Annotated in this window: 38 protein-coding genes; 23 read left to right on the forward strand and 15 right to left on the reverse strand. The window is 70.7% G+C overall.

Annotation, left to right across the window (positions count from 1 at the left end):
* Together KDK95_RS21395 and KDK95_RS21400 are read right to left on the reverse strand one after the other, a co-directional pair.
* Window positions 1-702: DUF8829 domain-containing protein (locus tag KDK95_RS21395; RefSeq protein WP_212520018.1), on the reverse strand; the 702-nt coding region annotated here is incomplete at its 3' end.
* 172 nt (window positions 703-874) lie between these two features.
* Window positions 875-1,483, reverse strand: a complete 609-nt coding sequence (locus KDK95_RS21400) for a hypothetical protein (protein ID WP_212520019.1) — start codon at window positions 1,481-1,483, stop codon at window positions 875-877.
* A 529-nt stretch (window positions 1,484-2,012) separates the two neighbouring features.
* Between KDK95_RS21400 and KDK95_RS21405 the strand changes: the two genes are divergently transcribed.
* The 3 genes from KDK95_RS21405 (at window position 2,013) to KDK95_RS21415 (ending at window position 5,358) form a co-directional block, all read left to right on the forward strand.
* A complete protein-coding gene (locus KDK95_RS21405; RefSeq protein ID WP_307844535.1) occupies window positions 2,013-3,605 on the forward strand; it encodes an MFS transporter in 1,593 nt (530 codons plus the stop codon).
* Window positions 3,606-3,699: 94 nt separating this feature from the next.
* Window positions 3,700-4,152, forward strand: a complete 453-nt coding sequence (locus KDK95_RS21410; protein WP_212520020.1) for an SRPBCC family protein — start codon at window positions 3,700-3,702, stop codon at window positions 4,150-4,152.
* 81 nt (window positions 4,153-4,233) lie between these two features.
* Complete coding sequence (locus KDK95_RS21415; RefSeq protein WP_212520021.1) at window positions 4,234-5,358, forward strand: coiled-coil domain-containing protein; 1,125 nt, start codon at window positions 4,234-4,236, stop codon at window positions 5,356-5,358.
* Between the two features lie 270 nt (window positions 5,359-5,628).
* Here KDK95_RS21415 and KDK95_RS21420 read toward each other — a convergent pair whose 3' ends face one another.
* From KDK95_RS21420 to KDK95_RS21435, 4 genes are all read right to left on the reverse strand, one after another.
* Complete coding sequence (locus KDK95_RS21420; RefSeq protein ID WP_212520022.1) at window positions 5,629-6,501, reverse strand: FAD:protein FMN transferase; 873 nt, start codon at window positions 6,499-6,501, stop codon at window positions 5,629-5,631.
* Window positions 6,502-6,510: 9 nt separating this feature from the next.
* Entirely contained in the window at window positions 6,511-7,035 is a 525-nt protein-coding gene (locus tag KDK95_RS21425) for an FMN-binding protein (protein ID WP_212520023.1), read from the reverse strand.
* Between the two features lie 12 nt (window positions 7,036-7,047).
* The gene (locus KDK95_RS21430) at window positions 7,048-8,448 is read right to left on the reverse strand and encodes a ferredoxin reductase family protein (RefSeq protein WP_212520024.1); all 1,401 of its coding nucleotides are present in this window, start codon (window positions 8,446-8,448) and stop codon (window positions 7,048-7,050) included.
* 79 nt (window positions 8,449-8,527) lie between these two features.
* Window positions 8,528-9,211: a MerR family transcriptional regulator gene (locus KDK95_RS21435; RefSeq protein WP_212520025.1), complete on the reverse strand. Its 684-nt coding sequence runs from the start codon at window positions 9,209-9,211 to the stop codon at window positions 8,528-8,530.
* A 74-nt stretch (window positions 9,212-9,285) separates the two neighbouring features.
* On the opposite strand from KDK95_RS21435, the gene KDK95_RS21440 reads away from it, so the two are divergent.
* The gene (locus tag KDK95_RS21440; protein WP_212520026.1) at window positions 9,286-9,777 is read left to right on the forward strand and encodes a DUF4188 domain-containing protein; all 492 of its coding nucleotides are present in this window, start codon (window positions 9,286-9,288) and stop codon (window positions 9,775-9,777) included.
* A gap of 159 nt (window positions 9,778-9,936) precedes the next feature.
* Here KDK95_RS21440 and KDK95_RS21445 read toward each other — a convergent pair whose 3' ends face one another.
* On the reverse strand, window positions 9,937-10,143 hold the full coding sequence (locus KDK95_RS21445; RefSeq protein ID WP_212520027.1) for an FmdB family zinc ribbon protein: 207 nt from the start codon (window positions 10,141-10,143) through the stop codon (window positions 9,937-9,939).
* A gap of 84 nt (window positions 10,144-10,227) precedes the next feature.
* Between KDK95_RS21445 and KDK95_RS21450 the strand changes: the two genes are divergently transcribed.
* Genes KDK95_RS21450 through KDK95_RS21485 form a run of 8 tightly spaced genes read left to right on the forward strand, consistent with a single transcriptional unit; the run spans window position 10,228 to window position 18,093 of the window.
* On the forward strand, window positions 10,228-13,071 hold the full coding sequence (locus KDK95_RS21450; RefSeq protein ID WP_212520028.1) for a Na+/H+ antiporter subunit A: 2,844 nt from the start codon (window positions 10,228-10,230) through the stop codon (window positions 13,069-13,071).
* A complete protein-coding gene (locus tag KDK95_RS21455; RefSeq protein WP_212520029.1) occupies window positions 13,068-13,646 on the forward strand; it encodes an NADH-quinone oxidoreductase subunit K in 579 nt (192 codons plus the stop codon). The genes KDK95_RS21450 and KDK95_RS21455 overlap by 4 nt, the downstream gene beginning before the upstream one ends.
* Window positions 13,643-15,262 carry a Na+/H+ antiporter subunit D gene (locus tag KDK95_RS21460; RefSeq protein WP_212520030.1) on the forward strand — a complete coding sequence of 540 codons (1,620 nt, stop codon included), beginning with the start codon at window positions 13,643-13,645 and terminating at the stop codon, window positions 15,260-15,262. Before KDK95_RS21455 ends, KDK95_RS21460 begins: the two co-directional genes overlap by 4 nt.
* Entirely contained in the window at window positions 15,259-15,804 is a 546-nt protein-coding gene (locus KDK95_RS21465) for a Na+/H+ antiporter subunit E (protein WP_212520031.1), read from the forward strand. The genes KDK95_RS21460 and KDK95_RS21465 overlap by 4 nt, the downstream gene beginning before the upstream one ends.
* Window positions 15,801-16,181, forward strand: a complete 381-nt coding sequence (locus KDK95_RS21470; RefSeq protein WP_212520032.1) for an MrpF/PhaF family protein — start codon at window positions 15,801-15,803, stop codon at window positions 16,179-16,181. Before KDK95_RS21465 ends, KDK95_RS21470 begins: the two co-directional genes overlap by 4 nt.
* Window positions 16,182-16,192: 11 nt before the next feature.
* Window positions 16,193-16,486, forward strand: a complete 294-nt coding sequence (mnhG, locus tag KDK95_RS21475) for a monovalent cation/H(+) antiporter subunit G (protein WP_372463362.1) — start codon at window positions 16,193-16,195, stop codon at window positions 16,484-16,486.
* Between the two features lie 59 nt (window positions 16,487-16,545).
* The gene (locus KDK95_RS21480; RefSeq protein ID WP_212520034.1) at window positions 16,546-17,397 is read left to right on the forward strand and encodes an EamA family transporter; all 852 of its coding nucleotides are present in this window, start codon (window positions 16,546-16,548) and stop codon (window positions 17,395-17,397) included.
* Between the two features lie 21 nt (window positions 17,398-17,418).
* Window positions 17,419-18,093 (forward strand): O-methyltransferase, encoded by a 675-nt coding sequence (locus KDK95_RS21485; RefSeq protein ID WP_212520035.1) that lies wholly within the window; start codon window positions 17,419-17,421, stop codon window positions 18,091-18,093.
* 3 nt (window positions 18,094-18,096) lie between these two features.
* Here the strand turns inward: KDK95_RS21485 and KDK95_RS21490 are convergent, their stop codons facing one another.
* The 3 genes from KDK95_RS21490 to KDK95_RS21500 all read right to left on the reverse strand — a co-directional run bounded on the left by KDK95_RS21490 (window position 18,097) and on the right by KDK95_RS21500 (window position 21,209).
* Window positions 18,097-19,092, reverse strand: coding sequence for a heavy metal-binding domain-containing protein (locus KDK95_RS21490; RefSeq protein WP_212520036.1), 996 nt, complete (start codon window positions 19,090-19,092; stop codon window positions 18,097-18,099).
* A gap of 185 nt (window positions 19,093-19,277) precedes the next feature.
* A complete protein-coding gene (locus KDK95_RS21495) occupies window positions 19,278-20,315 on the reverse strand; it encodes a LacI family DNA-binding transcriptional regulator (protein ID WP_212520037.1) in 1,038 nt (345 codons plus the stop codon).
* Window positions 20,316-20,384: 69 nt separating this feature from the next.
* The gene (locus KDK95_RS21500) at window positions 20,385-21,209 is read right to left on the reverse strand and encodes a thioesterase family protein (protein ID WP_212520038.1); all 825 of its coding nucleotides are present in this window, start codon (window positions 21,207-21,209) and stop codon (window positions 20,385-20,387) included.
* A 91-nt stretch (window positions 21,210-21,300) separates the two neighbouring features.
* On the opposite strand from KDK95_RS21500, the gene KDK95_RS21505 reads away from it, so the two are divergent.
* The 3 genes from KDK95_RS21505 (at window position 21,301) to KDK95_RS21515 (ending at window position 23,200) form a co-directional block, all read left to right on the forward strand.
* A complete protein-coding gene (locus KDK95_RS21505; RefSeq protein WP_249161656.1) occupies window positions 21,301-21,663 on the forward strand; it encodes a winged helix-turn-helix transcriptional regulator in 363 nt (120 codons plus the stop codon).
* Window positions 21,664-21,744: 81 nt separating this feature from the next.
* Entirely contained in the window at window positions 21,745-22,428 is a 684-nt protein-coding gene (ung, locus tag KDK95_RS21510; protein ID WP_212520054.1) for a uracil-DNA glycosylase, read from the forward strand.
* A gap of 97 nt (window positions 22,429-22,525) precedes the next feature.
* The gene (locus tag KDK95_RS21515; protein ID WP_212520039.1) at window positions 22,526-23,200 is read left to right on the forward strand and encodes a DUF4232 domain-containing protein; all 675 of its coding nucleotides are present in this window, start codon (window positions 22,526-22,528) and stop codon (window positions 23,198-23,200) included.
* A 54-nt stretch (window positions 23,201-23,254) separates the two neighbouring features.
* Here the strand turns inward: KDK95_RS21515 and KDK95_RS21520 are convergent, their stop codons facing one another.
* Window positions 23,255-23,995, reverse strand: a complete 741-nt coding sequence (locus tag KDK95_RS21520; RefSeq protein WP_212520040.1) for a VIT1/CCC1 transporter family protein — start codon at window positions 23,993-23,995, stop codon at window positions 23,255-23,257.
* Between the two features lie 145 nt (window positions 23,996-24,140).
* Here KDK95_RS21520 and galE point away from each other — a divergent pair, with 145 nt between their 5' ends.
* From galE to KDK95_RS21535, 3 genes are all read left to right on the forward strand, one after another.
* On the forward strand, window positions 24,141-25,163 hold the full coding sequence (gene galE, locus KDK95_RS21525; protein WP_212520041.1) for a UDP-glucose 4-epimerase GalE: 1,023 nt from the start codon (window positions 24,141-24,143) through the stop codon (window positions 25,161-25,163).
* Window positions 25,164-25,227: 64 nt separating this feature from the next.
* Window positions 25,228-28,740, forward strand: a complete 3,513-nt coding sequence (locus tag KDK95_RS21530) for a GH92 family glycosyl hydrolase (protein WP_212520042.1) — start codon at window positions 25,228-25,230, stop codon at window positions 28,738-28,740.
* A 68-nt stretch (window positions 28,741-28,808) separates the two neighbouring features.
* On the forward strand, window positions 28,809-29,741 hold the full coding sequence (locus KDK95_RS21535) for an NAD-dependent protein deacetylase (RefSeq protein WP_212520043.1): 933 nt from the start codon (window positions 28,809-28,811) through the stop codon (window positions 29,739-29,741).
* Here KDK95_RS21535 and KDK95_RS21540 read toward each other — a convergent pair.
* From KDK95_RS21540 to KDK95_RS21550, 3 genes are all read right to left on the reverse strand, one after another.
* On the reverse strand, window positions 29,728-30,342 hold the full coding sequence (locus KDK95_RS21540; RefSeq protein ID WP_212520044.1) for a nucleoside/nucleotide kinase family protein: 615 nt from the start codon (window positions 30,340-30,342) through the stop codon (window positions 29,728-29,730). The two genes, KDK95_RS21535 and KDK95_RS21540, sit on opposite strands and share 14 nt — an antisense overlap.
* A 72-nt stretch (window positions 30,343-30,414) precedes the next feature.
* Window positions 30,415-31,887, reverse strand: a complete 1,473-nt coding sequence (locus KDK95_RS21545; RefSeq protein ID WP_212520045.1) for an MFS transporter — start codon at window positions 31,885-31,887, stop codon at window positions 30,415-30,417.
* Window positions 31,888-31,980: 93 nt separating this feature from the next.
* Complete coding sequence (locus KDK95_RS21550) at window positions 31,981-32,613, reverse strand: TetR/AcrR family transcriptional regulator (protein ID WP_212520046.1); 633 nt, start codon at window positions 32,611-32,613, stop codon at window positions 31,981-31,983.
* Between the two features lie 181 nt (window positions 32,614-32,794).
* Between KDK95_RS21550 and KDK95_RS21555 the strand changes: the two genes are divergently transcribed.
* The 5 genes from KDK95_RS21555 to KDK95_RS21575 all read left to right on the forward strand — a co-directional run bounded on the left by KDK95_RS21555 (window position 32,795) and on the right by KDK95_RS21575 (window position 40,459).
* Window positions 32,795-36,067, forward strand: coding sequence for a GH92 family glycosyl hydrolase (locus KDK95_RS21555; protein ID WP_212520047.1), 3,273 nt, complete (start codon window positions 32,795-32,797; stop codon window positions 36,065-36,067).
* A gap of 228 nt (window positions 36,068-36,295) precedes the next feature.
* Window positions 36,296-37,687: an APC family permease gene (locus KDK95_RS21560; RefSeq protein ID WP_212520055.1), complete on the forward strand. Its 1,392-nt coding sequence runs from the start codon at window positions 36,296-36,298 to the stop codon at window positions 37,685-37,687.
* A gap of 18 nt (window positions 37,688-37,705) precedes the next feature.
* Window positions 37,706-38,392: a FadR/GntR family transcriptional regulator gene (locus KDK95_RS21565; protein ID WP_249161665.1), complete on the forward strand. Its 687-nt coding sequence runs from the start codon at window positions 37,706-37,708 to the stop codon at window positions 38,390-38,392.
* 122 nt (window positions 38,393-38,514) lie between these two features.
* On the forward strand, window positions 38,515-39,387 hold the full coding sequence (locus KDK95_RS21570) for an alpha/beta hydrolase (RefSeq protein WP_212520049.1): 873 nt from the start codon (window positions 38,515-38,517) through the stop codon (window positions 39,385-39,387).
* Between the two features lie 85 nt (window positions 39,388-39,472).
* On the forward strand, window positions 39,473-40,459 hold the full coding sequence (locus KDK95_RS21575; RefSeq protein WP_212520050.1) for a S16 family serine protease: 987 nt from the start codon (window positions 39,473-39,475) through the stop codon (window positions 40,457-40,459).
* Here KDK95_RS21575 and KDK95_RS21580 read toward each other — a convergent pair.
* Window positions 40,448-41,383: a LysR family transcriptional regulator gene (locus KDK95_RS21580; protein WP_212520051.1), complete on the reverse strand. Its 936-nt coding sequence runs from the start codon at window positions 41,381-41,383 to the stop codon at window positions 40,448-40,450. The two genes, KDK95_RS21575 and KDK95_RS21580, sit on opposite strands and share 12 nt — an antisense overlap.
* Window positions 41,384-41,593: the final 210 nt, after the last annotated feature.

The raw sequence follows: 41,593 nt of genomic DNA on the forward strand, positions 1-41,593 counted from the left end.
CGGGAAGAAGGTGGGCTGCGGTCTTGAGCGCAGCGTGACGTGGCCTGGGCGTTCGGCGAGGCTGGCGATGGCCAGGAGGATCACCGCCATGTGCTCGCCGCCGTCGTCGGGGAAGGCTAGGACCTTTCCGCAGCGCGAGTACGGCAGGGTGTATTCGAGGTCTCCGTCGGGATGGGTGACGTGGATGTGCAGTTCGTGTTGGCCGTCTCCGCCGCCTTCGGCGATCTCCATGAGGACATGGGCGGCTTGGGCCATGGCGCGCTGGGCGACCTCGTCCGGGTGCTCGTGCAGGTCGGCTGCGGCGGAGAGGGCCGGGATGGCGCGCGACTGCAGGGTCTCGGCGCGGACGTGGGCGCGGAGGCGGTCTAGGACCTGGGATATGGGCTCGCCGGCCCACGGCCTGGTCAGTGGCCCGAGTTCTGCCACGAATCGTTCGTACTCTTTGAGGGCTCGTGGGCTGTCGCGGGGAATTCCCGCCGCGTCGGCTCTCGTCTCGAACTGGTCCGGCATCAGTTGGCCGACGAATACCTGCCGGCCGGCCCGTGCCGCCGCGCGCATGCGGCGCTCGGTGTCCGCCAGGTACGCGCGGTAGTCGGGGAACTCGAAGAGTTGGTTCTGTTCGGCTAGGGCTCGCCATTCGCCTTCATCGGCGAGGATCGCGATGCCGGTGACGTGCTTGCTGGTTCTGGTGCTCTTTCCCATGACGCTTCGACCCGCCCGTCTGGTCTTCTCGGGGCCGCCGGTGCGGCGGCCCTGCTTCTGAAGACCAGCGTGCGGGCCGATTTCCGGCCGCGATGTGCTGGAGCGGGAAATTCAGCCGGAGAGCGTCAATGTAGGTAAATCGTACGGGAGCGTGCGTTGTCGCCCGCGTGGACTATTCGTCCGTTCCGAGCGACCAGTTGGTGCCCATCGGGAGCGTCGCCGTGGTCTCGAGCGGGCTCGGCGCGGGTTCGGCGGAGCTGGAGGACGCGGAGCCTCCGCCGGCGAAGATGCACGCGACGATGCCCGCGATCACGCCGACGATGAAGCCGAGGGAAAGGCCCTGCGGGACGGTCTCCTGGAACGCCTTCGCCGCCTGGCCGGTGATGCCCGCGTAGGCGAGCGGCGTGCACGCGGCGGCCGCGATGCCGCCCGCGAGCGTGACCATGCCCCACGTCGTGAACAGCGTCGCCAGGCGTCCGCTGCCGCGCGTCGCCCACGCCACGAGCAGCGCTGTGCCGAGTACGAATACGACGTTGAACACCAGCGGCGCCAGATAGTGGTCGAGCCTGTTCGCGCCGCTGGGCTCGTCGAAGCGCCATCCGGTCAGCAGCAAGGGCTGGAACAGCACACCGAGCCAGCCGTTGAGGCCGTCGCTGCTCGCCCGTGATACACGCCAACTCTCCAGGGCCTGGTTGCCCAGGCCGGCCGTGACCAGAAGCGTGACCAGCGTGGCACTGCTGGTCGCCCCCGCCCGGACGCGTGCCAGCGGTATGGTCGCCATCCTCTTCTGCCTCCTCCATCGGTGAATCCACGCCGCACGCAGGGAAATCGCCCCCGGCGACCCGACGACGTGGTGCCCCGCGCCAGTGATCGCGGAACCCCTGGCCAGATGACGATCGGGGAACGTTCCAGTCCACGCGCTCAGCGGCGCTGAGCCGGCAGGTAGCCGGATCGGTGTGGGTGCCGCGTGCGAAATTTCTCAGTGCGCTGCATAGTGAGGAATTCCTCATTCCTCAGGGTGACGAAAGTCGTCCGCTCGATGCGTAACGCACCCTGTGAATTCGGCGACGATTTGGGGGAGCCGATCGGGCGGAATCAAGCAGATCCGCTGGCCGGGATAGGGCAGGACGGGTGTCCTGGCTGGTTCGCCGCCGGACGAAAAAGCCTTGATCGAGTAGTCGGGGTGTGTTAGTCAGAAGGGGTCAGGGGTGGTGGCTACTCTGCCCGCAAGATCGGCAATTCCTGCTGCTACCTTCCAGAGAAGGGGCGCGCCAATCGGGGGCGCCGTCCGTACGGCGAAGGAGCCGTCCGTGTCCGAGACCTCAGAGACTTTCGACCCTGCCCTAACACCTTCTGCGGATGCGGCGCCGGGGACCGCGACCGCGCTCGGACCGGACGCCGCCGAACCCGATCCGCGCCGATGGTGGAGCCTCGTCATCATCGCGCTCGCGCAGCTGATGATCGTGCTCGACATCACGGTCGTGACCATCGCGCTGCCCTCCGCGCAGGCCGACCTGCACATCGCCCCCGCCGACAAGCAGTGGGTGATGACCGCCTACACGCTCGCCTTTGGCGGACTGCTGCTGCTCGGTGGGAAGATCGTCGACTTCGTCGGCCGCAAGAACACGCTGATCATCGGGTTGATCGGCTTCGCGGGGGCCTCGGCGCTGGGCGGCGCGTCGGTCACCGGCGGCATGCTCTTCGGCGCACGCGCGGTGCAGGGGACGTTCGGGGCGCTGCTCGCGCCGGCCGCGCTCTCGCTCCTCACCACGACGTTCACGGACCCGAACGAGCGCGCGAAGGCCTTCGGCGTGTTCGGCGCCATCGCGGGCGCGGGCAGCGCGATCGGCCTGATCCTCGGCGGCGTCATCACCAACTACCTGACCTGGCGCTGGACGATGTACGTCAACGTCATCATCGCCATCATCGCGGTCGTCGGCGCGGTCGCGCTGGTCGTCGACCGTGCGCCGCGGCACGCGGTCAGGGTCGACTACCTGGGGACGGTGCTCGGCTGCGGCGGCCTGCTCGCCCTGGTGTACGGCTTCACCAAGGCCGCGAGCGACGGGTGGACCAACAGCACGACGCTCACCCTCTTCGCCGTCGCGATCGTCGCACTCGCCCTGTTCGCCGTCGTGGAGAACCACGTCAGCGCGCCGCTGCTGCCGCCGCACATCGTCGCCGAGCGCAACCGCGGCGGAAGCTTCGCGCTGATGGCTTTGGCCGCGCTGTCGATGTTCGGCGTCTTCCTCTTCCTCACCTACTACCTGCAGGGGATCAAGGGCTACTCGGCGCTGCGCACCGGCTTCGCGTTCCTGCCGATGAGCGCGACGCTGATCTTCGTCTCCGTCGGGATCGCCGCGCGGCTGCTGACGAAGCTGCCGCCGCGGATGCTGCTCGTGCCCGGCATGCTGATCGCGGCCTGCGGCATGGCCTGGATGACGCGGATCTCGGTCGGCGGGTCGTACGCCGCCGAGGTGCTGCCCGCCGAGATCCTGCTCGGTATCGGCTTCGGCCTCACATTCATGCCAGTGTTCGCGACGGCGACCTCGGGTGTCGCGCCGCAGGACGCGGGCGTGACCTCGGCGACGCTGAACACCTCGCAGCAGGTCGGCGGCTCGATCGGCACGGCGCTGCTCAATACGATCGCGGTATCGGCGAGCGCCTCGTATATCGTCTCGCACCGGCTGCCGCCGGCCGCTGTCGCGCAGAACCCGGCGACCGAGAAGACGCTGAGCTACCAGGCTCTGCTCGGCGAGGCCCAGGCGCAGGTACACGGTTACGTCCTCGCCACGTGGGCCGCCGTAGGGTTCCTCGTCCTCGCCGCGATCGTCGGCGGCGTGCTGATCAACGCGGGGCCGATGTCCGAGGAGAACATCCAGGCGGGCATGGGCGGCGGCGGTTGAGCCGAGCCTGTCCGTCCCAGGGACTAAGCTGGCTCCGACCGCTGCGATAGGCGGCGGTCGGAGCCGACTTTGATCCGCTTTCGAGGAGCCTCGCATGTCCCAGGTCCGCGCCGTGGCAGCTGCGCACATCCATGCCCCGGCGAAGCAGGTGGCCGACGCGCTCGCCGACTACGCGGCTGTGCGGCCGCAGATCCAGCCCGCGCAGTTCACGGACTACGAGCTGCGCACCGGCGGCATCGGCGCCGGGACGGTCGTGAACTGGAAGCTGCACGCCACCGAGAAGCGGGTCCGCGACTGCGCGATCACGGTGACCTCGCCGGAGGAGGGCGTGCTCGTCGAGAGCGACGCCAACTCCTCCATGGTGACCACGTACACCGTCGTCGGCTCGGAGGACGGGCACGCGAGCGTCGTCATCGAGACGGTGTGGAACGGCGCGGGCGGCATCGGCGGCTTCTTCGAGCGCACCTTCGCGCCCAAGGCCCTGGTGAAGATCTACGACGAGCTGCTGTCGAACCTGGCCCAGCGGGTCCAGGGCGAGGCGGCCTGAGGGACCGGGTAGCCGCGTCACGCCTCGGGACGAGCACGTCAGACGGGTGACGCGGCGTCAGGGCCGGTATTCTGCTGGGCCATGAGCGCCGTCGAACCCGTCGTCACCGCCGATTCGTCCCTCCCCACCCGGCCCTGCCTGCACTGCGGGCGGCCGGTGCCGCAGCGTGCAAGCGCCGGGCGGCCCTTCCAGTACTGCAGGGACAACGACGACGCCTGCCTGAAGGCCGCGCGCAACGCCCGTCAACGGGAGCGGCACGCTCCGGGGCTGCCGGGGCAGCTGGCCCAGACCTGGGAGCTCGTCGACCGCCTCGAGCAGGCCACGGCACTGCTCGCCGGCTCGATCAACGGCGAGCTGTCGGCGGCCGGGGTCGAGTCGAAGATCGCCGCGGTTCGCGCGGAGGCGGCCGCCCAGTCCGCGAGCGCGGCGGCGGAGGCGCGGGACGCGCAGGCCGCGGCGGAGTCCGCGCGCGCCGAGACGCAGACGGCGATCGCGGCGGCCGAGCGGGAGAGTGCGCGCCGCGAGGAGGCCGAGCAGGAGGCGCGGAACGCGCAGGCCGCGGCGGCTCAGGCCCTTGACGAGGCGGCCCAGGCGGCGGCCCGCGAGGCCGAGGCGGTGCAGCGGGCGGCGCAGGCGCAGCAGGAGGCTCGCGAGAGCGCGGCCGAGGCGCGACGGGCCGAGCAGGAGGCACGTGACGCCGAGTCCGCGCGCGACGCCGCGCTGGGACGGGCCGTGGCCGCGCAGAACGAGGCGGAGCAGGCGCGCGATCAGGCGATGCGCGAAGCGGCGGCGCGGGAGCGGGCCGAGGCGGCGTCGCGTCAGGCTTCTGCGGAGCGGTCGGAGGCGCTGGTCGTGGCCGAGCGCGCGCGGGCGGCGGCGGACATGCAGCGCGAGCGGGCCGAAGCCGAGGCGGCACGCGCCTCGTCGGCGGATGAGCGTGCGGCGGGGATCGCGAAGGAACTCCAGGCGGCGCAGGCGGCGATGGCCGAGGCGACGCTGCAGGCCCAGCAGGCGAACGCGGCGCGGGATACGGCGGTGGCGCAGCTGACGTCGGCTCAGGACGAGGTCGGGCGGCTGCGGGCGCAGCTGGACGCGGAACGGGCTCGGGCGGACGAGCTGACGGCGCGGGTGCTGGATCTGAGTGCGAAGCTCACGCAGGTTCCGACTCAGCCGACGGCGGCGGCACAGGCGGAGCCGGAGAAGTAGGCCGACGGAGAAGCAGCAGCACAGAAGGCGGAGCCCGGCGCCGGGCAGTGCGCGGCGCGGGGCTTCGGAGGTTGTGGCGGGGCAGTTGCTGAGTGCCGAGGGCGGAAAAAGGTGGAACCCCGCGCCGGGCAGTGCGCGGGGTTCCGTGGTTGTGGTGCGGCCTTCGCTTGGGGGAGCGTTTGTCACCACGGTCCGGTGGCCGCGGTTGCGGCCGCCGATGGGTCCATCACATCGCGTCCCGCGGCCGGATCCAAGGACTTCGGGTCGCGATCACCCGCCGGAGGTACCGAAAGTCCCCTGGAAGTCCCCTCCGTGTCCTGCGCTGGGCCGCAGGAGGCCGCGCAGTGCCGGGGCGTACTGCTCGAAGCCCTCGGTCCACCACACGCCCTGCGCGTCGTCCACGATGCAGCCCTGGTACGGGCCGCCTTCGCCGAGGTCCGCGAGGAACCTGCGGGCGCGGCCGCCGAGGGCCAGGGCGGCGGTCGCGTAGCCGTCGGCGAGCGCTAGGTCGGGGCCGACGATCGTCACCTGGGCGATGCCCTCGGCCGGGCGGCGGCGGCGCGGATCCCAGATGTGCGTGCCGCGCTGGCGGGTGCCGGAGCTGGCCACCGCGCCCTCCGCGATCTCGAGCCTTGCCAGGATGTTCTCGGGCCGGTGCGGGTCCTCGACGCCCACGCTCCAGGTCGCGACGCCGTCCGTGCGCAGGCGCACGTCGCCGCCCGCGTTCAGCAGGTGGGCGGTGACGCCGCGCTCGACCAGCAGGGCGGAGGCGCGTTCGGCGGCCCAGCCCTTCACCGCGCCGCTGGGGTCGAAGTTCGGCGGATCGCCGACGGCCCAGGCGTCGAAGGCGCCGTCGGACTCGCGGCGCAGTTGGGCGCACAGGCCGAGGACCTCGCGGAAGTCTTCGGCCTCGGCCGCGCTCAGATCCGCCTGCTCGTCCAGGTCGCCGGGGCCGAACCGGCCGTCGCGGATCCGGGAGACCGGGCTGTCCGGAATGAAGGGGGAGTAGATCTGCTCGATGCGCCACAGCAGGTCGCACGCCTCCTGCCAGGCGCGCTCGAACCGTCCGCCGTCGACGCCGTCCGGCGCCGCGATCGAGAACACGGTGCCCATCAGCGGCTTCGCATCCCGAAGCAGAGCCATGATCTCCTCCTACAAACCCGCCTGGTCGAGCGCCGACTGCAGGGACTGGGCGTAGCCCTGCGAGGTGTACGTGGCACCCGAGATGATGTCGATGTGCGCACTCTGCGCCGACAGCGCCTCCGACTTGAGCTCCGGCAGCGCGATCTGCACGATCTGGTCCTCGTATCCGCCGTGGTCCGGGACCTGGAGGACGACCACGTTCGTCAGCTTGCCGCCGCTGATCACGGCCTGGACCTGCACGTAGCCGTACCGCGTGATCTCCGCGGTGCCGGTGTACGAGCCGTTCTTCGCGCCGGCCTTGCCCGCCGGGGCGGACGCGGACGGCGAAGCGGAGGCGCCGGCGGGCGCGCTCGTCGTCGGCGTGGGGCCGGGGGAGGAGCCCGTCGTCGCCCGGGCGCCCGCGTTGCTGCTGGTGCCTCCGCTGAGCGCGCTGCCGCCGAGGGCGCTGTTCGCGCTCGCCGCCCGCGACTTGAACGACAGCAGCAAGCCGAGGCCGACCGCGGTGAGCAGCAGCGCCAGTGCGACTTTTCGCATGACCTTCCCTGCCTAGAAATCGAAGGATTCGACGTGGATGCGGCGGCCCGGCACCTTCGCGCGGCGCAGCCCCTTGCGCGCCGCGTGCACGAGCCCGGGCGGGCCGCAGAGGTAGACGTCGCGCTCGGCGAGGTCCGGCACGAGCCGGCGCAGCTCGGCGGCGGAGAACGGATCCGGGTTCGCCTGCCGCGAGCCGACCAGCGGGAAGAGCCCGAAGCCGCGCCGCTGGGCGATCCTGGCGAGCTCCTGGTAGAGCGGCAACTCGGACGGGTCGGACGCGCGGTAGAGCAGGACCGCCGAGCCGCCGCCGCCCGGCAGCGACTCGAACAGCGCGCGCAGCGGGGTGATGCCGACGCCGCCGGCGATCATGAGGACCTTGCCGCCCCCGGTCGGGTCGAGCCGCCGCGCGGTGAACGCGCCGTACGGGCCCTCGAACCAGACCCGCGTGCCGGGCCGCAGCCTGCTGAGCGAGCCGCTGGCGTCGCCGAGGTCCTTGACCGTGATCCGCAGCCGGGTGTCCGACGGCGCGGCGGAGACGGAGTAGGGGTGCGACTGCCACCAGTGCGCGCGGTCCAGGAAGCGCCAGCGGAGGAACTGGCCAGGCTGGATCTTGAGCTTGGCCAGGTCGCGGCCGGTCAGGTGCAGCGAGACGACGCCCTTGGACTCGCGGACCATGTTGGTCACGCGCACATCGTGCCGGATCGAGCGGTAGACCGGCACCGCGATCCGGTAGACGACGAGCAGCGCCGCGACCAGGACGTGCGCGGTGACCCAGATCGCCCGATTGCGTGCCGAGGTCGAGAACTCGGCGCCGTTGGCGAACTCGTGCGAGAAGGCCAGCGCCATCGCCAGGTAGACGTAGAGGTGGATGTAGTACCAGGACTCGTACGCCATCCGGCGCCGCACCGCCCGCGCCGAGACGATGCCGATCCAGATGAGCAGGCCGAGCGCGGCCGTGGCCATCAGCACGTCGGGATAGTCGAGTTCGAGGGTGACGGTCTCGCTGACCGGGTTGGCGTGCGCCGTCAGCGCGTACCCGATGATGATCAGTAACGCGTGGCACGCGGCGAGGGTGACGGTGTACTCGCCGAGCGCCCGGTGAACGCGCGTCAGCACGTCGGAGCCGACGCGGTGTTCGAGCACTGGGATCCGGGCCATCAGGGCGACGAGTACCAGCAGCAGATACGCGGCGAGCATGCCGAGCACCCGGCCCGCGGCAGTGACCAGGCCCGCGGTGTTGCCGAGCGAGGCCGCCGTGGTGTCCTGCCACCAGATCGAGACCACGAGGATCGCGCCGAGCGCGATCGCGGCGACGAGTGCGTACGTCCACGTGCGGCCCGGCCGCGGCAGGACCGTGGCGGACGCGGCGGCTGGCCGGGCGGCGCGATGCCCCTGGCCGGTGGTCGTCGTCATGGATCAACTGTGCCTCACCGGGCTGAACGCGATGGCGGCCGCAGCGGAGAATCGGCTAAGAAAAGATGTTTGGATCCGGTTAAGCCCCGGTCTCCGCGCCGGAGCCGCCGCCGTCGGCGCCCTTCCCGGGATCGAGCAACCGGGTGGAGACGCTCTGCTGGGCCAGCAGCCGCAGCGCGTTGAACAGGGACTCTCCGAGGATCGTGCCCATCACGACGCCGCGCACGACCTGGTCCGGCGATTCCATCGCGAGGACGGCCTCGACCTCCCGGCGCGCCATGGGCTCGACCACGTCGAAGTAGACGTCGATCAAGGGGTAGAGCTCGGGAATGTCCGCGGCCAGCACGGCGGCGACCGCATCGGCGGCCTGGTCGAGCGCCGGGCAGTCCGGCTCGATGTGCCAGCCGCGCTGCCGCGCCATGTCCAGCACCACCGCGCGCGCCTCATGCCACGCCGGTTCGGGGCGGGTCGGCGCGGCGCGGCGGGTCACGGCGTCGTGCGCCGCGCCGAGCACCTCGTTGAGCGGCATCCGCGGGTCATCCGAGGCGGCGAGCACGGCGCGGGTGTCGGCGACGCTCAGCCGGCCGACCTCGATCAACGCGCGGATCAGGCGCAGCCGGGCGAGGTGCTCGGGGCCGTACTCGGCCTGGTTGCGCGCGGTGCGCTCGCCCGCCGGCAGCAGCCCCTCGCGCAGGTAGTACTTCACCGTCGGCAGCGGTACCCCGCTGGTCGCCGACAACTCGCTGATACGCAAGCTCGTCACGCTCCCTTTCTGCTTGACAGATTACCGGGAAGAAACGGATAGTAGAGCTATCCACTATCCACGAGGAGGCGGTGATGGCCAAGGTGGTGAGCGGCCGGATGACGGCCGATATCGAGGGGGACTTCGTGGTCTTCCTGATCGGGATGCGGTTCAACCGGCCGTGGCACGTGGTGAAGGCCGCGTACGCGTTCCGGGCGATGCCGCGGATGCTCAAGTACCTGCGCGAGCGGCCCGAGGCCGGGCTACTGCACGCGATGCTCGCGATCGGGCCGGACGGCCCCCTGGTCGTCCAGTACTGGCGCAGCGTCGAGCAGTTGGAGGCCTTCGCGCGGGACGCCCGGGCACCGCACCACCCGGCGTGGAAGGGCTGGAACCGGCTGATCGGCTACGACAAGCCGTATGTCGGCATTTGGCACGAGTCGTACCAGGTGAAGGCCGGTGCCTACGAGTGCCTGTACGGGAATATGCCGCGCTTCGGGCTCGCGCAGGCCGGCGAGCACGTGCCGGTCGAGCGCAAGGGGAGTACGGCTGCCGAAAGGCGCGGTGTGACAGCTTCGCAGGCTTAGATGCACCGGCGTGCAACCGATGCGGGTCTTCGCGCGCGAGCTAGGGCGATATGGGGTGTCGCCGGACCGACCTGGCTTCCTGACGGCCCGACAGTTCCGCGGCATGACGGGCCGCCAGCCCGGCAGGCCGGCGGACCGACAGATCGGCGGACGAGCGGCTTACGAGCAGCAACCGCCGCCGCAGCAACTGCCGCCGGCCGAGGGGGCCGGGCCCGCCGCGCGGCCGCCGACGGCGACCGCGGAGAAGAGCTTGACCGTGTCCGTGTGCCCCTCGGGGCAGGCCGCGGGCTCGTTGGCCTCGGACATCGGGCGGGTCTGCTCGAAGGTGGAGCCGCATGCGCGGCAGCGGTACTCGTATCGCGCCATGGCTGAATTCTATGGGCTCAGGCCGGTCGCGGCCACGGCGTGTCGCACACCGTCATAATTCGGATAGAGCTACATAATCGGGATGTGCTGTGGTTGGTCTCCGTGCACGCCCTGGGGGCCGTCCTCGCGCCGCTGCTCGTGCGCAAGCTCGGCCGCGCGGCGTTCCTCGTCCTCGCGCTGGCCCCGGCCGCGGCCTTCGTCTGGGCCCTGACGCAGACCGCGAGGATCGTGGACGGCCAGCCGATCGAGCAGGTCAGGCAGTGGATCCCGGCGTACGGCGTGTCCCTGGCCTTCCGCCTCGACCCGCTCGGCCTCGTCCTGCTCTTCCTCGCCAGCGGAATCGGCGCGCTCGTGCTCGTGTACTGCGCGCGCTACTTCGACTCGGACGAGCCGGGCCTCGGCCTGTTCGCCTGCTCGCTGACCGGCTTCGCCGGGGCGATGATCGGACTGGTCCTCGCCGACGACCTGATCCTGCTGTTCGTCTTCTGGGAACTGACGACCATCCTGTCGTTCCTGCTCATCGGCCACTACGCCGACCGGCCCACGGCGCGTCGCAGCGCCCTGCGCGCCGTGAGCGTCACCACGTTCGGCGGACTCGCGCTGCTGGCCGGTGTCGTCATCCTCGGGCAGGACGCCCGCACGTACCGGCTGTCCGCCATCCTCGCGCACCCGCCGCACGGTACGACCGTGACCAGCGCCCTCGTGCTGATCCTCGTCGGCTGCTTCGCCAAGTCCGCGGTATTCCCGTTCAGCCAATGGCTTCCCGGCGCGATGGCCGCTCCGACGCCGGTCAGCGCCTATCTGCACGCAGCGGCGATGGTGAAGGCGGGCGTCTACCTCATCGCGCGCCTCACCCCGGCTTACGGCGGCGACCCGACCTGGCAGCGGCTCTGCCTGATCCTCGGCGGCGCGACGATGCTGCTCGGCGGCGTCAGAGCACTGCGTGAACGTGACCTCAAGCGCGTCCTCGCGTTCGGCACCGTCAGCCAACTCGGGTTCCTGACTGCGATCCTCGGCGCGGGGACGCGGGACACCGCGTTCGCCGGCCTCGCGATGCTCCTCGCTCACGCCGTGTTCAAGGCCCCGCTCTTCCTCGGCGTGGGCATCATCGACCACAGCACTGGCACGCGCGACCTGCGCAAACTTTCCGGACTTGCCCGCTCGATGCCTGCGCTCTGCGTCGTGATGTGCCTCGCCGCACTGTCGATGGCGGCCATTCCGCCGATGCTCGGATTCGCCGCGAAGGAGTCGGTCCTCGACGCGTTCGTCATCGGCGCCGAGCACGGCACGAGCAGCTACCCGTACATGCTCGCCGTCTTCGTCGCAGGCTCGGCGCTGACCGTCGCGTATACATGCCGCGTCGTGTGGGGCGCATTCGCTCCCAAGCCGGGTGTCGCGGATACGCCGGTACACGCGGCAGCCTGGCTCGCCCTCGGACCCGCCGGGCTGCTCGCGCTGGCCGGACTCGTCGTCGGAATCGGCGCGCCGATGCTCAACGACCTGCTCTCCGGGTATGCCGACGCCGTTCCAGGCGCTCACGAGGTTCATCTGTACGTGGCTGGATGGGGCGGTTTCGGGCTGCCGCTCCTCCTCTCCGCGATCGCATGGGTCGCCGGCGGCGCGATGTTCATCGTCCGCGAGCCACTGCTGCGGTTCCACAAGAACCACACGCTGCCCGAGGGCGAAGACGTCGTCAACAACCTGCTGCTCGCCCTCGAGCGCGCATCGCTGCAGATCACCGGGTCCGTGCAACGCGGGTCGCTGCCGGTCTACGTGGGCTCCGTCTTCCTCACCGCGGTCGCCCTCGGTGCGTGGGCCCTGGTCTACGGCGCGCCCTGGCACCTTCCCAGCCCGGTTCCCTGGTGGGCGTCGCGCACGCAACTCGCCGTCGCGGTCCTCACCTGCCTCGCCGTGATCTGCGTGCCGCTGCTGACGAACCGGCTCGCCGCCGCCCTGGTCACCGGCGTCAGCGGTTTCGCGGTCGCGATCCTCTTCCTCGTCGACGACGCGCCGGACCTGGCGTTCACCCAGCTCGCTGCCGAGACCGTCTCGCTCATCGTGTTCGTGCTCGTACTGCGCCGCCTCGATCCGAGCTTCGTCCGAACGCAGCGGACCAGCAGGCGCGCCGCCCACCTCCTGCTCGCGGTCTCGGCGGGCGTCGTGCTCAGCGCGCTGACTTACGTCGCCGAGGCCGCGCGGCAGGCGCAGGCCGTCGCCTCCGGATACGGCGAGCTGGCTCACGAGTCCGGGCTCGAGAACATCGTCTCCGCGATCATCGTCGACTTCCGCGCCTGGGACACGCTCGGCGAGAGCAGCGTCATCGCGATCTGCGCAGCCGGTGTCACGAGCCTCGTCTTCGCACGTCGCGCGGCGGGCGCGTTCGCGGTCCGGAGCAGGCCGGAACGCGCCGAAGCCGGCTGGCTCGCCGCGCGACCCGCCGTTCTCCAGCGTTCGCTGCCACTCGAGGTGGTCGCCCGCCTGACCTATCACACGATCCTGCTGGTCTCGCTCTACCTGCTCCTGCACGGCGAATACGGCCTGGGCGGCGGTTTCGTCGCGGGGCTGCTCGCCGGACTCGGGCTCGTCATGCGCTACCTCGCGGGCGGCCGCTACGAACTGGCTGCGGCGGCTCCCATCGACGCCGGCGTGCTGCTGGGCCTCGGCATGGCGCTCGCTTCCGGAACCGCGCTGCTCGGCTACGCCTGGGGTGACACCGTGCTCGCCCCCGCGCACTTCACCGTGCACCTGCCGGTCACCGGAAGCCTGACCGTGCACAGCTCCCTGCTCTTCGACTTCGGCGTGTATGTGCTGGTCATCGGGCTGGTCCTGGACATCCTGCGGTCCTTCGGTTCCGAGATCGACCGGCACATCGCCGCCGACCGCGAGGCGGCCGCGGAGCCCACTGAGCCCGCGCCGGAGGGCACATGAGCGCTGCCAGCCTGACCCTGATCTTCACCGGTGGACTGATGGTCACCTGCGGCGTCTACCAGCTGATGGCGCAGAGCCTGACCCGTCTCGTCCTCGGCCTGATCGTGGCCGGCAACGGGCTCAACGTGCTGATCCTCGCCGCCGGCGGCCTCGGACCGGCCGACGTGCTGACCCAGGCGATGATCCTGACGGCGATCGTGATCACCCTCGGCATGGCCGCCTTCCTGCTCGCACTCGCCTACCGCAGCTGGCAGCTCAACGGCGACGACCTCGTGCAGGACGACGTGGAGGACCGCCGTATCGCCCGCGCCGCGCACCGCGAAGACCTGGCCGGCGACCTGCGCACGCAGCGTGCCGCGTACCGGGCCGACCGGCGCGCCGCGCGGGAGGCATCGCGCGCGCGGAAGAAGGAACTGCGCGAAGCCCTCCGCGAGGCGCGGCGCGAGTTGCGGGCCCGGGCCCGGCTCCAGCGGGCGATCGCGGCCCGCGCCGAAGACTACGAATACCTGGAAGAGGAGACCGAGTCGGACACCGATTTCGAGCGCCCTCCCGCCAACAGGGGAGGACCGGCGTGAAGGCCCTGGTACCGCTGCCCGTCCTGCTGCCGCTCTTCGCGGTCGGCATCAAATTCGTGCTCGGGCCGCGCCGCGTCCGCATGCAGACGTTCATCTCGCTCACGGTGCTGGTCGCGGACACCGTCATCAGCACCGTGCTGCTCGTCGAGGCCGACCGGCACGGGCCGATCGTCGTACAAGTCGGGAACTTCGCTGCTCCGCTCGGGATCACCCTTGTGGTCGACCGCTTCTCCGGGCTCATGCTGGCGGTCTCCTCGACCGTCACCCTGTGCGTGCTGCTCTACTCGCAGAGCCAGCGGTTCGCCGACGAGAACGAGGACGAGACCGGCGCCCCGCTGGCGATCTTCTACCCGACGTATCTGCTGCTCGCCGCCGGAATCGCGGACAGCTTCCTCGCCGGGGACCTGTTCAATCTGTACGTGGGCTTCGAAGTCATGCTGGCGGCGAGCTACGTACTGATGACCATCGGCGGCACCGACGCCCGGATCAGGCACGGCGCGGTGTACATCATGGTCGGCGCGGCGTCCTCACTGCTGTTCGTCGCGGCGATCGCCGTCGCGTATGCGGCTTGCGGAACGGTCAACCTGGCCGACCTCGCCGTCCGGCTCGCCGTCGTGGCACCCGCCGCGCGTCTCGCCGTGCAGGTGCTGCTGATCACGGTGTTCGCGGTGAAAGCGGCCATCTTCCCGCTCTCCGCCTGGCTTCCCGACTCCTACCCGACCGCTCCAGCGCCGGTGACCGCGGTGTTCGCCGGACTGCTCACGAAGGTCGGCGTCTACTCACTCATTCGTACGCAGACACTGCTCTTTCCGCACAACCGGCAGGCGCCGCTGCTCTACACCGTCGCCGCACTCTCGATGATCATCGGCATCCTCGGCGCCGTCGCCCAGGCCGACCTCAAACGCCTGCTGTCGTTCACGCTGGTCAGCCACGTCGGATTCCTCGTCCTCGGCCTCGCGATCGGATCCGTCCGCGCACTGTCCGGGGCACTGTTCTACGCGATCACGCACATCACCGTGCAGACCACGCTGTTCCTCGTCACCGGGCTGATCGAGCGACGCGAGGGGACCGCCGACTTCAGCCGGCTCGCCGGACTCGCGCGGCTCGCGCCCGTACTCGGACTGCTCTTCTTCATTCCCGCGATGAACCTCGCCGGCATCCCGCCGCTCTCGGGCTTCATCGCCAAGCTCGCGCTGCTCCAGGCGGCAGCCGCCGACGGCGGTGTCGGCGCGTACATCCTGCTCGCCGCGATGCTGGTCACCAGCCTGCTGACCCTGTATGCGATGACGAAGGTATGGGCTCGCGCGTTCTGGCGTGCGCCGGGAGAAGGAGCGGGCAAGGCGGCCGAGCGGCAGATCGTCATGCCCGGCTCCGACTCGGTCGCGGTGGTCCGCAGCGCATACGGCGCCGCGCGCGGCATCGGCGGCCGGCGCATCTCCACCAGCGAGAGCTACCCGGTCGGCATGCTCGGCGCGACCGTCGCGCTGATCCTGATCAGCCTCGCCTACACCGTCTGGGCCGGGCCGATCGCCGAATACACCGAACGCGCCGCGGCCGAATTGCTGAACCCGAGCGTGTACATCAACGCAGTTCACGCGATTGGAGGAACGCATTGAAAGCCCTCCGCAGTGTCAACGCCCGCGCGACCAGCCCGCTCGCGGTCGTCTGGCTGCTCGGCGTCTGGTTGCTGCTGTGGGGGAGTATCAGCCCACTGGCGATCGTGTCGGGGCTGCTGATCGGCTTCGGGCTGCTCTGGGCCACGCCGCAGCCGGCCGTCGAGATCGGGCTGCGGTTCCGGCCGCTTGCGGCGATCAGCCTACTGCTGTTCGTCACCGTCGACCTCGTCGTCTCGAGCTGCCGCGTCGCCTGGCACATCCTCACGCCGACCCTCCCGGAGTCGGCGATCTACAACGTGCCGCTGCGGGTCCGCGGCGGTCTGATGATCACCATGGTGGCCGTCGCGGTCACGGCCGTCCCCGGCAGCACGGTGATCGACGCGCGCCCCGAGGACGGCATGCTCGAGATCCACGTGTTCGATGCCTCGTCGAGCGAGGCCGAGCAGAACATCCGTCGCGACGTGCAGCTGCTCGAACGGCGGATCACGGCCGCCTTCGGATCCCGGGCCGAACGCCGACGCGTACTGGAGGCTGAAGAATGACCATGGACAACGTGTGCCTGTACGGCGCGGCCGGAATGCTGGTCGTGGCGGCGGCATTGGTGCTGATCCGCACGGTGATCGGCCCGAGCGTGTTCGATCGGGCCGTCGGCCTCGACACGCTCTCCGCGATCTGCCTCGCCGCGATCGCCGTGGACGCCGCGCAGCACCACGACGGGCAGTACCTGCCGATCCTGCTGCTGCTCGCGCTCGTCGGGTTCACCGGCTCGGTCTGCCTGGCCCGCTTCGGGGGCGGCGGCGAGGAGATCTCCGGCGAGGACGGGTGCGTCGCCCCCGGACAGCCCGACCCGCTCTCCGGGACGCTGCCCGAGCCGCTGCCGGAGAGGGAGCTGGAGAAGCGCCGCGAGGAGGGGCTGTGAGGGGAGCCGAGATCGCGGACGACATCGGCGACGTCGTGATTCTCGGCGGCGCCGTCTGGTCGCTGATCGCGGGCGTCGGCCTGCTTCGGTTGCCCGATGTCCTGAGCCGCATGCACGCGGCCACGAAACCGCAGGTCCTCGGACTGCTGATGATGCTGCTCGGCGTCGCGCTGCGGCTGCGCACCGCCGATGACATCACGACCCTGATCCTCGTCGGCCTGTTCCAGACCTGGACGGTGCCGGTCGCCGCGCACATGATCGCCCGGGCCGCGCGGCGCTCGTCGGACCGGCCGGGAGCGGGGTGAATCAAGGGCGGTAGGGGCCGGTAGACTCCTGATGACCATACAGTTTTCGGGAGTCTCACATGGCGTCGCTGCTCGCTCTGCTGGCCTCCGCGCTCTGGGGCAGCAGCGACTTCGTCGGAGCCATGCTGTCCAAGCGCTGGCCCTCGACCGCCGTCGTCTTCCTCGGCGTGCTGCTGGCGACGACCGTGCTGCTCCTCGGGATCCCGCTCGCCGACCCGCCCTTCGGCGCCTACCAGTGGTACGGCGCGGCGGCCGGCGCGGGCGGAGCGATCGCGCTGGCGTGCTTCTACAAGGCCATGGCCGCAGGCCCGATGTCCCTGGTCGCGCCGCTGTCGGCGACCAGCGCGGCCGTGCCCGTCCTCTGGTCGCTCGCGCGCGGCGGAACGGTCGACCTGCTGCAGGGCGTCGGCATCATGCTCGCGTTCATCGGCGTCATCCTCGCCTCGGGGCCCGAGATGCGCGAGGGCAGCCTCGTCAGCCGCTCGACCCTGCTCTTCACCCTCGCCTCCGCGATCGGCTTCGGCCTGTATTACATCTTCTTCGCGCTCGGCTCGGCCACCAGCGTGTACGGCACGCTGCTCAGCCAGCGCATCGCCGGCGTGCTCATCCTCGCGCCGGTCGCGTTGCGCGGACTGCCGCGGCGGAAGAGCCTGATCAACGGCCTCACCTGGACACCGACGATCGCCGTCCTGTTCGTGTTCAACGGTCTCGGCGACGTCGCGGCCAACGGCATCTACGGTCTCGCGACGCGCCACGCCGGGTCCAACCTGCCGGTGGTCATGGCGCTTTCCGGCCTCTACCCGGTGGTCAGCACGGTTCTAGCCTGGGCGCTGCTCAAGGAGCGCCTGCGCGCCGTGCAGAACGTCGGAATCCTTGCAGCGCTGACGGGCGTGCTGCTGCTCAACGCGTGAGACCGGAACTAGACTCCGGGTATGACGTCGACGTCGGTGCCGGTCACGCCCGAACTCCACGCGTACATCCTGGAGCACTGCAGCCCGCGCGACGAGGTCCAGCGCTGGCTGATCGAACGCACGGCCGAGCTCGGCCCGATCTCGCGCTTCCAGATCGCTCCCGAGCAGGGCATTCTGCTGACGATGCTGACCCGGCTCACCCGTGCCGAGGTCGCGGTCGAGATCGGCACGTTCACCGGCTACTCCTCGATCTGCATCGCCCGCGGCCTCGCCGACGGGGGCAGGCTGATCTGCTGCGACATCAGCGAGGACTGGACCGCCATCGCGCGCGAGGCCTGGCGGCGCACTGGCCTCGCCGACCGCATGGACCTCCGCATCGGCCAGGCCCTCGACACCGTCAACGCGCTCCCGCAGGACGAGCACATCGACTTCGCCTTCGTCGACGCGGACAAGAAGCCGTACTGGGATTACTACAGCGCCCTGATCACGCGCACGAAGCCCGGCGGGATCATCGCCTTCGACAACACTTTCCGCAACGGCGACGTGGTCGACTCCCGCCGCGCCGAAGCGGGCAAGAACGGCGACCCCGACCCGCAGGCCATCCACGAGTTCAACGGCCGCCTCGTCGCCGACGAGCGCGTCGAGGTCGTCATGCTGCCGATCGCCGACGGCCTGACGATCGCTCAGAAGCGCTAAGCCCTAGGCATCGGGCTCGGAAGGCTGCGTCGCGATCTTGTCGGCGTTCACGTAGGCGAAAGCCCGATCGCTGAGACTCGGCCCGGCGCGCGTCGCCGGAGCGGGTTCGGGGACAGCCTCCACGCCGCGGCCGAGGCGCATGATCGTCAGCGGGGGCCGCGCCCTCGGTGAGCCCGTCCGCTCGAACGCGATGACGGCCGAACCCAAGATCGTCGCCTCGACCACGTAGTCGGAGCGTTCCTCGAAGTTGGGGCACGCGCGCTCGAAGAAGCGGATCGAGATGTCCTGGACGACCGCCCCCTCGCCGCCCGCATCCCGCACCGCGTTCTCCAGCGCCCTGCGTGCTTCCCGCCGCGCGTCGTTGACCAGGCGGGTATACCCGACGACCTCGCGGTTTCCGCCGGCGCCGATCCCGCGCCTGGTCTGCTGGATCATCCGCTCGTCGAAGTGAACCGCGGCGATGGCGATGCCGGAGACCAGCCGGAACGGCATCCAGCCGGAACGCAGCAGCTTCGCGAGCTCCTGACCGGAGACGTGCGTGGTGAACGGCGCCTGCGAGCGGGTCTGTGCCCTCGCCTGCACGGCAGTGCCCTCGACGGTGAACTCCTCCGTCTGCGTGAAGAAGTTCGCAGAGCCGATCCGCATCCCGATCACGCCGTCGCCGCCGAGCGCGCGGCACTCCGCGACGGCGCGTTCGAGCGCTAGCGCACGTCCGGCCTGGATCTGCGCGAGCAGGGGGTTGTGCGGGTCGGCGGTCGAGCGGTCCGCGCGCTGCGCCGGCGCGGTGACGAAGCAGCGTCCGTATCCGGCGGAGCTGAGGAACGCGACCGTCGCCCCGAAGACCTGTCCGACGGGATCGAAACCGGCACCCGTGGTCGCGCCGAACCCGCCGACCGGCCCGGGATAGGCCCATCCGCGCTGGTCCCGCAGCCGTTCCAGCCGCGAGATGCGCGGATCCCGCTCGGTCAGCCCGTCGCCGCGGTGCTCCGGCACAGCCACGGTTTCATGCTAGGCCGTTTCTTCGAACTAGCGTCGGATCAGGCCGCGGTGTCTGACGCGTGCGCTCGCAAGGCGCAGGGGCGGGGGCATACTCGGTCGTCTGCAACCGCCCCTGCAACGCCGCGAGCGTGCGTGGCAGGCGTCGCGGACCCGGCGATAGTTCGAAGACGCGGCCTAGGCCCGGTCTACCGGCCGCCGCCGCACGACTGCCGGATCACCAGGCGGGTGGGGGTGAGAATCGGGCTCTCCGGTGCGGGCCGGTCGCCGAACCGGTCGTCGACGAAGTCGAGCAGCGCGCTGACGGCGGCGGTACCGAGGGCCAGCGAGTCCTGGGCGACCGTGGTGAGCGCCGGACGGACCAGGCTCGCGGCCTCGATGTCGTCGAAGCCGACGACGGCGATGTCCTCGGGGACGTCGAGTCCCGCGTCGGCGAAGGCGTGCATGGCTCCGAGGGCCATCTCGTCTCCGGCGACGAACACGGCCGTGGGCCGTCGCGACTTCGGCAGCCCGGCGAGCCTGCGGCCGCAGGCGTAGCCGCTGTCCATGAAGAAGTCGCCGTTCTGCACGTACTCGTCGGGCAGGTCGAGGCCCAGTTCGCCGACGGCCTGCTGGAAGCCCCTGAGCCGCTGGACGGCCGGCATCAGGTCGACCGGGCCGGTGATGGTGGCGATGCGACGGTGGCCGAGATCGTGAAGGTGGCGTACGGCCTCGACGGCGCCGGCCCGGTTGTCGGAGGTGACGCAGCACGCGCGCGGGCCGGCGATGTCGTGGTCGATGGCGACGCACGGGAGGCTGGACTCGAACAGCTCGCGCAGCGCGGGCCGGTGGTCGTCGACGCCCATCACGATGACGCCGTCGACCTGGAACTGGCGGGCGGTGTCGAGGTAGGCGCGCGGCCCCTGGCGGTCCACGTCCACGTTGAGCAGGATCAGATGCCGGCCGACGTCGCTGAGCGCCTGCTTGAGCCCGACGAGCAAGGAGAGCAGGAACGGGTGCTTGCGTCCCGCGGTCTCGTAGCCGCTGTCCCACAGCAGGCCGACGGCGTCGGAGCGGCCGCGCACGAGCGCCCGCGCGGACTGGCTGGGACGGTAGCCGAGCCGCTCGGCGGCCTGCTGGACCTGCCGCCGCGTCTCGACGCTGACCTCCGGATGGCCGTTGAGGGCCCGCGACACGGTCGCCACCGAGACCCCGCACTCCCTGGCCAGATCCTTGATCCCCGCCATCGCTTCCCCCAGTACCGCTCGCTCCGGTGATCGAAAACGTTTACGGCACTCTACCTTCTCCGGGCCTCGTCAAGCACGGGCTCCATGCGGTTCGACGTACAGCGCTTGCAGGCAGTAACCGAACACGCCGCCTTGATCGCCGAGCCGGGTGCTCGTCGTGCCGCCGCCGGAGGGGTCGAGCGAGGTGGCCGCGTCCACCGAGATCCAGCCGCCGTCGGGGCAGCGCAGGAAGCTGAGATTCAGGTCGAGGTTGCTGAACAGGTGCGTGCGGAAGTCGAGCGCCGAGCTGAATCCGCTGGCCCCGTCGGCGATCAGCACGGCGGTCTGCGTCGGGGTGGTCGGCTCTCCCTCGACCAGCGGCAGCCGGGGACGCACCCAGACCCGGCACGGGCCGGGCGTCGCGGGGCCGCCGGCCACGTAGCGGAACTCCATCGCCGCGATCCAGCCGTGGTTCAGGTGACGGCTCAGCTCGTCGCCGCCGCCGTCGTGCGACGTGAGCGACTCCGGGTCGGGGAACGGATCGGCCGAGGCGGGGTCCGGGACGTCGGGCACCAGGTCAGGCTGCTGGCGACGCCACCAGGCGCGGGCCGTGAGCACCGGGCGGCCGCCGGCGAGGACGGTCGCGGCGAGCAGCCGGGCGCGCTTGCCCGGCTTGACCACCTCGGTGCGGACGGTGAGCGGGCCCACCGGGACCGGGGCGAGGAAATCGCAGGCCAGCCGGGCGATGTGGCCGCCGTCCGCCGGGGCGAGGCGTTCCAGCTCGTGCAGGGCCAGCGCGCAGGGGGCGCCGCCGTGCTGCATCTCGGCGGACCAGGGGCCCTGGGTCGCGACGGTGGAGTCGAAGGTCGCGGCCCCGTCCGCCGTCCGCTCGGTGGGTGTGTAGAACGCCGACATGGATCCTCCCGTTACGGTTTCCGTAACACGCTGGCGCGAGTAGGCTACGGTTACGGAATCCGTAACGTCAAGGCGCGACCCGAGGAGGACGATGACCGCCCCGCGGCCCGGAACCCCGGTGCGCGGCTCGCAGACCGGCCGGCCGCTGATGGCCGCGCTCGACCTGCTGGGGCGCCGCTGGACGCTGCGGATCCTCTGGGAGCTGCGGCTCGGCCCGCTCGGCCCGCGCGAGCTGCGCTCCCGCTGCGACTCGATGTCCCCGAGCGTGCTCTACCAGCGTCTCAAGGATCTGCGGCAGGCCGGGCTGGTGGGCCAGGACGAGTCCGAGCGCTACCGGCTCACGCCGCTCGGGCTCGCGCTGGGGGAGGCGATCGAGCCGCTCAACCGGTGGTCGGCGACGTGGGCCGCGGAATGGGACGGGGAACGGGACGCCGGGCGGCGGCGGGGCGAGTGAATCAGCCCACGTATCGGCATCCGGCACGCGCTGTCGGTGCGGGCCGCTACGGTAGCCCGCGTGACTACCGATGAGCTGACGATGCCGACCGATCTGCACCTGCCCCCGCTGCCCGAATCGTGGCGGAAGGTCCTCGGCGAGGAGATCGCGAAGCCTTACTTCGCGAAGCTGGACGCCTACGTGGCCGCCGAGCGCGCCGCGCACCAGGTGTTCCCGCCGCGCGAGGAGGTCTTCGCGGCGCTCGAGGCCACCGCCTACGAGGACGTGCGCGTAGTGCTGCTCGGCCAGGACCCGTACCACGACGACGGCCAGGCGCACGGGCTCTGCTTCTCGGTGCGGCCCGGCGTGCGGGTGCCCCCGTCGCTGCGCAACATGTACAAGGAGCTCAACGCCGACCTCGGCCTGCCGATCCCGAAGGACGGCGACCTGCGCCCGTGGACGAAGCAGGGCGTGCTGCTGCTCAACACGGTGCTGACGGTGCGCGCCCACGAGGCGAACTCGCACAAGAAGCAGGGGTGGGAGACGTTCACCGACGCGGTGATCCGCGCCGTGAGCGACCGCGAGCAGCCGGCCGTGTTCGTGCTCTGGGGCGGTCCGGCGAAGACCAAGAAGGCGCTGATCGACACCGAGCGCCACCGCGTGCTCGAGGGCACGCACCCCTCGCCGCTCTCGGCGAGCAAGGGCTTCCACGGCTCGCGGCCGTACACCGCGATCAACGCGGCGCTCGGGGAACTGGGCTACCCGGCGATCGACTGGTCGCTCTGAGCGCCGGTCCCGCGACGCCGCGGAGTACGGCACCGGGCCGGGGGATCCGGTTCAACCGTTCAGCGTGATCACGCGTCTGTTCCCCTGGAGGTAAGTGATGACCAAGGGACAGTTCGCCCTGCTGACGGCAGCTCTCGGCCTGGTGACCATGGGCGGGGCGGGCTATTTCGCGTATGCGAGCTCGGGCACGCACAGCTCGGACTCGAACGGCGCTTCGGCCGCCGGGCAGCCGACCGGCGCGAGCACCGCCACGGCCCTCGTGCCGGGCGACGGATCGAGCGCGACGCCGGACTCCGGCGGCGGCACCGGGAACGGCGGCTCCCAAAACTGCCGGAACGGCGACATCCAGGTCTCCGAGCAGGCGGGCCAGGGAGAGATGGGGCACATCTCGCTGCTGCTGGTCTTCCAGAACACCAGCGGCAGCACCTGCGTGCTGCACGGCTATCCCGGCGCCGCGCTGACCGGCCGGGCCGGCACGGCCGACCTGAACGCGACGCGCGCGCTCTCCGGCGCCCTCGGCGGTGCGGTCGGCCTGGCCAAGGCCCCGATCGTCGTGCTCGCGCCGGGCGCCGACGCCTCGGCGGTGCTGGAGTGGAGCGACGTGCAGACCGGCTCGGGCTGCGCGATGCAGAACCCGGTCAGCCTGCTGGTCACGCCGCCGAACACGACGCAGACCAGCACCCTGTCGATATCCACGGGCACCGAGGTCTGCTCGGGATTCGAGATCCACCCGGTGCTCGAGGGCGTGGTCAGCGAGCCGGCCTCGGCGTAGCCGGGCTAGTCGGGCGCTCGGGCCGCCGCGCCGGCCGCGTCAGCCGCCGCCGCGTCAGCCGACGCTCTGGCCGATGAGGTGGCCGATCACGAAGGTCGCTCCGGCCGCGATCGCCGCCAGGGCGAGCTGTCGCAGGGCGCTGCGCCACACCGGCTTCGAGGTGAGCTTGCCGACCGCGCCGCCGCCGACCAGCGCCCCGAGCGCGGCGAGCACCAGGGCCAGCCAGAGCGCGTGCGCGCCGAAGAGGTAGGGCGCCAGCGGGATGATCGCGCCGACGGTGAACGCGCCGAACGAGGCTCCCGCCGCCGTCCACGGGGAGGGCAGGTCGTGCGGGTCGACGCCGAGCTCCTCGCGCACGTGCAGCCGCAGGCCCCGGTCGGGCTGCGCGGAGACCTGCGCGGCCACCTTCCTGGCCAGGTCCTCGTCCACGCCCTGCGCGACGAACGCGGCGGCCAGCTCCATCTGCTCGCCGACCGGGTTGCGGCGCAGTTCGTGCCGCTCCTTGTTGACCTCGGCCTGAACCAGCTCGTTCTGCGAGGTGACCGAGATGTATTCGCCGGTGGCCATCGAGAAGGCGCCGGCGACCAGTCCGGCGATGCCGGTCAGCGCCACGGTGTGCGACGAGGCGCCGCCCGCGCCGACCCCGCTGATCAGCGAGACGTTCGTGACCAGGCCGTCCATCGCGCCGAAGACCGCCGGGCGCAGCCAGCCGCCGCTCACGTCCCGGTGGTGGTGGGCGGGCGGCGGACCCGGCGTGCGGGTATGCGAGTGCTTGTCGGAGGCCGTGGTCACCATGGATTTCATGATATCGGAATAGCGCCCCTAATCCTAAAAGCAATTCCCTTAGGAAAGGCTAACCTCCGGCCGATATCCGATATTCCCGGGAATCGCGCGTTATCGAAACGCAACCGGATCCGCCGGAGACCGCGTCGATGCGGACATGAAGGTACTCATCACAGGCGGCGCGGGTTTCATCGGCAGCACGATCGCCTCGGCCGTGCTCGACCACGGCGGCTTCCCGGTCATCCTGGACAGCCTCGTCACCGGCCGTGAGTCCTTTGCCGAGGGCCGTGAGTTCTATCGCGGCGACGTGGCCGACGGGGCGCTGATCGACCGCGTCTTCGCCGACCACCCGGACATCGAGGCCGTCGTGCACTGCGCGGCGCTGATCGTCGTGCCCGACTCGGTCAGCGAGCCGCTCCGCTACTACCGCGAGAACGTCGGCAAGACGATCGAACTGCTGCAGCACCTGGAGCGCAACGGCTGCCACCGCGTGCTGTTCAGCTCCTCGGCGTCGATGTACAAGGCCGGCGCCGACTTCACGGTCGACGAGGAGTCCGAGCTCGATCCCAGTAGCCCGTACGCCGCCACGAAGACGATCGTGGACCGCATCCTGGCCGACGCGGTGCGCGGCGGCAGCGGCCTTCGCGCCGTCTCCCTGCGCTACTTCAACCCGATCGGCGCCGATCCGAAGATGCGCACCGGGCTTCAGCTGCTGAACCCCTCGCACGCGCTCGGCAAGATGGTCGAGGCCTGGGAGAACCACGACGTCTTCCGGATCACCGGCACCGACTGGCCCACGAGCGACGGCACCGGGATCCGCGACTACATCCACGTCTGGGACCTCGCCCAGGCCCATGTCGCGGCCCTGACGCGCTTCGACCGGCTGGTCGGCCACGGCAGCGGGGAGCCCGGCGACCGGCCCGCGCACGCCGTCATCAACCTCGGCACCGGCAAGGGTGTGACGGTCCGCCAGCTCGCCGAGGCGTTCGGCACGGTGACCGGAACCCCGCTGCGGACCGAGGACGCCCCCGCGCGCCCGGGCGACGTGGTCGGCGCCTACACCCGCTGCGACCGCTCGGCCGAGCTGCTCGACTGGCGCGCGAAGTACGAACTCGAGGACGGGATCCGGCACGCGCTGGAATGGCGCCGCCGCCTGCTGGAACTCGCCGCAGCGGACTGATCCGGGGCCCGGCGGACGGCCGGAGGGCCTTGACAGGGTCCTCCGCGCTGTCTATCAAATGCCTGTGACAACGTTGTCCTTCCGGCGCGCCCACAGCGCCCTGCTGTCCTTGACCGCGATAGCCGCACTCACCCTCGGGACGCTGGCGAGCCCCGTCTGCGCCCAGGCCGAATCCGATCACGCCACCGTCGGCGACCCCGCGTCGCTCGTGGACACGATGGTCGGCACCGGAAGCGGCGGCGCCGTGGTCGGGCAGGTCGACACCTACCCCGGCGCCACGATGCCGTTCGGCATGATTCAGTGGAGCCCCGACACCACCTCCCGGCCCGACGGCGGCGGGTATTCGTACACCGACTCGTCCATCACCGGCTTCAGCCTCACCCACTTCTCAGGCCCCGGATGCGCGATCGCGGGAGACTTCCCGATCCTGCCGCTGACCGGCGCCATCCCATCCGATCCGGGTTCGGCGTCCGCGGACTTCAGCCACAGCAGCGAGACCGCGCATCCGGGCTCGTACGCCGTGACCGCGGGCGGCGTGCGCACCCGACTCGCCGTCACCACGCGCACCGGCGTCGCGTCGTTCACCTATCCGGCTACGTCGCAGGCCCAGCTGTTGTTCAAGAGCGCGGACAGCGCCAACGGCAGCTCCGCCGCGACCTTCCAGACCGTCGGAACGAACGAGATCACCGGCGCCGTGACCAGCGGCCACTTCTGCGGCCAGCCGGACAGCTACACGATCTACCTCGCCGCCCGCTTCGACCGCCCCTTCACCGCCTCGGGCACCTGGGGCGGGACCGGCTCGTCGGTCTCCGGCGGCTGGCTGACCTTCGACACGCGGCACGACCAGACCGTCGGCATGCAGGTCGCCGTCTCCTACGTGAGCACGGCCGGCGCCCTCGGCAACCTCGCGGCCGAGGCGCACACCTACTCCGTCGCCAAGGTGGCCGCTCAGGCCACGGCCGCCTGGAACCGGCAACTCGGCACCATCGGCATCGCCGGCGGGACGCGGACCAGGCAGCAGACCTTTTACACGGCGCTCTACCACGCCTCGCTCGAACCGAGCGTCTTCAACGATGCGAACGGCGCCTACCCGGGCTTCGACGACAAGATCCATTACGTCCAACGGGGGCACAACCAGTACGCCGACTACTCCGATTGGGACATCTACCGATCGGAGGTGCCGCTGCTCTCGACGATCGACCCGGCCATAGCCTCCGACATGGCCGCATCGCTGGTGAACGACGCCGCACAGGGCGGCTCGCTGCCGAAGTGGCCGGTCGCCAACGCGTACACCGGCGTCATGAACGGCGACTCCTCCGACCCGATCCTCGCCGACGCCTACGCGTTCGGCGCCCGCGACTTCGACGCCTCGGCCGCGCTTGCCGACATGGTCATGGGCGCCGACGGCACCTCGTCCACCGGCCAGGGCTGGTTCGTCGAGCGGCCGAACGCCGCCGCGTACATCTCCGACGGGTACGTGCCGAACGTCGGCTCGGACTCGATCAGCCCGGTGCCCAACGGCGCCTCCGAAACGCTCGAATACGCCCTCGACGACTTCTCGATCTCGCGGCTGGCCCAGGCCCTCGGCCGGAAGTCGACCGCGACGACCTTCACCGGCCGCTCGCAGAACTGGGCGAACGTCTTCGACACCGCCGACGGCTACATCGAGCCCCGCGACTCCTCCGGGGCGTTCCCCAGCGGGCCGGCCGTCCCCGCGCTCACCGGCTTCGGCCAGAACGGGTTCCAGGAGGGCAACGCGGCGCAGTACACGTGGATGGTCCCGCAGAACATGAGTGGCCTGATCCAGGGCCTCGGCGGCGACAAGGCCGCGGCCTCGCGCCTCGACAGCTACTTCAGCCAGCTCAATGCCGGCCCGAATGAGCCGAACGAGTGGGCGGGCAACGAGATCTCGCTGGACACGCCGTGGGCCTACGACAGCGTCGGTCAGCCCTGGAAGACCCAGCAGGTCGTGAGCGAGATCACCAGCCAGCTCTACTCGCTCACCCCCGGCGGCGAGCCCGGAAACGACGATCTCGGCGCGATGAGCTCGTGGTACGTCTGGGCTGCGCTCGGCGTGTACCCGCAGACCCCGGGCGTCGCCGACCTCGTGCTCGGGACGCCGCAGTTCGCGCACGAGGTGATCCACGGCTCATACGGGCCGCTCGTCATCAACGCGCGCGGCGCCGGGGACACCTACGTCCAAAGCCTCGCGGTCGACGGTCGGAGCACGAACAAGACCTGGATCGACCTGACGCACACACACGAACTCGACTACACGCTCTCCAGCAGCCCGAACACGAGCTGGGGCACCGCTTCGGGCGACGCGCCGCCGTCGTTCGGCGCCGGACAGCTCAGCTTCCCGGCGAGCACGCGCGCCTCGCTCGACGTGACGCCCGGTCAGGTCCGTATCGCACCCGGATCCAGCACCACGGTGACCGTCAAGGAAGACAACACGCTCGCCACCTCCGGCTCGACGAGCGTCACCTACACCGCCACGGCGCCAACAGGCCTCACCGCCAGTCCTGCCACCTCGACACTCACGGCCGACGCCGGGAAGACCTCCAGCACGACGGCCACGATCACGGCCGCGTCCGGGATGGCGACCGGCTACTACCAGGTCCGATTCGCCGCGCGCGCCTCGAACGGAGCCCTACTGCCCGACGTATCTCTGCTGGTCACGGTCGCGGCGGCGGGGGAGAGCATCCCGACGGCGTACGTCTCCAACTACAGCGACAACACCGTCACCCCGGTCGACACGCGGACGCACAACGCCGGGCCGGCGATCCCGGTCGGCGGCGGCCCCGACGGCATGGTCGTCGCAGGCGGGAAGCTGTTCGTCGCCAACAACAACACGAACGACGTGACCGTCATCGACACAAGCACGAACGCCGTCGTCGCCACCGTCCCGGTCGGCTCGGTTGCGGCCGACGTCGCCGCCACGCCGGACGGGAAGACCGTGTGGGTGACCAACTTCGGCGACGGCACCGTTCAGCCGATCGACGTCGCCACACTCACCGCGGGCAAGGCGATCGCGGTCGGCAGCCAGCCCGAACGGCTCGCGGTCAGCCCCGACGGCACGCGGCTGTGGGTGGCGAACCAGGGCTCGGGTACGGTGAGCGAGGTGAATCTGGCCACAGACACGGTCAGCCACACGATCGCCGTCGGCCCGGCGCCGTTCGGCGTAGCCGTCACCCCGGACAGCGGCACGGTGTTCATCACCAACGGCGGCGGTTCCTCCGTCTCGGTGATCGACGCCTCGACCGACGCCGTCACCACGACGATCGCGGTCGGGGCGGGCCCGCAGTACGTGCAGATCTCCCCGGACGGGAAGACGGCGTACGTCGCGGACTCCGGCGCCGGCGGCGTCACGCCGATCGATGTGAGCACCCTCACTGCGGGCTCCTTCATCGCGACAGGGTCCGGCGCGTACGCGGTCGGGTTCAGCCCGGACGGGACGACGGCATGGGTCGTCGACTCCAACGTCAACGACGTGGTGCCGATCACCGTGGCCACCGGAGCAGTCGGTAGCGCGGTGACCGTGGGCGACGTGCCGGACGGGGTGACCGTGACCGGCTGACCGATCCGCAGCCGTACACCTCGGTAAGGGCCGCCGAGCGTTGGTGCGAGCGACGTATCCTTGAAGGCATGCGCGTTCGCCCGATGCTCGTGCCGCCCGCCGAGGCGGATCGGCACGCCCCCGACCAGCGAGCCGAGCAGGTCGTCCGGCAGGCCGACTCCGAGGACGAGCTCGCGGACATCGAGCAGATCCTGGCACGGCGCGACGTGGCGGTGCTGACCGGCGCCGGCCTGTCCACCGAGTCCGGCATCCCCGACTACCGCGGCGCCACCGGCAGCCTGCGCCGGCACACGCCGATGACCTACCAGGACTTCGTCGCCAGCGCCGCCGGCCGCCAGCGCTACTGGGCCCGCAGCTTCCTCGGCTGGCGCACGATCGTCGGCGCGCGCCCGAACGTCGGGCACTACGCGGTCGCCGACCTCGAGCGCGCCGGCTACGTCTCCGGCGTGATCACGCAGAACGTCGACGGACTGCACCGCGCCGCGGGCTCGCCGGACGCGATCGAGCTGCACGGCGGTCTCGACCGCGTCATCTGCCTCGGCTGCCGCGCGGAGAGCACCCGCGAGCAGCTGGACGAGCGGCTGCACGCGGCGAACCCGGACTTCCGGGAGCGCGCCGAGAGCACGCGCATCAACCCGGACGGCGACGTAGAGCTCGACGACACGCTCGTCGCCACCTTCCGGATCGCCTCCTGCACCGACTGCGGCACCGGGATCCTGAAGCCGGACGTCGTGTTCTTCGGCGAGAACGTGCCGCGGCCGCGCGTGCAGCAGTGCTACGACCTCATCGACCGCTCCACAGCGCTGCTCGTCCTCGGCTCCTCGCTGACGGTCATGTCCGGGCTGCGCTTCGTCCGCTACGCGGCGAAGGCGTACAAGCCGGTCGCGATCATCAACCAGGGCCAGACGCGCGGCGACGAGCACGCCTCAGTCCGCGCCGACGTGCCGCTCGGCCGCGCGCTCACGCAGCTCGCCGAGCGGCTCGCCGTCACAGCCCCTTGACGATCAGATCGACCCGGGTCCACGGCTCGGTCGTCGCGAAGTAGTACCGGTCGGCGGCCTGCCAGCGCTGCTCCCAGTCGCCCGGACCCTGCTCGCGGCCGCGCGTGACCATCCGCGTCAAGCTCACATCGAACGGCGTGTCCACCAGCACGGTCAGGTCGTAGTAGCCCTCGAGCTCCGGCCGGACGGACTGGACGCCCTCGACGATGACGATCCCGGCGTGCGGCACCCGGTGAAGTTCGCCGGGCACGATCCGGCCGCTCGGCCAGTCGTAGCGACGGTACGCCGCGGAGGCCCCCGACGTCAGGGGCGCCAGGACCTCCTCGCGCAGCCGCTCCCAGTCGTAGTAGAGCTCGTAGCCCTCCGCCGGAGTCAGCCGGAGCCGCTCGCCGCCGTGCATCTCGCGGTAGAAGTCGTCGACATGCACGATGGTCACCGTGGTCGCCCCGTCCGGCCCGCGCAGCACCGCCGCCAGCTCTTCGGCCAGGGTGGTCTTTCCCGAGCCGCCGGTGCCGTCGATCCCGATCAGCGCGAAGCCGTCGAGCGTGCGGGAGGAGACCTCCGCAGCGATGAGCGTTGCTGATTCACGTGCAGAGGTCACATTGCATGATTGTTGCGGCGGCGGGCCGTCTGCGCCAGCCGGTTCCGGGATTTCATGGAACACCGGACCGGATCAGGTCAGCGCGGGCGCCTCGTCCGCCTGATCGCCGGTCAGCGGCGCCGGGGCCGACGCCACGTCAGGGGCCGCCCGGCGGCGCGCCGTCGGGATCAGCAGCGCGGCCAGCGCGGCGAAGACCGAGGCGCCCGCGAGCATCCAGAACACGTGCGTGTAGCCGGAGTCCTTCGGGATCGGGTTCGCGGCCGAGATGCCGGAGGCGAGCACGCTCGCCGCGACGCTGCTGCCGATCGCGCCGCCGATCGTGCGGATGTTGGCGTTCATGCCGCTGGCCACGCCGACCTGCGCGGCCGGGACGGACTGGACGACGATCGCGGACATGGACGCGAAGGCGAGGCCGATGCCGACGCCCAGCAGGCCGGAGGCCGTGTAGATCTCCCAGCCGCGCGCATGCCCGAGGGCGAGCGCGACGAAGCCGGGGACGCTGACGGCGCAGCCGAGCAGCAGGACGGCCTTGAGCCCGATCCGGCGGGCCAGCGGCGCGGCCGCGATGCCGAGCAGGAACATGCCGACCGTCATCGGAAGCAGGTAGACGCCGGACTGCGTGATGCTGGCGCTCAGGCCGTAGCCGGCGACCGACTTCGAGGTCTGCACGAGCTGCGGCAGGAAGGTCATGACGGCGTACATGCCGACGCCGAACAGCAGCGCGACGAGGTTCGTGGTCCACACGGCCGGCATGCGCATCATGCGCATGTCGATCAGCGGCTGGCTGGAGCGGAGCTCGGTCCAGATCCACAGCGGCAGGCAGATTGCGGCTCCGGCGAACAGGGCGAGCACCTTGGTGGAGCCCCAGCCCCAGGTCGGGCCCTCGCTGACGCCGAGCAGCAGCATCACCAGCCAGGCCGAGAGCAGGCCGGCGGCGCCCCAGCTGATCCTGCCGGGCGTGCGCACCGGTGACTCGGGCACCCACAGCCAGCAGGCGACGGTGGCGATCGCGGTGAGGACCATCGGGATCCAGAACAGCCAGTGGTAGTCCAGGTGCGTCACGATCGGGCCCGCCACGAGCAGGCCGACGCCGCCGCCGACGGCCGTGGTGGCCGAGCCGAGGCCGATCGCCGAGTTCACCTTCGAGGCCGGGAACTCGTCGCGGATGATGCCGAAGGACAGCGGCAGCAGGCCGCCGCCGAGGCCCTGGATAGCGCGGGCCAGGATCATCAGGCCGACGGAGTGCGAGACGGCCGCGACGCCCGAGCCGACGGTGAGTGCAAGGAGCGTGATGACGAGCATCCGCTCCTTGCCCACCTTGTCGCCGATCCGGCCGAGGATCGGGGTGGCGACGGAGGCGGCCAGCAGATAGGCCGTCATCAGCCAGGTCGCGGTGTCCTGAGTCGTGTGCAGGTCCACGATGAGCGTGGACAGGACCGGAGCGACGAGCGATTGAAGCACGGAGTACGCGGCGATGCCGACCAGCAGGACCGCGAATATGACGTTGTAGTGCGGACGCGTGATGTCCGCCGGGCGTCTGGGCATGGCGCAGGGCTCCAGCTCGGTGGGGTGGGGGCGGGCTGCGGACGACAGTGTCCTACGGTGATCACCATACCGGTAAGTGGCGCAGTGCGACAGTTACTCCGGAGCGTCCGCTGCCGCGAACCCGATGCGCGCGGCGGCCCTGATCGTGTCCTGAAGCGACAGGCCGGGCTCCCCGGGCAGCCGGGCCAGGTAGTGCCGCATCCCCTGGTGCATCGCGGCCAGCAGCATCGAGGACTTCACCCGCATCCGCAGATCGCCGGGCTCGCGGCCGAAGCGCTCGGCCAGCACGGCGGCGAGCGGCGCGACGGCCTCGGCGTAGCAGCGCACCCACACGGCGTCGAGCGTCGGCTCCGTGCAGGTCAGCCGCAGCAGATCGAGGACCAGCAGCAGGCGCGTGGTGGAGGTGTCGCTGAACCAGCTCGTGTCGTCGGCGGCCTCGACCAGCGGCCGATCGCCCGGCCAGGCGCGCACGGAGGCGGTGAACCGGTCGAGCCCGAAGGACAGCAGCGGCGCGGCGCACGCCTCCTTGCTGGGGAAGTACCGCCACAGCGTGCGCGTCGAGATGCCCGCGGCCTCGGCGATCTGCCCGGCGGAGGTGGCGTCCAGGCCGTGCTCGGTGAACAGGCGGACCGCCGCCATCGCGATCTCCAGCCGGATCTCGTCCTTGCGCGACTCGCTCAGCGGCGGCCTCCCGCCGCGCCGCGCCGGCGCCGCCGTGTCCGTCATCCGTGCCGCCTTCCGTGCTTGGCCGTATGTCCATCTTAGTGGCACTCCCTGCCGTGAACCGGGCCGCGCGCGCGGGAGCCGGTCCCCGGTGTCCGCTCCGTGAGCCGAGCCTTGTGCCCTGAGCGATCGTCAGATACAACCCAGTGGAAGCCATGACAACGTAGTCATTTTGGAGGCGGCCTTGCGTCAGCCCACGACGGGTCCCCGAATCCGAACACTCATCGCAGCGACCTGTATCGGCCTGCTCGGCGTCGCGGCCGCGCCGGCGCAGGCCGCGCAGGCGCCGACCGCGAACCTCGTCGGCGACCCCGCGTCGCTGGTCGACCCCTTGATCGGCACCGGTTCCGGCGGCGCGACCGTCGGCCAGGTCGACACGTATCCCGGCGCGACGGCGCCGTTCGGCATGCTGAGCTTCAGCCCCGACACACCCTCGCGGCCGGATGGCGGCGGATACGACTACGCCGACTCCTCGACGCTGGGGTTCAGCCTGACCCACATGTCGGGCCCCGGATGCGGCGCGTTCGGCGACTTCCCGATCCTGCCGACCGTCGGCTCCATCGGCGCCGACCCGATCTCGACGACCGACTCCTTCTCGCACAGCTCGGAGAGCGCGAAGCCCGGCTCGTACGACGTTACGCTCAACCCCGCCACCTCGTCGGCGATCAAGGCGAATCTGGCCGCGACCGAGCGGACCGGCATCGCGCAGCTCGACTACCCGGCGAGCACGTCCTCGAACGTGCTGTTCAAGATGGGCGACTCGGAGTCGGGCAACGTCTCGGCCGGCGTCTCCGTCCTCAACGACCACGAGGTCGCCGGCACCGAGACCGCGGGCCAGTTCTGCGGGTCGCCGACCACGTACCCGGTGTACTTCGTCGCCGACTTCGACCGCTCCTTCGCGCACTACGGCACCTGGCAGAACGCGCCCACCGGTGCGAACCTGTTCACCCAGCCGACCGGCGACCTCGCGTGGAGCTACCACGAGGTCAGCAGCGGCGGCAGCACCCCGACGATCGGCTCGACGACCACGTCGGACGGGACGAGCGCGGAGTCCTGGCAGCAGTCCGACGCCCTCGCGAACACCTGGATCCAGGCCACGCCCACCGGCATCACCCAGGGCGACGCCTACCAGGCGAGCGTCACGCTGTCCGGCAGCGGCGACGTGTTCCTGGACTTCTACAACGGCCAGCAGGACGTGGAGAGCAAGGCCGTCAACCTCACCTCGACCCCGGTCACGCTCACGATCGCCTCGACCGTGCCGACCGGCGGCATCAACACACCGCAGGTCCAGGTGCGCACCGCCGCCGAGGGCGCGGTGAACCTCGTAGCCTCGAATGTCTCACTGCGCCAGGAATCCGTCGTGACGACGGCCGGCACCTCGACGCCGGCGAGCACCTCGGGCCTGCAGTCCGGCGCGTACGTCAGCTTCGACACTACGACCCACAGCCAGGTGACGATGAAGGTCGCCATCTCGTACGTCAGCCAGGCGGACGCGCAGGCCAACCTCGAGGCCGAGGACAGCGGCTGGAGCGAGAGCCAAGTGGCTCAGAGCACGTACAGACAGTGGAACCAGATGCTGAGCAAGATTCTGATCGGCGGCGGCACGAGCGCGCAGCAGACCGAGTTCTACACAGCGCTCTACCACGCCTTGGTCGAACCGAGCATCTTCTCGGACACCAACGGAAGCTACATCGGATACGACGACACCGTGCATCGCACGTCCCACGGCCAGGTCCAATACGCGAACTTCTCCGGCTGGGACATCGATAGATCAGAAGTGCAGCTCCTGGCGCTCCTGGCACCCGAGCAGACGAGTCAGATGGTCACCTCGCTGCTCAACGACCAGTCTCAGGGCGGCTGGCTTCCGAAGTGGGGCTTCGCGAACGACTACACGCAGGTCATGAACGGCGACGCGGCCGACGAGATCATCGCCGAGGCTTACTCGTTCGGCGCACGAGACTTCGACACCAAGGCGGCGCTCGCCGCGATGGTCAAGGGCGCCTCGACCACGCCGACGAGCAGCGAACTCGGCCAGGGCTTCTACGTCGAACGGCCGCAGCTGTCCGACTACGAATCGCTCGGCTACGTCCCGAACACCCAGGAGAGCGACCTGTCCCCGGAGGACAACGGCGCCTCCGAGACCCTCGAATACGCGACCGCCGACTTCGCGATCTCGCAACTCGCCGGCGAGCTCGGCCAGACCTCGACCGCGCAGACGTACCTGGCGCGCTCGCAGAACTGGACGAACGTCTTCAACACCGACACCGGCTACATCCAGCCGCGCGACGGTTCGGGCCAGTTCCCGGAGTTCGGCCCGACCACCGACGGCATGGGCAGCTTCGGCCAGTCCGGATTCCAGGAGGGCGACGCGGCGCAGTACACGTGGATGATCCCCCAGAACGTCGGCGGCCTGATCTCGGCGATGGGCGGTGACTCGGCGGCGATCTCGCGGCTGGACACCTTCTTCGAGCAGACCAACGCGGGCCCGAACGCGCCGTACTATTGGGCCGGCAACGAGCCCTCGCTCGGCACGCCGTGGATCTACGACTACGCGGGAGCGCCGTACAAGACCGAGTCGACCGTGCACGAGCTGCTCGACACCGTCTACTCGGACACGCCCGGCGGCGAGCCCGGAAACGACGACCTCGGCGCGATGAGCTCGTGGTACGTCTGGTCCGCGCTCGGCATGTACCCCGAGACCCCCGGCACCTCAGTGCTCGATCTCGGGGCGCCGATCTTCCCGAAGGCCGTGATCAGCCTCGACGGCGGCCAGCACATCGCCATGAACGCGCCCGGCGCGTCGACGAGCACGTATGTCAGCGGCCTCAAGGTCAACGGTAGGGAGTACTCGAAGGTCTGGCTCTCCGGGCTCTCGTCGTCGCTGCAGCTCGACTACGCGATGACCGGCACGGCGGACGAGACCTGGGGCGCCGCTGCGGCCGACGCGCCGCCGTCGTACTCCTCGGGGACGCTCGCTTTCCCGCCGGGACGCAAGCCCACGATCCTCGTGCCGTCCGGCGCGAACCTGCTCGGCGACACCCCGACCGGCCAGCTGAACTGGCAGGGCCCGGTGGAGAACGGAGTCGGCTCGGTGCCCGGAACCATCACCCCGACGACCACGTCGTCGGGTGCCAGCGCCGTCGAATGGACCGAGACGAACGCGGATCCGAACACCTGGATCTGGGTCGATCCCGCGTCCCAGCTGCCGGCCGGCCAGTACTACCAGGGTTCGATCACGCTCCAGGGGACGGGCGACGTCTACCTGGACTTCTGGAACGGGCAGCAGGACCTGGTCAGCGAGACGGTCGAGCTGGGCGGCACACCCCAGACGATCACCGTCCAGGGTGAGGTGCCCGGCGCCGCGGACACGCACCTGCAGGTGCGCACCGCGGGCTCCGGACCGGTCGACCTCTACGCCAGCGACGCGTCGATCCAGGCGCTGACGGCGCAGCAGTGACCCGGGCGCTGACGGCGCGGCAGTAGCGAGGTCACGGCGGTGTCGAGGCGGGTCCGGATCGTCCGGGCCCGCCTCTCCCGCCGTACCCCCTTGTATATCTGATCGCCTTGAACTATTTTCTCGGCACGACCTCCGACCCAACCGTCTCCCTGGGAGTCCGCCGTGTCCGAGACCATAACCTCCGAAAGATCCGCCAGCGAGCAACGCCTTCGCGGCGGCACGCTGGGCATGGTCGACATCGCCGCAGCGACCATGGCCAACATCGGCCCGGCGATGAGCTTCTTCTTCGGCTTCGGCTTCCTGGCCGTGACCGCGGGAGTCGCCTCGCCGCTGACGATCCTCGCGGCGGGCGTCGCCGTCGCGTTCCTCGGCAACACGCTCGCGCAGTTCTCCAAGGCGCACCCGTCCGCGGGCAGCTTCATCACCTTCGTCGGCAAGACCTTCGGCCCGACCAGCGCCGTCACCACGGCTCTGCTCGCCGGACTCGGCTACATCATCGCGATGTCCTCGGTCATCGCCGTCTCCGGCGGCTTCCTGGAGACGACGCTGAACCACTACTTCGGCTGGAACGTGCCGTGGATCATCTGGACCCTGGTACTGACCGCGCTGGCCGTCGTGCTGATGATCCGCGGCGTGGCCGTCTCCACCAAGGTCGCGGGCTTCTTCTTCGGCATCGAGATGATCGTGCTCGTCGCGGTCTCCGTGATCGCGCTCGTCAAGCACTCCGGGCACCTGTCCTTCACGCCCTTCGAGCCGAGTCACATCACCAACGGCTTCAGCGGCCTCGCCGCGGGCTTCCCGCTCGCCGTCTACCTGTTCATCGGCTGGGAGAACTCCGCCGCGCTCGCCGAGGAGACCGACAACCCGCGGCGCAACGTCGGCCGCGCCGTCTTCCTCTCGATCGGCATCATGTCGGTCAGCTACCTGCTCTTCTCCTACGCGACGCTGACCGGCTTCGGCTACGACGTCACCGCGGTCGGCAACTCCGCCGTCCCGTTCATCGACGTCGCGCAGGGCACGTTCGCGGTACTCGCCTTCTTCGCCTACCTCGCCGGCCTGACCTCGACCGTCGGCTCGCTCATCGCGGGGGTGAACTCGCAGGCCCGGCTGGTGTTCAACGCGGGCCGCGAGGGCCTGCTGCCCTCCGCGATCGGCGAGGTGCACCCCACCCGCCGCACGCCCACCAAGGCGATCATCACCTTCGTCGGCATCTCGCTGCTGATCATCGGCGGCTGGGGCCTCGGCCACATCCTCGGCGGCCACGCTGGCGGCTGGATGGACCCGATGAGCTTCTTCGCCGAGTCCTCGACCATGGGCACGATCCTGGTGCTGCTGGTGTACCTGGCCTCGAACATCGCGCTGCCGTTCTACTACCGGCGCTACCGGCCGAGCGAGTTCCACTGGGTACGGCACGCGCTGCTGCCCGCGATCGGCGCGGCCACGATCCTGGTGCCGCTGTACTACCTGGTCAAGCCCGGCCAATCCGATCCGTACGACTGGTTCCCGTATCTCGCGCTCGCCATCCTCGCCGTCTCGGTGGCGTACGCGGCGCTGCTCGTCCGCCGCGATCCTTCGCTCGGCGAGCGGGTCGGCTCGATCGTCGCGGACCACCATTCGTAGAGTTGCGGCGTGGCGACGATGAACAAGACGGGCAAGTTCGGCCCCTACAGCACGACGGGGCACGCGCTCGCACTGCCGGGTCCCGGTGCGCAGAGCGGGGCCGAGCTCGTCCGTTCCCGGATCGCGCTGCACGTCGCGCTGGGCACGGCCCGCGCCGGCGACCGGCTTCCGGACGTGGGCGTGCTGGCCGAGCAGCTCGGCATCGGCGAGATGACCGTCCGCCGCGCGCTGGAGGGCATGTGCCAGGACGGCCTGCTCGACCGGCGACGCGGCCGGACCGGCGGCACCTTCGTCTCGGCCGACTGGGCCACGGCCGCCGCCGCGCACCACGACCCGGCGGCCGCCGCGTCCATCGCGGGCTTCCTGCTCCTGCTCGAATGCGGCCTGGTCGCGCACGCGTCCGGCGAATTCGAGGCCGAACACCTCAAAGGCCTGCGCGAGGTGGCCGAGGCCCTCGACGCCAGCGCGGAGTCGGAGAGCCTGCTCGAACTGGAGACGCGCTTCCATCTGGATCTCGCCGAAGCCCTCGGCGGACGCGGTATGCGCGAGGTGACGGCCGACCTCATCGGCAGGCTGTGCCTGTTGCGTCCATCGCCCGATCCGGAAGCGATCCGCAGCCAGAACCTCTGCCACTTCGACCTGCTCACGCATCTGGAGGCGGGCGCCACCGACGCGGCCGTGCGCGCGGTCAAGCAACACAGGTAGGCCGGACATCGCGCGGCGCCTGGCCCGCCGTTGCACCTGTCGCTGAGCACCACAGAAGGGAAAGCTGATGTGTCTGGCATTTGTATAGACACCAGAGCCTGAGCGGTACCATACTTTGCGCCGTGCTCATCGAACTCGGAGATTCCCGCTCGTTCGACATCCAGGTCAGCGGCCCACCGGACGGCCCGCCGTTGGTACTGCACCACGGCACGCCCGGCAGCCTGGCCCGCTTCCGGGCGATCGACGAGGCGGTTCACGCCCGGGGGCTGCGGATGGTCACGTACTCACGGGCCGGCTACGGCGGCTCCACCCGGCGACCGCGGCGCTCCGTCGCCGACATCGCCGACGACGTGGAGGCCGTGCTCGACCACCTCGGCGCCGACCGCTGCGTCACCCTCGGCTGGTCGGGCGGGGGACCGCACGCCCTCGCGACCGCCGCCCTGCTGCCGAGCCGGGTCGCCGCAGCTACGACGATCGCGAGCGTCGGGCCGTACGGCGCCGACGACCTGGACTTCCTGGCGGGCATGGGCGAGGGCAACATCGAGGAGTTCGGCGCCGCCATCGCCGGTGAGAAGGAGATCACCGCCGCGCTCGAGGAGGCCGCGGCCGAACTGCGCGACGCCGACCCCGCCGCCGTGATCGAGTCGATGTCCACCCTGCTGCCCGACGTCGACCGCGCCGCACTCGCCGGGCGGGCGGGCGAGGAGCTGACGGCCCAGATCGCGGAGGGCATGCGGCACGGCCCGGCCGGCTGGATCGACGACGACCTCGCGTTCGTCAAGCCCTGGGGCTTCGCGGTGCAGGACATCGACGTGCCGGTCTTCCTCTGGCAGGGCGACAGGGACCTGATGGTCCCCTTCGCGCACGGACGCTGGCTCACCGACCGCATCCCGCGCTCCATCGCGCACCTGCTGCCCGGCGAGGGCCACATCTCCGTGTTCTTCAACAACCTGGACGCGATCCTCGACGAGCTCGCCGCCTACGTGATCGACTGATCGGCACCGGCGTTCAGCCGCCCCGGACAGCCGCCTCACCTACACTTGAACTCCTGGTGGGTGGTGTGCTCCGGAGGGGGAGTCGATGCTGTTCAAGCACAAGCACTTGCTCGAGGAACTACGCAAGAAGGGCTGTCGCGCGACAGGCGAGATCCTGTCGATGACGACCATCGGCGCGGCGGCGAGCGCCTCGTCCGCGTGGGCGGCCGACGAAGATCTGTCCAAGACCTGGTTCGACTGCCGGATGGTCCTGCGCGTCGTGCCCGAGGACCGCGCGCAGTCGCCCTTCGAGGCGACCGTGATGACGCGCATCCACACCCAGAAGTCCCAAGGCGCGCACGTTCCCGTCTGGTACGACCCCTCCGATCGTTCGAAGGTCGTCGTCGACTACGAGGCGGACCTCGAGCGCGCGATGAACTTCTACGCGGAGAGCCGCCTGCGCGAGATCCGCTCCGAACGCCTCGCCCATCTCGCCGACCAGCGCATCGGCGTCGCGTGGACGCCGATCGAGGGCGCCCTCGTGCCCATCGAGGCGATCCCGCGTCCGGGCAGCGGCCGGGTCGACGTCACGGAGTGGCCGGTCGCGGCCGTGCACGAATCCGCCGACGCCGCCGTCGCGCACGTTCGCTCCGCCGCCGGGACCTACCTGCCCCCTCGCGACGGCGGCTGGGAGGCGTGGTTCGCCGGACACGACTTCCGCGTCTTCCAGCCCTACGGCCCGCCACCCGCGACCGAAGGCGCGACCGACGCGGCGAACATCCGCGCCGCGATCGCACTGGCCGTGATCTCCGCGCTCTCCGGCCACATGGTGCGCCCCGAGGTCTCCGTGACCGGCGGCCTGGGCCCGGAGGGCGCACTGCTCCCCGTCGCCTCGCTCAAGGACGTCGCACACGCCGCCCGCGACCTCCACTCGCAGCGCTTCATCGCGCCGACGGGAAACGCGCACGAGCTCGGCCAGGTCGGCAACCGCATCCGGGAGGGCATGGAGATCGTCTTCGCCGCAGACCTCCAGGAGGTCATGCGCCTCTCCCTCGCCAAGCACGCGGTGAAGGGCTTCGAACTAAGGAGTTGAGCCACTCCCGGCCCGATAATCGGCCGGCGTGATCTCCGGCGCCGACCGCAGCACGTGCTCACGGAACGCCGCGGACGAGGGCGGCAGCTCGCGGTCGGTGAGCCACGCCAGGCCGAGCTCGCGCGTGCTGTCCACGTCCGTGACCTGCAGCTGCGGCGCCGGATCCGTGGTGTCCGGTCCCGCGGCGGTCGCGCGCGGGGGCGGCAGCAGAGCCACGCCGAGCCCGGCCGCGACCAGCGCGCGCAGCGTCTCGACCTCCTCGCCCTCGAAGGTGATCTTCGGCGTGAACCCGGCCTGCGCGCACAGCCGCTCGGTGAGCACCCGCAGCGCGTAACCGCTGCGCAGCAGGATGAACGGCTCGTCGGCCGCCTCCGCCAGCCTGATCCGCTCGCGACCCGCGAAGCGGTGCCCCGGCGGCACGGTCAGCCGCAGCGGCTCGACCAGCAGCCGGTGCCACGTCACGCGCGGGTGCCCGAACGTCGGGCTGGAGATGATCAGATCCGCCGCGCCGTCCACCAGCTCCTGCAGAATCGACGCCTCGCCGTGCTGATGCAGCTCGAAGCGCACCTGCGGATGCGCCTCGCGAAAGCTGCTGACCAGCGGCGGGACCAGCCACGTGCCGAGCGTGTGCAGAAAGGCGAGGGGCACCGTGCCGTGCGCCGGATCCACGAGCTCCGCGACGGCCCGCAGCCCGAGGTCGTACTGATCGAGCGCCTGGCCCACGTGCTCCCGGAACAGCCGGCCGGCTGGCGTCGGCGTGAGCGTGCGCCCCGACCGCGTCAGCAGCGGCGTGCCGACCTCGTTCTCCAGTCGCGCCAACGCCCGCGAGAGCGCAGGCTGGGTGATCCGCGCGCGTTCGGCGGTCTCCGTCACCGTCGCCCCGTCCGCCACCTCGCGAAACCAGCGCAGCACCTGCAGCTCCATGCAATCCATGTTCGCATGGCATGGGTTCTGTGAGAAATGGTCATTGGACGCATGGCCACTGGCTGGAGGATCATTGACCCCGGAGCCGCGGAGCATCAGCTCCTCGACTTCCGGCAGCGCAGCCGTCGATCCGCCCCAAGCACGTGCCGATCCCGCTGCCGCCGTCAGGAGAGCCGCGATCGTGACCATCGCCGCCGAACGCCGTCCCGC

The organism is Actinospica acidithermotolerans, from assembly GCF_018139625.1.
In the GTDB taxonomy this organism is placed as follows: Bacteria; Actinomycetota; Actinomycetes; order Streptomycetales; family Catenulisporaceae; genus Actinospica; species Actinospica acidithermotolerans.

Bases quoted from the DNA above. Each gene is read 5' to 3' on its own strand.
- KDK95_RS21400 (WP_212520019.1), bottom strand. From the start codon at position 1,483: ATGGCGACCATACCGCTGGCACGCGTCCGGGCGGGGGCGACCAGCAGT.
- KDK95_RS21410 (WP_212520020.1), top strand. From the start codon at position 3,700: ATGTCCCAGGTCCGCGCCGTGGCAGCTGCGCACATCCATGCCCCGGCG.
- KDK95_RS21415 (WP_212520021.1), top strand. From the start codon at position 4,234: ATGAGCGCCGTCGAACCCGTCGTCACCGCCGATTCGTCCCTCCCCACC.
- KDK95_RS21420 (WP_212520022.1), bottom strand. From the start codon at position 6,501: ATGGCTCTGCTTCGGGATGCGAAGCCGCTGATGGGCACCGTGTTCTCG.
- KDK95_RS21425 (WP_212520023.1), bottom strand. From the start codon at position 7,035: ATGCGAAAAGTCGCACTGGCGCTGCTGCTCACCGCGGTCGGCCTCGGC.
- KDK95_RS21430 (WP_212520024.1), bottom strand. From the start codon at position 8,448: ATGACGACGACCACCGGCCAGGGGCATCGCGCCGCCCGGCCAGCCGCC.
- KDK95_RS21440 (WP_212520026.1), top strand. From the start codon at position 9,286: ATGGCCAAGGTGGTGAGCGGCCGGATGACGGCCGATATCGAGGGGGAC.
- KDK95_RS21445 (WP_212520027.1), bottom strand. From the start codon at position 10,143: ATGGCGCGATACGAGTACCGCTGCCGCGCATGCGGCTCCACCTTCGAG.
- KDK95_RS21455 (WP_212520029.1), top strand. From the start codon at position 13,068: ATGAGCGCTGCCAGCCTGACCCTGATCTTCACCGGTGGACTGATGGTC.
- KDK95_RS21470 (WP_212520032.1), top strand. From the start codon at position 15,801: ATGACCATGGACAACGTGTGCCTGTACGGCGCGGCCGGAATGCTGGTC.
- KDK95_RS21480 (WP_212520034.1), top strand. From the start codon at position 16,546: ATGGCGTCGCTGCTCGCTCTGCTGGCCTCCGCGCTCTGGGGCAGCAGC.
- KDK95_RS21485 (WP_212520035.1), top strand. From the start codon at position 17,419: ATGACGTCGACGTCGGTGCCGGTCACGCCCGAACTCCACGCGTACATC.
- KDK95_RS21495 (WP_212520037.1), bottom strand. From the start codon at position 20,315: ATGGCGGGGATCAAGGATCTGGCCAGGGAGTGCGGGGTCTCGGTGGCG.
- KDK95_RS21500 (WP_212520038.1), bottom strand. From the start codon at position 21,209: ATGTCGGCGTTCTACACACCCACCGAGCGGACGGCGGACGGGGCCGCG.
- KDK95_RS21505 (WP_249161656.1), top strand. From the start codon at position 21,301: ATGACCGCCCCGCGGCCCGGAACCCCGGTGCGCGGCTCGCAGACCGGC.
- ung (WP_212520054.1), top strand. From the start codon at position 21,745: ATGCCGACCGATCTGCACCTGCCCCCGCTGCCCGAATCGTGGCGGAAG.
- KDK95_RS21515 (WP_212520039.1), top strand. From the start codon at position 22,526: ATGACCAAGGGACAGTTCGCCCTGCTGACGGCAGCTCTCGGCCTGGTG.
- KDK95_RS21520 (WP_212520040.1), bottom strand. From the start codon at position 23,995: ATGGTGACCACGGCCTCCGACAAGCACTCGCATACCCGCACGCCGGGT.
- galE (WP_212520041.1), top strand. From the start codon at position 24,141: ATGAAGGTACTCATCACAGGCGGCGCGGGTTTCATCGGCAGCACGATC.
- KDK95_RS21535 (WP_212520043.1), top strand. From the start codon at position 28,809: ATGCGCGTTCGCCCGATGCTCGTGCCGCCCGCCGAGGCGGATCGGCAC.
- KDK95_RS21545 (WP_212520045.1), bottom strand. From the start codon at position 31,887: ATGCCCAGACGCCCGGCGGACATCACGCGTCCGCACTACAACGTCATA.
- KDK95_RS21550 (WP_212520046.1), bottom strand. From the start codon at position 32,613: ATGACGGACACGGCGGCGCCGGCGCGGCGCGGCGGGAGGCCGCCGCTG.
- KDK95_RS21560 (WP_212520055.1), top strand. From the start codon at position 36,296: ATGGTCGACATCGCCGCAGCGACCATGGCCAACATCGGCCCGGCGATG.
- KDK95_RS21565 (WP_249161665.1), top strand. From the start codon at position 37,706: ATGAACAAGACGGGCAAGTTCGGCCCCTACAGCACGACGGGGCACGCG.
- KDK95_RS21575 (WP_212520050.1), top strand. From the start codon at position 39,473: ATGCTGTTCAAGCACAAGCACTTGCTCGAGGAACTACGCAAGAAGGGC.
- KDK95_RS21580 (WP_212520051.1), bottom strand. From the start codon at position 41,383: ATGGAGCTGCAGGTGCTGCGCTGGTTTCGCGAGGTGGCGGACGGGGCG.